Consider the following 45,501-nt stretch of genomic DNA (forward strand, 5'->3'; position numbering starts at 1 on the left):
GCTACTCCCACAGGGCTAGCGAATCCCCACGCGGAGTAGCGGATTTCGTGGTTGCGGATCGGACAGCTGCAGGTCCGAGGAGCGGCCCCACTCAGCCGGATCGGGGCACTACCGTGTGCAGCGATCATCGGTTAGCGAGGAGGGCCCGCACGTGCCTGACCACATCCCGCCCGGCGCGCCTGCGGCAGGTTCGACTGACATTGTTCCCGACCTGCTCGTGACCTTCGCGAATACCGTCGAGTTCAAATCCCGGGCCATCGGCGCGTTGTCGGATCTCGACGGAGTGGCCACCGTCGATGCGTTGGTGCCCGGCGCCCAGCTGATCAACGGGTGCATCGGATTCCGTCAGACCGTGGAGCCGCTCATCCACCAGATCTCGGACGAGCTGAGCCAGCTCTATCTGGACATCCACGGCGCACTCGCCGCCTCGTGGGTGAGGGGAGCCTTCGACCGTGCGAACTGACCTCGCCGCGAGGCCGTTCCCGTACACCTGCCACGCGGTATGCAGGCCGGTGAAGCCCGTCCGTGCGTTCTTGCTGTTCTGGGTTGTTCTCGCGTTTGTGCTCCTCTACTTCGGCCCGGTGGCCACCCAACCTGCAGACGAGCGGACGGCCTACCCCGTGGCGCTCGGTGCCTTCTGGTTGTTCGGGATGGCGGTGATCCCGATCCGCGTGGGGTTCCGTGATGTGCTCCCGAACCGGGTCGTGAACTTCCGGGGTGCGACCTGGGTGCTGCCCAGAGTCGGTTCGGCGGAGCTCGTGCTCCTGATCTGCGCAGGCGCGTCGATGGCGGCGAGCGGCGTCTTCTACGGTGAGCTCATCGGGTGGCCGTCGACGGAGCTGGACGGAATCAACGACCCGACCGTGACGGGCCCGTTGCTGATCGTCGCGGGGGCGTCTTTCATCCTCCTCTGCCTGTGGCAGATGCTCCGCGGGATCAGGATGACGCCCGAGTCGATCACCTACTGGCGGGGGATCGGTCGGATCACGCTGGCGTGGGACGAACTCGGAGACGCGGAGTCAACCAACGACGTCCGCGATCACGAGGGGTACCGCAAATACCTGCGCCGGTATCAGCCCGGGGCGAAGATCGTGGTCCCGCCCGAGCGCGTGTCAGGCGTGAAGGTGCGAGTGCGATGGGAGGACTTCGACACCCCGCTGCTGTTGCTGGAGACCGACTACTTCACGGTCGAGCCCAGCGCGCTGCTCACCGCGATCCTCGCCCTCCGCGACCGACCTGAGCTGCGGCCACTGCTCGGCCCCCGCGCGTCAAAGCTCCTGTTCGTGGGTCCGCCCTGCCGCGTGCGCCGCCACATGTACCGGACGCAGCAGTGGTGGCCGGAGGGCGCGGAGCCGGACGGCATCGCGGTCGACCGCGACGGTGTGGTCAAGGAGTTCCAGTGACACCGCTCCACGACTACGTGACCGGCCTCGGCGCCACGATCCGGCCCCACCCCGCCACCGAACCGGCTCCCGGGTCGGCCGGCTTCGTCCCCAACGTGGTCGCCACGGCGAGCGTCATCGCGCCTGCCGTGCCCGCCGCCGCGCTACTCGACGCGGTGGTGGCGTGCATGGAGGGCGCCGAGGACTGGCGCGTGCGCGCCAGGTCGGTGACCGGCGCCGGAGGCCGGGACCCGAGCGGTGTGGGTGACCGGGTGAGACGCGCCGATGGCCGGGCGGGCGACGGGGACGACGACGAGGACCTCACCCTCGACCTGCTCGGCGAGTACCGGCTGGGCGGGACCGGTCTCGCACTGTCGACGCTGGCGCGGGCCCGCACGGCAGGGGGCGTGACAGTACTGCATCAGACGCACGTCACCACGCTCGCCGACCAGATCCACCACCATCGCTCCGGACTGGACGCAGCGGCTTTCGCCTGATCAGCGTGGGGGCCGACGCCGACCGGCTGTCGCTCGGCCCGGCAGGCGCTGCGGCGTGAGCGCGGGAGGTCGCCGCTGACAGCGGGGCGCGCCAGCCCGTCTATCCCGCGAGGGCCGTCGAGCGCGCTACCCAGTAGGCGGCGCCGAGCACCGCGCCGAGAATCATAGCGGGGCCGAACGCGATACCGCTCTTGGCGGTGACCCGCCGGGACGCGAGAAGCACGAGAGCGACGACGGCGTTGAGGGCGAACGCCGCGAGGGTGCCGGCGAGTACGGCGGGCCAGCCGAGCCAGCCGAGGAGCGCCCCGAGCGCGCCCGACAGCTTGACGTCACCCAACCCGAGGCCGGACGGGTTGATCAACGCCAGGACGAAGTAGAAGCCGAGCAGCGCGACAGCCGCGGCGGCGGCCCGTCCGAGGCCCGCCCAGTCGTCGGTGAGCCAGGCGGACACCGCGAGCCCGGCGAACAGGATGGGGTAGAGCGGCCCCACGATCACGTCGGGGAGGCGGAACACCGCCAGGTCGATCGCGATGAGCAGGCCGCATGCCACCGCGAGTGCGGCGAACGCCACCAACTCGGCCCAGTTCGTCGCCAGTGCCGTCGCGCCGACGCCTCCGGCCGCGGAGAGGAGAACGTGCAGTCCGCTGCGCAGCCACCGCGAGTGGGACTCGACGAGGCGGCGCATCCACCGTGTGAGCGCAGCGGCGGTACCGCCGCAGAGGAGGGCGCAGATCAGGGCGGTGACAGGGGTGGTCACGTCAGGAGAACGCCTCCATCATGTTGATCGCGGTCGGTCCGAGCAGCACGATGAACAGTACGGGCAGGATGCACACCAGGAGGGGGAAGATCACCTTCACCGGCACCTGCTGCGCCTTCTCCTCGGCCCGTTGCCGCCGCTTGAGCCGCATCTCGGACGCCTGGGTGCGGAGCACGTCGGCGACGGAGATGCCGTAGGCGTCGGCCTGGATGATCGCGCGGATGAACCGGCGCAGGTCGGGGACGTCGGCGCGCAGGGCGAGCTGCTCGTAGGCGGTGCGGCGTAACTGACCCACCTGGATCTCCTGCAGCGTGCGGATGAGTTCCTGCGCGAGCGGGCCGGTGCCGTTGCGGCCGGCGCGGGCCATGGCGGCGTCGAAGCCGAGGCCGGCCTCCACGGCGATCGTCATCTGGTCGAGGGTGTCGGCCAACTCGAGCGCGATCTCGTCATTGCGCTCCTGGCCACGACTCTGCAGGAGGAGTTCGGGCAGGAAGTAGCAGACGACCGCGGTCCCCAACGTGAGAAGGAGCAGCAGCGGCTCCGGGTTGGTCCGCAGCAGCGCCAGGCCCAGTAGCACCACGATGAGCGGGACGACGATCTTGGCCACGACCAACCGCTGGATGGACCAGCCGCGGGGCCGCCCCGCGCGGATGGACAGCTTCTCGAGCCGGCGGATGGTGCCGACCGGAGTCAGGCGGCGGGCGACCTCGTACAGGCGGCTGCGGGAGTCGTCGACGTCGACGCCGGTCAGGTCGACCTGGGAGGCGAACCCGTCGTCGATGCCGCGGCGGAGGTTGGCGACAGTGCGCGCGCGGACGGTGTCGCGGCCCGAGAACACGGCGAAGGCCAGAAGAAACATGGACGCGGTCAGGACGAACACGGCCAGTGCGGCGGACAACGGCATCGCAGGGGCCTCCTTTCGCGGAGACGGGGCAAGAGGGGGGAGGGGAGGGGAGGGGCGGGGCTGCGGTGAGAGCCGCTGCCCGGGTCGGGTCGGGGCGGGGCGGGGCGGTGCCCCCGGGCCGGGGCGGCGCCCGAGGTCAGAACCTGATGCGCACGACCTTGCTCAGCCAGATCCCGCCGATGGTGAGCATGACGACGCCGGCAGCGATCATCCCCCAGCCGAGCGGGCTCTGGGTGAGGACACCGATGTAAGAGGGGTTGGAGACGAACAGGAAGCCGCCGATGCCGAACGGCAGCGCCATGAGGACATACGCGGAGAGCTTTCCCTCGGCGGCCAGCGCCTTGACCTGCCGCCGGATCTGGTTGCGTTCGCGGATGGTGTGACCGACGCCGTCGAGGACCTCGGCGAGATTGCCGCCGACCTCGCGGTTTATCGCGATGGCCTGGGTGACCCACACGAAGTCCTGGCTGCCCATCCGGTTGGCGGTCTCCTCCAGAGCGGGGGCGAGCTCGCGGCCGACGCGGGTCTCGTTGATGATCCGCGCGAACTCCTCGGAGGTGGGCTGTTCGGCTTCGCGGGCGACGGAGGCCAGTGCCTGTAGGAGGCTGTGGCCGGCGCGCAGGCTCGAGGCCATGAGCTGCAGCGAGTCGTCGAGCTGGTCGGCGAACGCCGCGCGTCGGCGGGCGGCGAGGACCTGGAGCAGTACGTACCCGCCCGCAGGGGCGAGGAGGGCGAGGAACACGCCCATCACCGGGCCGGAGAGGATGAGTCCCAGCGCGAAGGCGACGATCGTGGCGACGACGACGAGGAAGACGTAGTCCTGGAGACCCATGCGAACACCGGCGCGTTCGAGCTGGCCGGCCCCTGTGGTCCCGCGGCGGCGCAGGAGGGCGTCGATCGCCTCTGTGAGCGCGGTGGCCGTGCGGTTCAGCAGGCCAGGGCCGGCGGCCTGTTCGGGCCGCCGGCGCTCGCGGGGAATGTGGTTGCGGGTGGGGGCGAGCGCCAGGAACGTGAGCACGGCGATCGCCACCGTGACGGCCGCGAGCCCGAACGCGGCAGGGGAGAACAGCGACGCGATCATCGGATGGCTCCCGCTCCGTCGGTGGTGGCCCCGAACACCCGGGGAGACAAGGTGATGCCCAGTTCGGCGAACCGGTCAGTGAACCGCGGGCGGACCCCGGTGGCGACGGGCTTACCGAGGAACTTCCCGTCGGGTCCCACGCCGGCGGAGTAGTCGAAGAGGAACGCGTCCTGCAGGGTGACCGTCTGGCCCTCCATGCCCTGGACCTCGGTGACCGCGGTGATGCGGCGGGTGCCGTCGCGCAGGCGGGTGAGCTGGATGATGACGTCGACGGCGGAGGCGATCTGCTCGCGGATCGCGCGGAGCGGGAGGTCCATGCCCGCCATGAGCACGAGCGTCTCGAGGCGGGCGATGGCGTCACGTGGAGAATTGGAGTGGACGGTGGAGAGCGAGCCGTCGTGGCCGGTGTTCATCGCCTGGAGCATGTCGAGGGTCTCCCCGCCGCGGACCTCGCCCACCACGATGCGGTCGGGCCGCATACGCAGCGAGTTACGGACGAGCTCGCGGATGGTGATCTCCCCGCGGCCCTCGATGTTCGCGGGCCGGGACTCGAGCCGGACCACGTGATCCTGCTGTAGCTGCAGCTCGACGGCGTCCTCGATGGTGACGATCCGCTCGCCCTCGGGGATGAACGAGGACAGCACGTTGAGCAGGGTCGTCTTTCCGGAGCCGGTGCCGCCGGAGACGATGATGTTGAGTCGCGCCTGCACACACGCCTGCAGGACCTCGGCCATCTCCGGGGTGAGCGTTCCGAAGCGGATGAGGTCGTGGACCTGAAAGGGGTCCTTCGAGAACTTACGGATGGTCAGCGACGACCCGTTGACCGCGAGCGGCGGGATCACCGCGTTGACGCGGGAGCCGTCCGCGAGCCGGGCATCGACCAGCGGGGACGACTCGTCGACGCGGCGGCCGATGCGGGAGACGATCCGCTCGATGACCTGCCGCAGGTGGTCCTCGGAGGTGAACCGCGAGGGGTGACGGGTGAGCTGGCCGGCGCGCTCGACGAAGATCATGTCCGGCCCGTTGACCATGATCTCGGTGATGTCCGGGTCTTCGAGCAGCTTCTCGAGCGGACCGTGGCCGAGCACGTCGGCCTGGACGTCGGAGATGAGGCGCTGAGGCTGGTCGCCGGTCAGGGGGACGGTCTCGTCCTCCACGACCTTGTTGAGCTCGGCCCGCACCATGGTGTGGAGCTGGTCCTCGGTGAGCGAGGGGTTGTTCAGGCGCGCACCGATGCGCTCGAACAACGCGGTGGCCGCGCGCTCTTTGAGAGCGATCAGCGGATCGACCGTGGGATCGTCGGTCGGAGGCCCGCCCGCCGTCGCGGGAGTCTGCGGGCTGCCCGCTGTGGATGGCTTCGTCGTCGTCACCGTCGGGCTGACCACGGACGACGCCGAGCCCGGCGCGGCGGGGGATGGCGCGGCGGTGTCGGCCGGAGGCGCCGCGGTGATGGTGCTGCCGGGGGTGGCGCGCGCGGCGCGGAGGCGATCGGACAGGCTCATGCCTTCACCCGCTTCCTACGGAGTCGGTGCCGCCCGCCGACGGTGATGGGCGCGGCGGTCGGGGCCGGGCGCATGGGCGCCGGCGTGAATCGGTCGACGAGTCTGCGCAGCTGCTTGGTCATGGGGTCGCGGGTGTCGCTCTGCAGGAGGGGCAGGCCCTGGTTGATGGAGACGGGGACGGCCTTGCTGCGGGGCAGGACCAGGTCGAGATTCGCACCGATGGTCGCTTCCGCGTCGGCCTTGGTCAGGCCGCTGCGGAGGTCGGCGAAGTTGACCAGGATGTGGCGCTTGTCGACGTCGATGGCCAGGTCGCGCAGGACGGTCATCTCCTTGCGCAGGCCGCGCACGCCCGGCACGTCGCCTCGGGATGCACGACGTCGCACGCGCCGGCGCGTAGCGCGGACAGCGCGAGCGTGTCGGGCTGGTCGGTGACCAGGACGACGGCCATGCCGGGGCATTCGGCCGCCAGCCTGGACGAGAGCGCGAGAGCGTCGTCGGGCCCCGCGGCGGTGTCGATCACCACGACCTGCGGGATGGGCGCGCCTGCGCCCAGCCGCTGGAAAAGTTGCGGCGGGCCTGCGGGTAGTGCGGTGCCGGCGATGGCCGAGATGGGTGCGCCGACCGCGGTGGCGACCTTTCCGCGCAGGTCGGCGGAGTCGGAGGCGATCAGGATGCGGCTCATGAGGAGAAGTCCCTGAACTCGATCGTGGGGGTGCCGTCGTTCGGGACGGAGTCGTCTTCGAGGGAGAGCCAGATTCTCGAATGTTCGGCGGCGTGGACGACGGTGAGGGACTGCTGGGTGGTGAGAGCCATGGTGATCAATGCGCCGCCGTCGGGTTCAGGTGCCGCGTCGGGGTTTTCCACCCCTTCGTCGGGCTGGGTCGCACCGAGCCCGCCCTGTACGCGAGTCACGAGGATCTTCCGGAGAATGAGACGGGTGGACCCGTCGCCGTATGTGACGAAGACGCCGACCGTGTCCCCAGGGGTGACTGTTCCGCCGACCACCCGGGAGGCGTCGAGTGGGATAGTCACTTGGTGGTATCCGTCGGGGACCGGGATGCCGCCGAAGCGCTCGAGCGACTGCCGGGTGACGAACCGGGCGTTCAAGACCTGCTCGCCCGGCTGTAGGTCGGTCGAGGCTACCCGTCCCGCAACCTCCGCGATCGAGCGGACGGGGTTCGGGCCGACGGCGGCTCGGGGCACCCGCTGAGTGGTGACCGACGCAGCGATCTCCTCTGCCGGGGTTCCCTGGGGGATTGGGGCCGACACCACTAGAACCTCGATGGGGTCCATGTCGGCCATCGCGCGGCTGTCGGCGTTGTTCACGTAGCTGACGAGCAACACGGCGCCGAGGATCGCGAGCACGCCCGCCGCGATGGCCGAGACGAGACGTCGGGTCATGGCTTACTCACTAATCGGGTAGTAGGTAGACGGCGGATGTGCCGAGGTTTGGGGCGTCCGGGCCGTAGGTGAAGTCGGGGTCCGTGTTCACCATCGAGGTGAAGTAGCCGCGGATGCAGCGTTGGTTCTTGTCGCACGGCGGGTTCCAGCTCTGGCCGGAGAAGTGGTACCCGGTGACGTGGAAAGCCGCGTACCCGTAGACCTCGTACCAGGCGCCCCTGCCGTTGCCGTCGGAGCTGGCGGAGTCAGCCTCGTCGAAGAGCGGGATAAGGATGGTCTTCCCGCGGATCGTCGAGAGGTCGCATTGCTTCGGGGTGTTTCCGGGTTCGCTGTACGCCTTCGTGTTGATGTTGGTGGTGGTGGAGCAGCTCTTTTTCGCGTCGGTCTCCAGCCAGCCGAAACCGCCGGGAACGATCGTCGGTGAGTTCCCACCCTCGCCCGAGCACGTGCCGGCGGGCGTGGTGACGATCGTTTGTTCCACTCCTGTCGGGATCCCGCCGACCGAGGACTGGTTGAAGTCGCAGAGTGAGATGATGAGGGGGAGCGCTGCTGTTCCACCGGTCGGGCCGCCCCACCCGGCGCTGGATGTAGTGGTGAGCGCGGTGCTGTCGATATCTAGCACCGGAGCGAACCAGTGCTGTCGAACTGCCGAGTTGTGAACGGTCACTCTGCCTGTGGAGGCGGAGGGGACCGCGGGTACAGTGGCGACAGCCTCGCCCGAGTTGCTGTTCAACGTGGCGAAGTCCTGCGCGGTGGTCCGTGGAGAGCCACATGCCTTTCGTGCGCAGTCTCGGGCGATGGCCAGGGCTGCCGCGTCGGCCCCGATCTGAAGCTGTTGCCTCTCGGCGTGTGTCGCAGCGATATCGAGGGAGATCGCCGCGAAACCCATGAGGGGCACCATGAGGATCGCGACGATGTCGGCGACCGCGCCCCGGTCATCCTTCAGCCGAAGCATCGCATGGTCCCCCTGCCGGTGAGGGTGAAGTCATCGAGGGGGAGAAAGCCGGAGACCAGCGTGAACGGATAGGAGATGGTGACCGACACCTGGCCGGGGGCGGTGGTGTCTGATGCACATCGAGTAGGGGTGACGTCGATCATCGAGTCGGTGAGGGGGAGACCTGGCGCGGAGTCTTTGGCCGTTGTACGTGCAGCTGTGGCACTGTCCTGCAATGCCATCACCCGGACGCCATCGCGCGCGGCATTCGAGAGGGTGGTTTGCACGTGGTATGCCCGGCCGAATTCGAGAATGCCGATTACCAGGAGAAGAAGAATCGGCAGGACAAGCGCGAATTCGACCGCTGTAGCTCCGCGCTCACGTGAGGGCGTGAACATGGCGGCGCCTGTCGAGCGAGGGACGAGACGGTTGGGAAGTGAAGGGACTGTCCGGACTCCGGCGCAGCACCAGTGACGAGTGCTGCGCCGGAGTCAGATCGGGTTTAGCCGCCCGCGGGGGGGCGCCCGCGCCGGCACCGGCCGGGTTAGCGACATCATCAGCGACGCCCTGGAACAGGCCTTGGAGGTTATTGCCTAGCGCAAGAATCGCGACAATGATGATCACGGCAATGAGTCCGACCATCAAGCCGTACTCCACAGCGGTCGCGCCGCGGTCCTTGCGATTGTCCAGGCGATCGGAGAAGAAGGCCTGGAGGGTGGCGAGAGCGTAGAACGCCTGGTTCATGATGAACCCTTTCTAGAGGGGGATTGAGCCCGTGGGCCCGAGGGGGAGGGACGCCCCGCGGAGGGCCAGAGGGAATCTGTGCGGGGACTGAGAAGGGCATGCATCCCCCTCTCAGGTTCTGCAAGTTTTTCGACAAGTTTGCGTAACGAACATCACGCAGGGTCGCAGCTGGCGGATGGGCGCTTCGCGCTGATCGTCAAAGTTGTTGCAGGCCAGCGGCTCTAACTCGACGAGACGAGCTGGCTGCGAGAGCGGCAGAGCGAATGTCCGATTCGTCCGCTGGCAGATCAACAAAACGCCAGGTCGGCTAGGCGAGAACGCGCTTACTTTGTGCTAACGCGCCCCGGTTGCGCGGCCGGGCCGAGAATCGCTGTCGCGCAAGGCGGTTGCAGCGACGGTGCCTCTCGGTACCGTGACGCACACACGACGCCGTCCGAGGAGGTTCCATGACCGAACGCACCGTGTCCATTGCCCGACTTTCGCGCAAGAAAATGCCACTCGCCGCCCTCGGTGCATCCGTGCTCCTGCTCGCGTCATGCGGCACCGGGGAGGATTCGCCGGCGGCTCAGCGCGATGTCGAGCCCCGGGAGACCGCGACGACAACCGTGACCGAAGGCGTCGCGGATCGAGGCACCGACGGTGGCGAGGTCTTCGCTGTTGCCGAGCTGATCAACCCCGAGGGCGAGGCCCGCGGTACGGCGGAGTTCGCCGAGGCCGGCGGCGGGACGCTCGTCACCGTCGACGCCACCGACCTGACGCCCGGGTTCCACGGCCTCCACATCCATGGCATCGGGCTCTGCGAGCCCGACAGTGAGAACCCCAACGAGCCGGGCGAGCAAGGAGCGTTCCTGTCCGCGGGCGGTCACCTCGCCGGCCCCGACGGCGAAGCGGGCCATCCCGAACACGCCGGCGACCTCCCACCGCTCTTCGTGACCGAGGACGGGACGGCCCGCATCATGACGCTGACCGACCGACTCGACAGAGACCTGCTCCTGGACGACGACGGCTCGGCCGTGATGATCCACGAGAACTCCGACAATCTCGCCAACATCCCCGAGCGCTACGCGCCCGACGGGCCCGACGAGGAGACCCGCAACGCCGGCGACGGTGGCAGCCGCGTGGCCTGCGGCGTGGTGAGCGAGCAGAACTGATCGGCCGGAGCTCAGCTGCCCGTGCGCCGGCGACCGTCCCGCGGTCACCGGCGCACGGTCCCCGGCGAGCGACTACTTCTGCCGCGGCACCCGGCCCATGAGGTAGAACTCCGGGTTCGGACGCATGTCCGTGGCGTTGGCGAGGCGATTGCTCAGCCCGAACAGCCCGGTGATCGCGGCGATGTCCCACGCGTCCTCGTCGTCCAGGCCGTGCTCGTGCAGGGCGGCGAAGTCGGCGTCGCACAGCTCGTCCGAGCGCAGGTTGACCTTGGTGGCGAAATCGCAGATCGCCCGCTCCCGAGGGGTCAGATCAGCCTTGCGGTAGTTCACCGCCAGCTGGTCGGCGATCTGCGGAGCCTTCTTGACGATCCGGAGGATCGCCCCGTGGGCTACCACGCAGAACAGGCAGTTGTTCTGCCCGGAGATGGTCACCACGATCATCTCCTTGTCCGCCTTGGACAGGTTGCCCTCGCGCTCCATGAGAGCGTCGTGATAGGCGAAGAACGCCCGCGACTCGGCGGGCCGCCGCCCGAACATCAGGAACACCTCGGGGACGAACCCCGCCTTCTCCTGCTCGGCGAGAATGCGCTCGCGAAGGTCCCCGGGCAGATCAGCGAGTTCGGCGAGGGGATAGCGGTCTGACATGAGGGCCTCCGGGCGTCGAGGGGTGAGGGGTGACCTCAGCGTAGGACGGCCACGCCCTCGTCGCGGGCGATGCCGCAGTCCTGCCCCCGCGGGCCCCCGCCACGTCAGTTGTCGAGGAGCCTGCCCCAGACGTGGACGTGCTCGATCTCCACCCACGCGTTCACGCGCGGCCGGTCGCGGGTGGGGTAGGACTCGCCGGTGTAGTGGCGGGCGAGGGCGTCGATGCCGGACAGGTCCGGGTCGTCGGCGATCTCGGTGACCCGCCCCTGGATGCTCGCATGGGTGTACCAATCCTCGGAGGCGATGACGGACAGCGCCACCCGCGGATCGCGGCGGATGTGCTGCAACCGCACCCGGCCGGCGTCCAGGTTGAGGTGGATCCGGTCGCCGTCGACCAGCCGGTACCACGTGGGCACAGTCACCGGCGAGCCGTCCTTGCGCAGAGTCGCCATCACGCACGGGTTGGGCTCGAGGAGCAGGTCGCGGACATCGTCATCCAGGGGCGTGGCGCTCATACCAGAGAAGTGTGCTGCGTTTCCTCCCGGCTCTCCACCGGTCCGGGCCGCCCGGCCGCCTAAGAGCGTTGCCGCGACCGCCGCTGGGATCCGGGGATTGTTCAGTCCGGGAGGCTCTCTGACACGCGGGGCGTGCCAAGTAGCGTGGCCGACATGACGACCCGCACGGAGCGCCTCGACGGCCTGCCGTTCACCCGCAAGCACCGCAGACTGCTGTTCGGTTCGGGCATCGGCTGGGCGCTCGACGCGATGGACGTGGGGTTGATCTCCTTCGTCATGGCCGCACTCGCCGTCCACTGGTCGCTCACGCCCACCGAGCTGTCGTGGATCGGGTCCATCGGCTTCGTCGGCATGGCCCTGGGCGCCGCGTTCGGCGGACTGCTCGCGGACAGGATCGGCCGCCGGCAGGTCTTCGCAGGGACGCTCCTGGTCTACGGGCTGGCGACCGGAGCGGCGGCCCTGTCGACCGGCGTGGCGATGCTCATCGTCCTGCGCTTCATCGTGGGGCTGGGCCTGGGCGCCGAGCTGCCCGTGGCCTCGACGCTGGTCAGTGAGTTCGCGCCGCGCCGGATCCGTGGACGCGTGGTGGTGATCCTCGAGGGGTTCTGGGCGGTCGGCTGGATCATGGCGGCGCTCATCGGCTACTTCGTGGTGCCCGTCGGCGACGACGGATGGCGCTGGGCGCTCGCCGTGGGCCTGGTCCCGGCCGCGTACGCACTGGTCGTGCGCTTCGGCCTGCCCGAGTCGGTGCGCTACCTCGAGTCGCGGGGCCGCGGCGACGAGGCCGAGCGGATCGTCCGCGAGTACGAGGCCTCCGCGGGTGTCACGCCCCCGCCCGTCGCCGCGGCTGGCGTCCCCACGACCGGTCGGTCTGACGCCGAGGCCGCCGCGACCGCGCCGGAGGCCGCACCCGCCGCGCCTGCCGAGTCGGGGGAGTCCATCTGGTCCCCGCGCCTGCGTCGCCGCACCGCCGCGCTGTGGATCGTGTGGTTCGGCATCAACTTCAGTTACTACGGCGCCTTCATCTGGCTGCCCAGCCTGCTCGTCTCGCAGGGCTTCGACCTGGTCAAGTCGTTCGGCTACACGCTCATCATCACGCTCGCCCAGCTGCCGGGCTACGCCGTGGCCGCCTGGCTCATCGAGGTGTGGGGGCGGCGGGTCACGCTCGCGGTGTTCCTCGTCGGCTCGGCGGTGTCGGCGGGTCTGTTCGGTCTGGCGGACTACCCGGCCACGATCATCGCCGCCGGCATGGCGCTGTCGTTCTTCAACCTCGGCGCGTGGGGCGCCCTCTATGCGATCGGCCCCGAGCTCTACCCGACCGCCACCCGCGGGTCCGGCACCGGCGCAGCGGCGGCGTTCGGGCGGATCGCCTCCATCATCGCGCCACTGCTCGTCCCGTTCCTGCTCGATCTGGGCGACACGGTGATGGTCTTCGGTGTGTTCGCGGCGGCCTTCGTCGTCGCCGCCCTGGCGGCCTTCACTCTCCCGGAGCGCAGGGGCGTCGCACTCGAGGACACCTGACCCCGTGCCGGGTCACGGCGCGCCGCGCGGTCACCCGCTGTCGTCGAGAAGACAGTTTCGCCCGTATCGGCCGAGTGGCCTTGTGCCGAACTGTCTTCTCGATGGTCGTCGCGCGCTCCGCTAAGCCAGCCGCCGCCCGAGCTCATCGGGTCGGCGCGGCGTTCAGTCGCGCTTCTCGCGCCTGTCGCCCAGCTCGCGAATCCGCTCCGACGCCGCCCGCAGCCTCTCCTCGCGCGCCTTCTCGTCGGCCTTCTTGAGCTTCTCGTACGTCTTCTCGTCGGAATCGGTGAACCGCAGCGCCAGCCGCGGGATCCCCAGCGTGAGCACCAGCGACGGCCACACGATCCACGCGTACTGCCAGTCCACGACGATCTGCAGGACGAGGAACGTGATGAGCGTCAGCCCGATCACCACGCCGTCCAGCGACTCGACCAGCTTGCCGCGGCGGCGCAGGTCCTCGAGGTCGGCGTCGGCGTCGCGGGCGGCCGGCGTCCGCGCGCCGGTGGGAGCCGGCACGAGAGACGACGGGGACGACGACGAGAGCGCGACCTCCCCGCCGCACGCCGTGGCCGACTGCACGATCATGCCGTCCACCGACGTCAGCGGCGTCCCGCCCGGCAGGTCGGCGAACGAGTCGCGCAGCTGGGCGAGGGTGCGGGCCGCGGCCACGTCGCCGGACCGGGCGTGGAACTGTGAGTCGTCCAGGCGCCCGGACGCGTAGTGGTCGCCGAGCACGGTGAGGGCGTGCAGCCGTTCGGCGTCGGAGAGCAGCAGGTCGTCGGGCTCGGCCATGCCGTCAAGGCTATGACCGGCGGCGCGCCCGCACCATAGGGAATCGCCCCGATTCGCGGACGCGGGGTCGTGGATTCCGACGCGTTCGACGCTGGGCTGTCACGTTTCCGGATGCTCGTGCGTCGACAAGACATGAGCACACCACAGAGCAGGAACGACCAGCGCAAGCAGGTCAGCGCAGGCGCCATGACGTCGATGCTGGCGCTCGAGGCCTATACCCGGGCCCGGGTCTCACGGGACGACAGTCACCTCGTCCGCCTGCGCGTCTCGGCGGTCAACGGCTGCCGCTACTGCGCGGCCATGCACCGCCGCGACGCCCGCAAGGACGGGTGGAGCGCCGACCGGATCGCGGCCGCCGAGGACTGGACCGCCCACGCCGACGAGTTCGCGGCGGACGAGCAGGCGGTGCTGCGGTTCGCCGACGCCGTCACCCGCATCGACGGCGAGGAGTCCGTCCCCGACGAGATCTGGGATGAGGTGGCGCGCTACCGCGGTGAGAGCGGGGCTGGACAGGTGCTGATGGACGTCGTCACCATCAACGCGTGGAACCGCATAGCGATCGCGACCCGGAAGGACCCGGGCTCGCTACGCGGGCTGATCCCGAGCGACCTCGAGCCGACGAGCCCGCGATGACCGCGGGCGTCCTCGCCGGAACGGGCGCGTCGACAGGCGAGCAGGCCGCCCCGCCCGGCGCGGCCCCGCCCGGCGCGGTCCTGCCCGACCGGGCGGCGCTCGAGCGGATCCGCGGGCAACTGCTCGGGATCGGCTACCGCATCACCGGCACCTGGGCGGACGCCGAGGACGCCGCCGACGAGGCACTGGCCCGACTCGTGGCGCTCGATCCGTCGGACGCTCCCCGCAACGCCGAGGCGTGGCTGACCACCGTCGCGACCCGCCTGTGCCTGGACCGCCTCCGTCGACGGAAGCGCGAGGACTACATCGGGGCGTGGCTGCCCGAACCCGTCGACACCGCGCTGCTGCCGGCCGAGCTGGCCGAGCAGCGGGATCAGCTGCGGATCGCGGTCCTGCTGGCGTACGAGCAGCTCGGGCCCGACGAGCGGGCCGCCTTCGTCCTGCGCGAGGCTTACGACCTGCCCTACGCCCAGATCGCCGAGGCGTTGCACGCCACCGCGCCCACGGTGCGCCAGTGGGTCAGCCGCGCGCGACACAGGCTCCAGACCGACCTGCGCCCGCCGGAGCCCGCGCCGGACGAGCTGATCGCCCGGCTCGTGGAGGCCGTGATCTCCGGCGACCTCGAGCAGACGATCGCCGTGCTCACGTCGGACGCCCGGGTCCTGTCGGATAGCAACGGCAAGGTCAACGCCGCCCGACGCGACATCGTCGGCGCCCGCAAGTGTGCGTACTTCCTGGTCAAGGCCATGGAGCTCGCCGAGGGTGCGGTCGCGCCGGTCGAGGTCAACGGAGAGCTCGCGCTGGCCGTGGTCTCGCGCGAGGTCCTGCGGGTGGTACAGGTCGGGGTGGTGGGCGGCCGAGTGGACCGCCTGTACTTCCACTGCAACCCGGACAAGCTCACGCGCCTGGCCGTTCCCGAGGGATTCGCGGCGGGCGGCTGACTCCGCCCGCCGCGCATCGCCGGTCGTCCGCCGCCTGTCCCCGGGCGCCTCCGGCGAGCGGAGAGTGCCGGGTCTACTCTCTCGACATGGTCTCGACGATCCCGGGCGTCTTGTCCTCGGGCGCACGGGCGGTCCGCGCGTTCACGTACAGCTCACCGGCCCGCTCGGCGCTGCTGGCGTTCGCCGCGGCGATCGTGGTCTTCACGGTGCTGCTGATGATGCCGTGGGCCACCGCCTCCGATGACCCGGCGTACCTGCACGACGCGGTCTTCACCGCCACCTCCGCAGTGTCCGTGACCGGCCTGACGACGGTGGACACCGCGACGCACTGGTCTCCGGCGGGTCAGGTGGTGATCCTCGCGGGCATCCAGGTCGGTGGCCTGGGGATCGTGACGATTTCGTCTCTGCTGGCCCTGTCGGTCACCAGACAGTTCGGCGTCCGCACGCGGCTCCTCGCACAGACGGGGATGTCGGCGGGCGGACTGGGGGAGGTCCGATCGCTGATCACGACGATCGTCGTGTCCTCCGCCCTGGTGGAACTGGTCATCGCGCTGGTCCTCGCACCCCGTCTCATCGCCCACCACGGATCGTTCGGGGACGGGCTCTGGCACGCCGTGTTCTATGCCGTGTCCGCGTTCAACAACGCCGGGTTCGTCCTCGACCCCGGGGGCCTGGCGCCGGTGGCGGACGATCCGGTCGTGTTCTGGGCGCTCATCTGTGCTGTGTTCCTGGGCAGCCTCGGCTTTCCCGTTCTCCTGGTGCTGTGGAAGCACCAGTGGCACCTCGGACGCTGGAATCTCCACACGCGACTCACGGTCGAGGTCAGTGTGCTCCTGATGCTCGTCGGTGCCCTGGGGTTCGCCGCGTTGGAGTGGAGCAACGGTGCGACCCTCGGCGGAGACGGCGTGGCCGACAAGCTGCAGCAGTCGGTGTTCGCCTCGGTGATGATGCGTTCCGGGGGCTTCGCCGTCATCGATCCCGTCGACACCAGGGCGTCGACCATGCTCATCGCCGACGCGTTGATGTTCGTCGGTGGCGGTTCGGTGTCGACCGCCGGCGGGGTCAAGGTCACCACCCTGGCCGTGATCTTCCTCGCGTTCCTCGCTGAAGCCCGCGGTCGGGAGGACACCACCGCCCACGGGCGGGCCCTGCCCACCTCCTCGATCCGGGTCGCCGTCTCCGTGGCCGGGATGGGGCTCACCCTGGTATCCGTGTCCGCCCTGACCTTGATGATCCTCACCGGCGAGGATCTTGGGCGGCCTCTGTTCGAGTCCATCTCCGCCTTCGCCACCTGTGGGTTGAGTTCAGGTCTCAGCGCCGAACTCGAGCCGGCGGGGGTGTACGTTCTGTCCGGGCTGATGTTCGCCGGCCGAGTCGGCATCATCACCTTCGCAACCGCACTGACCATGCGGGCCCAGCGGACCAGGTACCGCCTACCCGTAGAGAGGCCGATCATTGGCTGATCGCACCCGCCGCCAGTCCCCGGTTCTCATCGTCGGGCTGGGCAGATTCGGAATCTCCCTGGCCACACAACTCGTCGGCCAGGGACGCGAGGTCCTCGCCGTCGAACGCGACCACGGACTCGTACAGAGATACGCGGACTCCCTGACCCATGTCGTCGAGGCGGACGCCACGGACATCGAGGCGCTACAACAGCTCGGCGCCCGCGACTTCTCCACCGCCGTCGTGGGAGTGGGCACGTCGATCGAATCGTCCGTGCTGGTCGCGGTGAACCTCGTCGACCTCGGTATCAACCAGGTCTGGGCCAAGGCGATCAACCAGGCCCACGGGAAGATCCTCACCCGTATCGGCTGCCACCACGTGGTGTTCCCCGAACACGACGCCGGGGTCCGGGTCGCCCACCTCGTGGCCAATCAGATGATGGACTTCATCGAGTTCGACGAGAGCTTCGCCATCGTCAAGATGCGCCCACCGAGGGACGTCATCGGCCACTCGATCGACTACTGCCATCCCCGCAGACGGCACAAGGTCAACATCGTCGGCATCAAGACCCCGGGCGGTCCGTTCCAGTACGCGCAGCCGGAGACCATCATCGGCGCAGACGACGTCATCGTCGTCTCCGGACACGTTCGCGACCTCGAACGCTTCGCCGACTACTCCGAGCAGAAGCGGTGAGGGCTCGGCTGACGCCCCGGTCGAGCTAGCGGGCCACCCACATGGCCAGCTCGTTGCCGCCCGGCTCGCGGAAGTGGAAGCGGCAGCCACCGGGGAAGTCGATCGGCCCGAAGGTCACCGTGCCGCCGGCCCCCTCGACCCGCTGACGTGCCTCGTCGAGGTCGGCCACGCGGATCACGAGCAGCGGGGCGGGGGACTGCTCGTCGGCATCACCCTGGATGCCCACGTCCACGCCGCCTCCCATCAGGCTGGTGAACGAGGTCCCGTCGACCGTGGGCGACCAGCCGCACACGGTCTCCAGGAACTCGGCGGTCGCGGGCATGGAGGTGCTGGGGAACTCGATTGAGGTGATCTCGAGCGGCGTCCTCTTGTTCACGGTGCAGACGCTACGCGGGCTCACCTTCGGGTGGGAGTGATTTCCCGGCCTCCCATCGCGCGAGCAGCTCCGCCGCCGCAGCCCGCGGATCCGGGGCGGCCATGATCGCCGAGACCACGCAGATCCCGTCCAGCCCGGTGGCCGCCAGCTGCGCGACGGTCGCGGGCGTGACCCCGCCGATCCCGACCGCGCGAACACCGGCCGCGCCCCTGACACCGCCGCCCGAGCGGTGAGCGTGCGCGGCGCGGGCGAGACGGTCCGCCCCCTCCGGCCCGAGCGCGGCGGCGGTGTCGGTCTTGGTCGCCGTGGCCCACACCGGGCTCACCCCGATCACGTCCGGCACCGGACCCGCCAGCGCGGCGGCGAGCTGGGAATCCGACTCGATCGACAGCCCCACCATGAGGTGGTCCGGCATCGCCGCGCGAGCCCGGGCGAACGGAATGTCCCGCTGCCCGACGTGCAGGTGCAGCCCCAGCTCGCGCGCGACGTCCGCGCGATCGTTGACGAACACCGGGACGACCCGGCCCGTCTCGGTGCAGGCCCTCGCGACGGCCTCGGCGACGGCGACGGCGTGGGTGGCGAACTCGTCGTCGTCGCCCTCCTTGTCCCGGACCTGGACCACGCCCACCCCGCCGAGCACCGCCTCGTACGCGATCCCCGGCACGGCGTCGCGCCCGCCGCCGAGGTGCGGATCGGTGACCAGGTAGAGCCGCCAGTCGACGCCGGCGCCGCGGTCGCGCTGAGCCTCGCCCACGGCACGGTCGGGCCGCGCGTCGCTCACTCCGCCGTCACCGTGACCAGGCCCGCGATGTCCTCGGGGGTGAGCGTGTGGAGCGCGTCGAGCCACGCCACCGCGAAGCTGCCGGGCCCCGCGGACGTGCGGCCGGCGACCGTCCCCGCGGCCCCGGCGTGGGCGTGGGCGGCGACCACCGCGTCGTGGTCGTTGGCACCGGCCGCGCGCGCCGCCCCGAGGTAGGCCGCGGTGAGCGCGCCCAGAGCGCACCCCGTGCCGATGACTTTCTGCAGCAACGGGTGACCCGACTCGACCCACGTCGCGCGCTCGAGGCCGTCGTGATGTGTGACGACGAGGTCCCGCGGCCCCGTCACCGCCACCACCGCACCGGACCGCGCGGAGAGATCCCGGGCGGCGGGCTCCGCGGCGGCCACCTCCTCGGTCGAGTCGACGCCCCGGCCGCCCGCCCCCGTGCCGGCGAGCGCGATGGTCTCGGAGGCGTTGGCCCGGATCGCGGCCGGACCCGACTCCAGCCCCGCCGTGGACAGGCGGGTCCGCAGCACGAGCCCGCCCACCGCGACCGGGTCCAGCACCCACGGGGTCCCGGCCTCGCGGGCGGAGGAGATCGCGGCGTGCATGCCCTCGACCTGCTCGGCGGTCGGATTGCCGACGTTGACGAGCACACCCGAGGCGATCGCGGCGAAGTCGCCGGCCTCGTCGGGGTGATCGACCATCGCGGGCGCCGCGCCCGCGGCGAGCAGCACATCGGCGGTGATCTGACGGACCACCGAGTTGGTCAGGCAGTGCACGAGCGGGCCCGTCTCGCGCATGAGGGACACCAGGCGGGCGACGTCGGCGGGGCTGTCGGCGGCGCCGGCGTCGGGGCGGTCGGCGTCGGGGCGGTCAGCGGCGGTGGGCATGCCCCCAGTGTGCCCCCGCCGGACCTCGACAGGAATAGCGCGCCGGCGGCCCGGGTTGCACGGGGCATGACGTCCCCTGACACCGGTTCCCCCGGCGCCCGCGCCCTGCCCCTGTCCGTGATCGACTTCGCCACCGTCCGTCCCGGGCAGACCGTGGGGGAGGCGCTCCAGGACTCGGTGGAGCTGGCGCGCAAGGCGGAGGAGCTGGGGTACGAGCGGGTCTGGTACTCCGAGCACCACAACATGCCGTCGATCGCCTCGTCGGCGCCGGCGGTGCTCATGGCGCACATCGCCGCGCACACCTCGTCGATCCGGCTCGGCTCGGGCGGTGTGATGCTGCCCAACCACGCGCCGATCGTGATCGCCGAGCAGTTCGGCACGCTCGCCGAGCTGCACCCCGGCCGGATCGACCTCGGTCTGGGCCGCGCCCCGGGCACCGATCCGCAGACGCTGCGCGCGCTGCGCCGCGAGCCGTCCGCGGCCGAGAACTTCCCCGACGACGTGCGCGAACTGCAGGCCTTCCTCGGCGACTCCCCCTCCGACCTCGCCCGCACCCGCGGCATCGCCGCGATCCCCGGGCGCGGGACCAGGATCCCGCTGTACATTCTCGGCTCGTCGCTGTTCGGCGCACAGCTCGCCGCGGCCTACGGACTGCCGTACGCGTTCGCCTCGCACTTCGCCCCGGACGCGCTGGAGCAAGCCTCCCAGGTGTACCGCGAGCGGTTCCAGCCCAGCGAGCAGCTGTCCGAGCCCTACATGATCGCCGCCGTCAACGTGGTGGCCGACGACGACGTCGAGCGGGCCCAGCGCGAACTGCACTGGTACCGCCGCCAGCGCGTCAAGCTCATGGCCGGACGCGGGCGGGACTTCTCCGACGAGGAACTGGACATGATCATGGAGTCCGCCGGCGGGCGGCAGATCCTGCACATGATCCACTACACGGCCGTCGGAGACGGGCCCGCGGTCCGCGACTACCTCACCGACTTCGCGACGCGCGCGGGCGCCGACGAACTGATGATCGCGCCGGTGGGGTCGACGGTCGAGCGCATCCACGGATCCCTGGAAGTGTTGCGCCGCGCCTGGAGTGACTGAGGCGCACGGCCGGGGCCACTGGACGACGCGCCCGGAGTGGCTGGTGTGGTCGCGCCGCGTGCGCTTGATCACGATACGGCGCCGACCCGGCTCCGAGCCGTAGCCGCGGGTGCCGTGGCACGCCTACTGTGGGTACATGGCGATCTCCGACGTCGGCGAATACGCCCACCTGAGCCCTGACCAGATCGAGGAGCTCGGGCGGGAACTCGACGCCATCCGCGCCCGGGTCATCGAGTCGCGCGGGGAGCGTGACTACCGGTACATCCACTCCGTCATCATATTGCAGCGTGGGCTGGAGTTGGGTGCGCGCGCCCTCTTGTACCTCGGCGCGCGCAACCGCACCGTGTGGGTGCTCGGGACCGGCACGCTGGCGGTGGCCAAGATCCTCGAGAACATGGAGATCGGCCACAACGTCATGCACGGCCAGTGGGACTGGATGAACGATCCGGAGATCCACTCGACCAACTGGGAATGGGACCTCGTCGGCAGCTCCGCCGACTGGAAGCACACCCACAACCACCTGCACCACAAGTTCACCAACATCGTCGGGATGGACGACGACGTGGGGTTCGGCGTCTTGCGCGTGACCCGCGACGTGCCGTGGGAGCCGAGGTTCCTCGCCAACATGGCGGTCAACGCCGCCCTGATGGCGGGCTTCGAGTGGGGGATCGGTTTGCAGGCCGTCACCCTCAGCGACGCGTTCGACCGGGACGCCGCCCCCGAGGACCGCCGCAAGGCGCGCGCGTTCCTGCGCAAGGCCGGCCAGCAGATCCTCAAGGACTACGTCCTGTTCCCCGTGCTCGCCGGGCCGAGCGGACCCCAGGCGCTCACCGCCACCGTCACGGCCAACATCATCCGCAATGTGTGGACCAACGCCGTGATCTTCTGCGGCCACTTCCCGGACGGCGCGGAGAAGTTCACCATGACGGATGTTGAGACCGAATCGCAGGCGGAGTGGTACCTGCGGCAGATGCTCGGCAGTGCCAACCTCGACGGCGGACCGGCCATGAACCTGATGTCGGGCAACCTGTCGTTCCAGATCGAGCACCACATGTTCCCCGACCTGCCGTCCAACCGGTACTCGGAGATCTCGCTCGAGGTGCGCGACCTGTGCGCCCGCTACGACCTGCCGTACGTCTCCGGCCCGCTGTGGAAGCAGTACCTCCAGTCGTGGCGGACCATCGCGCGGCTGTCGCTGCCGGACCGCTACCTGCGCCGCACCGCCGACGACGCCCCCGAGACCCGCAGCGAGAAGATGTTCGGCCACGGCCCGCGTATGTCCGGGCTGGCCACCGCGCTGGCCGGGGTCCGGAAGGCCCGGGGCCGGGCTCGCCGCAGCCGGAGGGAGCACTCCCCGAAGGCCCGCTGAGCGGCGGTGGCAGACTATGCCGCATGTCGCTGACGAGCATGTTGGAGTCCGCCGCGCACGGTGGGACTGTCGAGGTCGAAGAGGGCTGGACGCAGGGAAGGGCCATCTATGGTGGGCTCACCGGGGCCCTGCTGCTGACCGCCATGAAGGGGAAGCTCCGCGATCTCGCGGGCAGCACCGGTAGCCCGGTGGGGGTCCCGCCGTTGCGGTCGCTCACCGTGTCGTTCGTCGGCCCCGCGGCCACCGGCCCCGTCGAGGTCGAGGCCGAGATCCTGCGTGTCGGTTCCAACGTCACCCAGTGCCAGGCGACGGTCCGGCAGTCCGACGCGATCGTCGCCACGGCGCTGGCAGCGTTCGGCAGGCATCGCGAGTCGTCGATCTCCGTGCCCCCCGCGCACCCGACGCCCGAGCTCACCGACCCGTCGACCATCGAGCCGTTCCCCTACATGAAGGATCTCACGCCGGAGTTCTACCGGCACGTCGAGCTGCGGCAGGTGAGCGGGAAGTTGCCGTTCAGCGGTGCCGAGGCGGCGGACCTGTCCGGGTGGACCTCACTGCGTGAGGCGCCGGAGCGGCTCGAGGAGGAGCACCTGGTGCTGCTGACGGACGCATGGCCGCCGGCGCCGCTCCAGATGCTCGACGGGTTCGCGCCAGGCAGCAGCCTCACGTGGACCATCGAGCTCGTCGCCGAGGTGGGGCCGGACGTCGTCCCGGCCGATGCGAACCTGGCGTATGCCGCGACGACCGATGCCGCCCGGGACGGCTACGCGCACACCCACGCGATGGTGTGGCGGCCCGACGGCGAGCTGCTCGCGATCAGCCGCCAGACGATCACCATCTTCGGCTGAGCCGTCTGCCCGGCGTACGGCAGCGCCACCTATTCGAGTGCGCGCAACCTAGCGGATCCCGCAGGTGGCGCGCACTCGAATAGGCGGTGCGTACGCCCGGCCGGGTGGATACAGCCGGACCGCCGGTCAGCGGCAGGTGAGCCGCCGCCCGACCGGCTGGGCAGACTCAGCCGTTCAGCCTGCGGAGCGGGTGGCGCGGCGGCGCTGGTCGTTGCGGGGGTTGCCGGCGGCCTGCCCGATCGACTGGCGGGCACCCGTGCTGCGCGCGCCGGAGCCCTGCGCACCTGACCGCTGCGCGCCGGAGCCATGGCCGCCGGAACGCTGAGCGCCCGAACCCTGTCGCGCAGAGCCCTGACGAGCGGAGCCCTGGGGCGCGGCCGACGGGGCGCCGCCGCTCTCGGGGCGACGACGACGAGCGCCGCCACCGCCGGAGCCCTGCTGGTCGCGGGCACCGCGCTCCGAGCCGTCGCGATCGCGACCCGCCCGGACCTGACGGTCCTGGTCGGCGCTGCGCCGGCCGTCGCCGCGGGACTGCCCGCCGCGACCCCGGCCCTGCTCGCCCTCAGCCTGCTGGCCCGCGCGCTGCCGGTTCTGACTCTGGCGATCCCGCCCACGACCGCGACGGGACTGACCGCGGACCGACTGACCCTCGACGCCATCGTCGGACGGCACGTGGGCCGGAGGCTCGGGGGCGTCGGCCAACGCGGCGGCCGCGTCCGCGCCCACGGGCAGGTCGATCTCGCCCGCGGTCACGCCGGCCGCGCGCAGCAGCGAGCGGACCTCACGGACCTGGTCCTGGGTGGCCACGGTGACGACCGTGCCGATGGCGCCGGCGCGGGCGGTGCGGCCCGAGCGGTGGACGTAGGCCTTGTGCTCGGCCGGCGGATCGGCGTGGACGACCAGCCCGACGTCGTCGACGTGGATGCCGCGGGCGGCGATGTCGGTCGCCACGAGCACGGTCGCCTCGCCGGAGGAGAACGCGTCGAGGTTCCGCACACGGGCGTTCTGCGACAGGTTGCCGTGCAGGTCCACGCTCGCCACGCCGCGGCCGGTGAGCTGCTTGGCCAGGCGCTTGGCGCCGTGCTTGGTGCGGGTGAACATGACGGTCCGCGGGTGCGCGCCGGCGAGGTCGGCGAGGGCGCGGACGCGGTCGTCGGCGTCGACGTGGAACACGTGGTGCGCGGTCGGGCCGGGCGTCGCCGAGCCGTCGTCCACCGAGTGGTCCACCGGGTCGGTGAGGAACCTGGTCACCAGCTTCTGCACGCCCGAGTCGAGGGTCGCCGAGAACAGCAGCCGCTGCGCGTCCGCCGGGGTCGCCGACAGGATGCGGGTGACGCCGGGCAGGAAACCCAGGTCGGCCATGTGGTCGGCCTCGTCGAGGACGCTGATCTCGATGGCGTCCATGCGGCAGTGCTTCTGACCCATGAGGTCCTCGAGGCGACCGGGGCAGGCCACGACGATGTCGACGCCGCGGTTCAGCGCGTCCACCTGGCGGCCCTGGGACACGCCTCCGAAGATCACGGTGGTCTTCATGCCGAGGGCGTTGGCGAGCGGCGCGAGGGTCTCGTCGATCTGACGGGCGAGCTCGCGGGTCGGGGCGAGGATGAGGCCGCGCGGCGCGTTGCGGGTGCGGCGACCGCCGGAGGCGGCCAGGCGCGCGACGAGCGGGAGGCAGAACGCGTAGGTCTTGCCGGAGCCGGTGCGGCCGCGGCCGAGCACGTCACGGCCGGACAGGGCGTCGGGCAGCGTCGCCGACTGGATGGGTGTCGGCGTGGTGATGCCCGCGTCGTTCAGGACGGCGAGCAGGGGGGAGGGAACGCCGAGATCGGCGAAAGAACGTGACAAGAGGAAGTGCTCCGAACATAGAGGATGGCGTCTTGCCCGGCGCGCTCACGGAGATCCGCATCGCCGCTGAGGCGGTGCGTCCGGTGCGCGACCACGGGATGGTCGACAGGCCGCGGCCCGAGGCAAGAGTGGTGCGGGCCGTCCTCGGACCATCCTACTCGCCGACGGACCGCGCACCCCATTCGCCGAGACAGGTGTGACGAGGACATCACGAGTGTCGGTGCGGGGTGGCACCATAGATGATCGTGCGACTCGACCTGTCCCTACTGCGCCGCCCGGAGCTCGGGTCGGTGCTGCTCGGACGGGAGCGGGAATCCGCCCGGATCCGCGCCTGGCGCGTTCGGATCCTGTTGATCCTGTCGCTACTGGGCTCCAACCTCGTGGGCGTCGCCGTCGCCGTGACGCTGATCTTCTTCGTGCTGCCCGGCCCGGCGCTGCTCTCGCGGGAGTTCCTCGTCCCCACCGTGATCGTCGTGCCCGTCTACGTGACGTTGGCGGTCATCACGGGCACGGTGTGGGTGACCCGCGCCGTCTACCGCAGGGTCCGCTGGTTCCTGGAGGGACACGAACCCACTGATCGGCAGCGCATCCGTACCCTCCGGCTGCCGGGGCGCATCACCCTCATCCAGGCGTTCCTGTGGCTGCTCGGGGCGGCCGTGGTGACCCCCGCGTACGGCGTGGTGGACCCGTCGTCGATCCCGGTCGTGGGATTCACGATCGTGTTCGCCGGCCTGGTCGTGTGCGGTGTCGCGTTCCTGCTGGCCGACTTCGGACTGCGTCCCGTCGCGGCGGTCGCGCTGTCCACCGGCCGGGCGCCGCGGGCCCGGTTCCTCGGCGCCATGACGCGGCTCCGGGTGGCATGGGCCCTGGGCAGCGGGGTCCCCGTGACAGGCCTGATCATCGTGGCGATCTACACCCTCGCGGGCCGTGCCCTGTCACTGGAACGCCTCGCCGTCGTCGTCATCGTCCTCGGTGCCACCTCACTGCTGGCCGGGTTCCTCCTCATCTCGCTGGCGACGGCCTCGATGATCGGCCCGCTGCGCAGCGTGCGGTGGGCGATGGAGGACATCACGGCCGGCACCCTGTCCCGGCGGGTGGTGGTCTACGACGGCACCGAGCTCGGCGAGCTGCAACGCGGCTTCAACCAGATGGCCGCCGGGCTCCAGGAGCGCGAGCGCCTGCGGGACCTGTTCGGGCGGCACGTGGGGCGCGACGTCGCCGAGGCCGCGGAGCTCCACGAGCCCGAACTGGGCGGGCAGAACTCGCGCGTCGGCATCGTGTTCGTGGACCTCATCGGCTCCACCGAGATGGCGGTGCGGTCCGAGGCCTCCGAAGTGGTGGACGTGCTCAACCAGTTCTTCTCCGTGGTGGTGGAGACCGTGGAGGAGTACGACGGCATCGTGGCCAGCTTCCTGGGGGACGCCGCGCTCGTGGTGTTCGGGGCACCGCGGTCGATGGCGGACCCGGCCACCGCGACCCTGGCGTGTGCGCGCGTGCTGGGGCGGCGGCTGCAGGAGCGGGTGCCCGACTGCCGCGCCGGCATCGGGGCGTCGTTCGGTGACGTGGTGGCCGGGTACGTCGGCTCGGACGACCGCTTCGAGTACACGGTGATCGGCGACGCGGTGAACGAGGCCGCGCGCCTGTGCGAACTGGCCAAGGACCGGCCGGGGCGCGTCCTGGCCTCGGGCGTGGCGACCGATGCCGCCGCGGAGGTCGAGCGCGGCCGCTGGGACGAGGTGGGATCACAGGTCGTGCGGGGGCGGAACGAACCGACCCGGCTGTGCGCGCCGGCCGACACGACGGACACGGCGGACCCGACGGACACCGCGGATGGCGCGCACAGTCGCTAGCACGGCGCCCCTGCTGCTACTGCAGGACGACGTCCCGCCCACCGAGCGCGACCTCGAGGCCCTCCGGCACCACGCGGGCGCCCTCGATCACCACGCCGTCGGGCAGCGAGGCGACGGTCGAGTCGACGGTGCCCGTGATGCCCGAGAACAGGCCGGACGGCAGTTCGAACCCGAGGAGCGAGGTCTGCTGAGGCGTGAGGGTCAGCTGACCGTCGGTCACGCCGGGGACGACGCCGACCTCCGCGATCCCGCCGATGTCCGCGCGCAGCAATCCGGCGGCGGCATCCGGCCGCACCGAGCGGACCTCGGTCAGGCCCGCCACGGGTGAGCCCTCCGCCGGGTTGCCCTGCGCGGCGGCGGCCGCGAGCTGCTCGCCGCTGAGAACCGCGATGCCGTCGGCGGTGTCCGCGCGGATCCCGCCGTCGACCAGCCGGACGGAGTGGCCGGTCACGTCGATGCGCGGGACGGTCGCGTTGCCGGGAGAGGTCAGCCGGACCGTCCCCACGGATTGCGTCGTGGCCAGGTCCCACAGCACGGGAGTGCTGCCGAACCCCACCGACACCGGCGCGTCGATCCGGGCGGACGCGTCGCTCTCGGCCCGGTCGGACAGGTACCAGCGGGCCCCGAACTCCGCGGCCACCACCAGCCCCACGAGGAGCAGGAGCAGTAAGAACAGCGAGCACCCGCACCCGCGTCCGCGTCGCCCGCCACCGCGACGTCGGTTGGCGGCCGTCCGATCTCGTCGTCCCATGGGGGTATGGTGCCGGACCCGCGTCACGCGGTCCACCGTCTCCGGGACCGGTTGCGAGGAGAGGCGTCCGCCCTCACGATCGGGGGCATGACCGAGACACACGATGCACGAACCGACATCCGCACCGTCGCTTTTCTCGTGGCCTCCGAGGGCATCGAGCGCGTCGAACTCACCGAGCCGTGGGGTGCCGTCTCCGGGGCGGGGCACACGCCGGTGCTCGTGAGCACCGAGGGCGGCGAGGTCGGGCTGGTCGACCACCTCGACCCGGCCGGTACGCACGCCGTCGACCGGATCAGCGCCGACACCTCGGCCGCCGACATCGACGTGCTCGTCCTGCCCGGCGGCGTCGCCAACCCGGACGCGCTGCGGCAGGACTCCCACGCCGTGAACCTGGTGCGCGAGATGGTCGAGGCGGGCAAGCCCGTGTTCGCCATCTGCCACGCCCCGTGGGTGCTCGTCGAGGCCGACGTGGTCCGCGGCCGCCGGATCACCTCCTACCCGAGCCTGCGGACAGACCTGGTCAACGCGGGCGCGGAGTGGGTCGACGAGGAACTCGTCAGTGATGGCGGGATCACGACCAGCCGTCGGCCCGACGACCTGCCCGCCTTCTGCGACGCGCTCCTCGAGGCACTTCGCGGAGACGTCTGAGGAGGACGTTGTAGCGATGATCGGCGTCTACGTTCACAACCGTGGGCGCGGGCATCTGCACCGGGTGCTGCCGGTCGTCGCGGCTCTGAGGGAACGGGGCGAGGAGGTCACGCTGCTCGTGACCGGGCCGTTCGACCACAACCTCCGCCCGCCCGGGGCCGGGGTGGTGCACCTGCCGGTCGACGGGGTCGCGGCCGAGGGCGTCGCGGTCGCCGCCCGCCGGAGTGCGGTGGCGTGGATCGACCGCGCCAGACCGCGGGCGTTCTGGGTCGACTCGTCACCGGGGATGTCGCTGGCCGCGGGCATGGCCGGCGCCCCGATGGTGAGCACACTGCCGCCCGGGTTGCGGGACGACGAACCGCACCGGCTCCGCTGCCGTGCCGCCGAGAAACTCATCGCGGCCTGGCCGCCCGGTGCGCACCGCGAGGCCGTCGCGAAGGCGGGACGTGCGGTGTACGAGATCGGCGGGATCTCCCGCTTCGAGCATCGCGAGCCCGAGCCGCGCGAGCTGCGCCGTCGCCCCCGCGTGGTCCACCTCAACGGATCCACCGAATTCTGGGACCACCGGTTCTGGCGCGCGGTCCGCACGACCGCCGGCGAGCTGGGCGTCACGGAATGGACGGAGCTGGGTGGGCCGGACGGGGCGTGGCACGACGACCCGTGGTCCGAGTTGTGCTCTGCGGACGTCGTGGTCACCGGGGCGGGCCAGACGTCCGTCGCCGACGCGGCCTGTGCGGACGTCCCGCTCGTGGTGGTCCCGGGAAAGCACGATCACGGCGAGCACGAGGCCACCGCCGAGGCGCTGGCCGCGCTGCCCGGCACGTCGGTGATGAGGTACGGAGACGGACCCACGGCGGTCGCGTACGCGGTGCGCGAGCAGGTGGACCGCGCTCTGAACGGCGAAGTCGGGGGCATCCGGAAGTGGTGGGGGGTGGACGGTGCGGCGTCGCGCGCCGCGGAGGTCATCCGGTCGACGACGAGGGCGACGGTTCGCCATTGACCGCCCCGGCCCGGACGGCCGAAATGTGAGTAGTAGACAACTTCTCACCTGTAGTGGATTCTGCTGCAAAAGCGCTGCGCAACCCGTTGACACGAACATATACCTCTCGGTATGTGAGTTCACTCCGCGCACGGCGAGGCGGATCACTGACAGGATGGGTGCAGAGCGCTGCCGACCGAGCTTTCAGGGCCTAACACGGGCACGTCGGAACGGCGGGAACGGAGGCCACATGCCCAGATACAAGAACCTCGAACCCATGGCGGCTTTCTGGTCGTGGCGCGACGGTGCGGCGTGCATCGGCCACGAGGACCTGTTCTACAGCCTCGAGGAGGAGTCGAAGGGCGCGCGGCGGAAGAAGGAGGACCAGGCAAAAGCGGTGTGTGCCACCTGCCCGGTCTTCGACACCTGCCGGACGTTCGCCCTTGAGACCAAGGAGTTGTACGGCGTATGGGGCGGCCTCACCGAGGCCGAAAGGCATCGGATCGCCGGCCGCCACCGCACCGGCTGACCCCGTGATCCGCGCGAGCGATCGTGCGGATCCTAATTTGGATCCCCAGGGGTCGCCTCGTGTCCGGGGCGGCCCTTCGTCCTGTTGGCCTCTTTCATCTCCGCCTCGTGGACGTGTCGGCGGCCGCCGGTGAGCTCCTCGCGCACCGCGCGGTCGACCTCGCGCGCGGTGGACCAGAAGCCGTCGTCGAACTCCTCCACCATCTGGAACGTCCACCGGCCGTGGAGGACGTTGACCCCCACGACCTCGGATCGGATCCGTTCGGCGAGTTCCGTGCGACCGATCTCGTCGAGCTTGTCGGCGGCCTCCTGGAGGAGGATGTCCGCTCGCCCGATGAGCTGGTGCAGGTCGTACAGCCGACCGCGGGCCCGCTCGATGTACTCCAGTGCCTCGCTCACGCTGCCGGCCGCCTCGACCTCGGCGTCGGTCGCGCCCTCGGGTCGACGGTGCGTCTCGTCGACGCTCGGGGTGCGGTTGTCGTCTCCGGATGCCACGTCGTCTCCCGCCACGTCAGACCGTCCGGGTGATGCGCTGCAGCTGCCGCGGGTTCGTGTGGTGTTTGAGTGCGGTGACCAGGCCCGCACGCCGACCGTCGCGGGTCTCGTACGTCCTCGGCTCGCCGGCGAACATCTTCTCCGACCGCGTCTCCGGCGCGTCGTCGGCCGTGGCCTTGAGGAACCGGTTCGGCAGCGACAGCTTGGCGATGGTGCGCCACGACTGCCAGTACTGCTTGTACAGCGGGCCGGTGGTGTACGGCAGATCCCAGCGGCGGCAGACGTCCTGCACCTTCTCGGCGACCTCGGCGTACCGGTTGGACGGGATCGTGGGGAACAGGTGGTGCTCGATCTGGAACGACAGGTTGCCGGACATGAAGTGCATGAGCTTGCTGCCGGTGAAGTTGGCCGAGCCCAGCATCTGGCGCAGGTACCACTGCGCCTGGGTCTCGTTCTCCAGGTCCTCCAGGGTGAACTTGTCGGCCCCGTCCGGGAAGTGACCGCAGAAGATCACGGCGTTCGACCACAGGTTGCGGATGACGTTGGCGGTCATGTTCGCGGTCATGGTGGTCTTCCAGTTGGGGCCCGACAGCAGCGGGAACCACACGTAGTCCTTGCCCACCTGGCGGCGGGCCTTCCGCAGGAACTGCCCGATCCGCTTCTTCTGCTCGTCCCACCCCGAGGAGTTGATGGTCCCCGGTGCAATCTCGAGGTGCTGGACGCCCACGCCCCACTGGAACGCGAACGCGAGCATCGTGTTCCAGACCAGGTTGAGCGAGTTGGGCGGGTGCCACGGCTGGTCGCGCGTCACCCGCACCACGCCGTACCCGACGTCGTCGTCCATGCCGACGATGTTGGTGTACTTGTGGTGGTGGTAGTTGTGCGTGGCCTTCCAGTGCTCGGACGTGCCGACGATGTCCCACTCCCAGGAGCTGGAGTGGATGACCGGGTCGTTCATCCAGTCCCACTGCCCGTGCATCACGTTGTGCCCGAGCTCCATGTTCTCGATGATCTTCCCGGCGGCGAGCAACCCGGTGCCGAGCGCCCACGCGGGCCGGTACCCGGAGAAGAGCAGGACGACTCGGCCGCCGGCCACGAGGCCGCGCTGCAGTCTGATCGTGTTCTGCACGTATCGGCGGTCGCGGTCGCCGAGGGAGTCCACGACGTCCTGGCGGATCGCCTCGAGTTCCTCGCCGATGGCTTCTACGTCGTCGGCGGTGAGATGGGCGTATTCCCTGACAGCTGATATCGCCATGTAACGACGGTACGCACCGCTGCACGCCATGTCGACCGGTTCGCGGTGCGCGTAGCGGACACGTCCGCGGTCTTGGGGCGGTGAGGCCTTTCGGAGCCCTATAGTTCCTCACATGGCTCTCGTCGAGATCTCAGGCGTCAATAAGCACTTCGGTGACTTCCACGCGCTCAAGGACATCAACCTGTCCATCGAGCAGGGGGAGGTCGTCGTGGTGATCGGGCCGTCCGGCTCCGGTAAGTCGACGCTGTGCCGCACCATCAACCGGCTCGAGACCTTCGAGTCCGGCTCCATCACGATCGACGGCAAGCCGCTGCCCGAGGAGGGTAAGGCGCTCGCCAAGCTGCGCGCCGACGTGGGGATGGTCTTCCAGTCCTTCAATCTTTTCGCCCACAAGACGATCTTGGAGAACGTCACCCTGGGGCCGATCAAGGTCCGTAAGCAGAGCAAGGCGGAGGCGGAGAAACGGGCCATGGAGCTGCTCACCCGCGTCGGGGTCGAGCACCAGGCGGCCAAGTACCCGGCGCAGCTGTCGGGTGGCCAGCAGCAGCGCGTGGCGATCGCCCGGTCGCTGGCCATGGACCCCAAGGTCATGCTCTTCGACGAGCCGACCTCCGCCCTCGACCCCGAGATGATCAACGAGGTCCTCGACGTGATGACCGGCCTGGCCAAGACCGGCATGACGATGGTCGTGGTGACCCACGAGATGGGCTTCGCGCGCAAGGCCGCCGACCGCGTGATCTTCATGGCGGACGGCGAGCTGGTCGAGCAGGCCACACCCGAGGAGTTCTTCACCAATCCGCAGAGCGCCCGGGCCAAGGACTTCCTGTCCAAGATCCTCTCCAACTAGAAGGGCCCGTCCGCGGACCCGTTCAGGACCCATCCACCCCACCCCACAAGGAGTACTCATGAACATCCGACGGATCGGAGCGGCCGCGGCGGCCGTCTCCCTGGCGCTCGGGCTGAGCGCGTGCGGCAGCGATGACGGCGGCGACGGCGGGAACCAGCTCAAGGTCGGCATCAAGTTCGACCAGCCGGGCCTCGGCCTCAAGGAGGGCAACGAGTACACCGGCTTCGACGTCGACGTCGCCCGCTACATCGCCGAGAAGCTCGGCACCGCCGAGGACGACATCGAGTGGATCCAGGCGCCGAGCGCCCAGCGCGAGACGCTGCTGGAGACCGGCCAGGTCGACATGATCGTGGCCACGTACTCCATCACCGACTCCCGCAAGGAGAAGGTCGGATTCGCCGGACCGTACTTCATCGCCGGCCAGGACCTGCTGGTCCGCGCCGACGACGACTCGATCACCGGGCCGGACTCCCTCGACGGCAAGCGCCTGTGCTCGGTCACCGGCTCGACCTCGGCGCAGACCGTCAAGGAGCAAGTGCCGGGCGTCAACCTTCAGGAGTTCGGCACCTACTCCGAGTGCGTCTCCGCGCTGGTGTCCAACGCGGTCGACGCCCTGACCACGGACGACACGATCCTCGCGGGCTACGCTTCCCAGGACCAGTACCAGGGCCAGCTCAAGGTGGTCGGCGCGCCGTTCACCGAGGAGCGCTACGGCGTGGGCATCGCCAAGGGCGACACGGAGAAGTGCGAGCAGATCAACGAGGCCATCCGCGAGATGATCTCGGACGGTAGCTGGGACACCGCGGTCGAGGAGAACCTCGGCGCCGCCGGCTTCACCCCGGGCGAGGGCAACCCGCCCGAGCCGGACGCCTGCGCTTGATCTGAATCGATCCCTGCCGGCCGGGTCGACACCCGACCCGGCCGGCCCCGCCACCTCCGCGCCGCCGCCCACCGGGGCGCGGAGGTCCGGCACCCCATCACGGAAGGTGGACCATGGGCGACATCTTCGCCGACTATGACGTCCTCGGAGCGGTCTGGGTGACCATCCAGCTTTCGATCCTGGGCAGCATCGGCGCCCTGATCCTGGGAACGCTCGTGGCCGTCCTGCGCGTGTCCCCGGTGGCGGTGCTGCGCGGCCTGGGGACCTCGTACGTCAACACGTTCCGGAACCTGCCGCTGACGCTGCTGATGGTCTTCAGCATCCTGGGCCTGTCCTTCATCCTGCAACTGTCGGTCTCCGACGACTTCGCGCGCAACGCGTTCTGGTGGGCGGCGATCATGCTGGCCGTCTACCACGCGGCCTACATCTGTGAGGCCCTGCGCTCGGGCGTCAACACGGTGCCGGTGGGGCAGGCGGAGGCGGCCCGCTCGATCGGCCTGGGGTTCGGACAGTCCCTGCGCGAGGTGATCCTCCCGCAGGCGTTCCGCGGCGCGATCGCCCCGCTCGGCTCGGTCATCATCGCGCTCATCAAGAACTCCACCGTCGCGGCCGTGATCGGCGTCGGTGACTCGGCGGGGCTGCTGCAGGTGATCACGGAGAACGAGGGCGCGAGCCTGCCGACGTTCTTCTTCTTCGCTATGGTCTTCGTGATCCTCACCCTCCCGATCGGGCTGTGGACCACCTCCCTCTCCCGGAAGCTGGCGGTGAAGCGATGAGCACCCAGGCCGTCCTGTTCGACGCGCCCGGTCCCAAGGCCAGGCTGCGTCACCGTGTCCTCACGGTGGTGGGCGCGATCCTCGCGCTGGGCATCGCGTACATCGTCTTCCTGCAATTCCAGAAGGCCGGTCAGCTCAAGGCCTTCATGTGGGAGCCCTTCGTCACCGACCCCGAGGTGTGGACGTCGTACCTCATCCCCGGGCTCAAGGGGACGTTCACCGCGGCCGGGATCTCGATCGTGCTCGCGGTGGTGTTCGGGCTGCTGTTCGGCATGGGCCGACTCTCGCCGTTCGCCCCTCTGCGGTGGTTCTGCAGTGTGATCGTCGAGTTCTTCCGCGCCGTGCCGGTGCTTCTGATGATGGTGTTCGCCTACTTCGGGTACTTCGCCACGTCCGACCTCGTGCCCAACCAGCACGCGCCGCTCGCCGCCGTCGTCACCGCTCTCACGCTCTACAACGGGGCTGTCATCGCCGAGCTCGTCCGTTCGGGCGTCCACGGTCTGCCCAAGGGGCAGTCCGAGGCGGGACTGTCGGTGGGCCTCACCTCCGGGCAGGTGCTGCGGTCGATCCAGCTCCCCCAGGCCCTCACAGCGATGCTCCCGGCCCTTGTCGGCCAACTCGTCGTCGTCCTCAAGGACTCCGCGCTGGGTTACGGCATCACCTACCTCGAGCTGCTCAACTGGTCCAAGACGCTCGGCTCGGCGTACGCCAACACGGTCCCCGCGTACATCGTGGCGGGCATCCTGTTCATCGTCATCAACTACTCGCTGACCAAGCTCGCCGTGTACCTCGAGGGTCGGATGAAGAAGCGCCGCGCCAGGGCCTGACCGCCGCGACACTTCCCGTTCCGCCTACGGGCCCGGGACTGCGAAGAGGGGCCCCGCCGGATCCGATCCGGCGGGGCCCCTCTCGTCGTGTGCTGACCGGGTCAGATCACTTCGGTGGCATCCGGATGCCACCGTCGACGCGGATGGTCTCCGCGTTCATGTACGGGTTGGTGAGCAGCTCCATGACCATGGACGCCAGCTCGTCCCCGGAGCCGAGACGCTTGGGGTGAAGGACGCTCTCGCCGAGCTTGGCCTTGAACGCCTCCGACTCCGGACCCTCGCCGTAGATCGGGGTGTCGATGAGGCCCGGCGCCACGGTGTTGAGGCGGATGCCGGCGGCCGACAGGTCGCGGGCGACCGGGAGGGTCATGCCGACGATGCCGCCCTTGGACGCGGAGTACGCGGCCTGGCCTATCTGGCCGTCGAACGCCGCGACGGACGCCATGTTGACGATCGCGCCCCGCTGCCCGTCCTCGTCGGCCTCCTGGGTGCTCATCTTGGTGGCGGCCAGGCGCAGCATGTCGAACGAGCCGATGAGGTTGATGTCGATGACCTTGCGAAACGCGTTGAGATCGAAGGCCGACGAGTACTCGCCGTCGCGACCGATCGTGCGCTGTGCCCACCCGATGCCGGCGGAGTTGACGAGGTAGCGCAGCGGGCCCAGCTCGAGCGCGGCGGCGACGGCCTTCTCGTTGTCCTCGGTCTTGGTCACGTCCACGGCGACGAACGTGCCGCCGACCTCGTTCGCCAGGGCCTCACCCTTCTCCGCGTTGAGGTCGGCGACGACCACCTTGGCGCCCTTGGTGGCGAGTTGACGGACGACGGCGGCGCCGATTCCCGACGCACCGCCCGTGACGATGGCACTTGCTCCAGAGATCTCCATACGAGCACCGTAACAAGCACGGGCGATGGATACGGGTGTCTTCCTCCGGGTTACTCGCCGGTGCCGGGGACCACGACGTCCCAGCGGATGCCGAACCGGTCGTGGACCTGCCCGTACCGGTCACCCCACGGCGCGATCTCGAAGGGCATCGCCATCTGACCCCCGCTGCCGGTGACCTTGTCGAGGAAGGCACGGGCCTCGTCCTCGGTGTCGAAGCCGAGGAGGAAGGAGTAGACGTCATTTCTCAGCTGCGGCAGGGACTCGCCCATGGCGTCGCCGCCGGTGAGGGTGATCCCCGGCGCCTCGAGGGTGGCGTGGGCGACCGAGCCGTGCGGCGGGTCGAACGGGAAGTCGTCCGTGGACGGGAACTGGTCGTAGGTCATCAGGCTGAGCTCCCCGCCGAAGAGCTCGTGGTAGTACGGGAACGCCTCGGAGGCGTTGCCGGGGAAGGAGATGTACGGGGCGCAGGACATGGACATCTACCGCGGTCTCTCGTCGTGGGCGCCCGCCTGCCGGTGCCGCCCGGTAGCGATAACGCTAGACCTCCGGCGTGGTCGACGGCACGTTAAATCGAGTCGCCGTTGGTCCGGCGGCCGGACAGCGCGAGGAGCCGGGTGCGCGCATCGGCCCCGATCGGGACCGGAAACGCGTCGGCGAGCACGTCGAAGGACCGCATCAGCTCGACCACGTCCCGTGCGTGGGCGAGGGTCCACGCGGCGAGCTCCCCGGTGTCCTCCGACCCCCAGGAGGCGGGGTCGAGGTCGTGGGCGTGGACGAGCAGTTCGAACACGCGAAGCGCGAGGAGATCGCGGACGGGGATCTCGGCCAACCGGTGCGGGACGGGGGCGTCAGCGTCGCGAGACCGGGCGAGTTCCTTACGCAGGCCGGCCGAGGTCCGGTACAGCGCGGGGACCGGCTTGTCGCCGGCGTGGTCGGCGGTCCGGGTCCAGCCGATCTCCGACTCCGGTAGCCGCGGGAAGTAGGCGGCGTACCGCAGCCCGCCGCCCAGGACGTGGTTGGCGAGGTCGCGCCGGGACCAGCCGGGGCAGGCCGCGCAGTCGCCGTCGAGCGGTGAGGCGAGCGCGCGCGCGAACACCTTCGTCGACCGGTCGAGGACGTCCAGGTCCTCCGGGGGCAGTGGCGACGGGGTCACGGGCGGCACCTCACCTCAGGGAATGTCAGAGCTCCACACTAGGTTGGTCCTGACGGCGAGAACAGAGTGTATGTGGTGAGCGCGCCCGCCTCTCGCCCCCGTGCGACGTGACGAGAAAGGACCGATACCCGACATGAGCCCGCAGACCTCCGGTGCCGCCGAGACCCGGGAGTTCCAGGCCGAGACCCGGCAGCTGCTGGATCTGATGATCCACTCGATCTACTCGAATCCGGACACCTTCCTTCGCGAGGTCATCTCCAACTCCTCCGACGCGCTGGACAAACTCCGCCTGGCCGCGCTGCAGGACTCCTCGCTCGGGGTCGACACCTCGGACCTGCACATCGAGTTGGTCCCGGACGCGGCGGCCCGCACGCTGACCATCCGGGACAACGGCATCGGCATGTCCCGCGACGAGGTGGTGGACCTGATCGGCACGCTCGCCAAGTCGGGCACCGGGCAGATGCGGGAGGCGCTCGCCGCCGCCCGCGCCGCGCAGGAGTCGGGCGAGGTATCGGAGCAGGCCACCGCGGACCTCATCGGCCAGTTCGGCATCGGCTTCTACTCCACGTTCATGGTGGCCGACACGGTCACGCTCATCACCCGTAAGGCCGGGGAGAGCGTTGGTACGCGCTGGACGTCGAGCGGTGAGGACACCTACACGATCGAGGAGGCCCCGGACGCCCCGCAGGGCACGTCGGTCATCCTGCAGCTCAAGCCCGCCGGCGGGGACGCGGCCCTGCCGGACTACACCGAGGAACACACGCTGCGCCGCGTGGTGCGCACCTACTCGGACTTCATCGCCTGGCCCATCCGGATGGACGTCGAGCGCCCGGCGCCGGAGCCGGAGGAGGGCGCGGCCGACGGGGAGTCCGGCGACGCCCCGGCCGGCGGCACGATCACCGAGACCGTCACCCTGAACTCGCAGAAGGCGCTGTGGACCCGGCCGAAGTCGGAGGTCACCGACGAGGAGTACGCCGAGTTCTACCGCCACATCTCGCACGCGTGGGACGAGCCGCTGGAGACCATCACCCTCAAGGCCGAGGGCACGTTCGAGTACCAGGCGCTGCTGTTCCTGCCCACGCAGGTGCCGTTCGACCTGTTCTCCCCGGACACCAAGCGGGGCGTGCAGCTCTACGTCCGCCGGGTCTTCATCATGGACGACTGCGAGGAGCTGGTCCCGCCGTTCCTCCGCTTCGTCAAGGGCATCGTCGACGCCCAGGACCTGTCGCTCAACGTCTCGCGCGAGATCCTGCAGCAGGACCGTCAGATCCGGGCGATCCGCAAGCGTCTGGTCAAGCGGGTGCTGCAGACCATCGAGCAGCTCCGCAACGACCGGCCGGAGGAGTTCCGCAGCTTCTGGGCCAACTTCGGCGCGGTCCTCAAGGAGGGCCTGATCTCCGATGTCGACGCCCGCGAGCAGCTGCTCGCCGTGAGCACCTTCGCGTCCACCCGGCCCGCCACCGCGTCGGAGAAGGCGCCGGAGGGCGAGGGCGAGAAGACCGGGGACGACGACGAGGTTGGCACCACCATCGCCGAGTACATCTCCCGTATGGCGGACGGGCAGGAGGAGATCTACTACCTCACCGGCACGTCCCGCGCGGCGGTGGAGAACTCCCCGCACCTGGAGGCGTTCCGTGCCCGTGGCGTCGAGGTCCTCATCCTCACCGACCCGGTGGACGAGGTGTGGGTGGACGCGGTCGGCGAGGTCGACGGCAAGCGGCTGCGGTCTGTGGCCAAGGGCGACGTGGACCTGTCCGGCATCGGCGCGGAGGCCGAGGAGGGCAAGGACGAGCCCGACGCCGCCGAGTACGCCGACCTGCTCACCTGGCTGGGCGAGGAGCTGTCCGACGAGGTCAAGCAGGTGCGCCTGTCGCATCGCCTCACCGAGTCGGCGGCGTGCATGGTCGGTGACGAGTTCGACATGACCCCGCAGCTGGAGGCCATGTACCGCGCCTCGGGTATGGAACTGCCCGTCAGCAAGCGGATCCTCGAGCTCAACCCCACGCACCCGCTGGTCGAGCGCCTGCGCGCCCGGCACGCCGAGGATCCCTCGGCGCCCGAGCTCAAGGACACCGCGCGGCTCATCGCCGGTGCCGCCGTCCTCGCCGAGGGCGGCACGCTGTCCGACCCGGCCGCGTTCGCCAAGCTGCTGGTCGACCGCATCTGACGGGCCGGTCCCGACCATCGACTACGCCGCCCCGCGGGACCCCGACCGGGTCACCGCGGGGCGGCGGCGTATCTCAGGGCTGGTGCGCGGCCGCGGCGGACGCGGGTGACCCGGCCCGGCCGCCGGCGAGGTGGCCGCAGGCCAGGCCGATCGCCGCGCCCGCGGCCGTCTCGATCGGCGTGTGGTGACTGATCCGCACGCGCGCCCACGCCACCGGCGGCACCAGCACCAGCAGTCGCCAGTAGCGGGGCGAGAGCTCGCGGGCGAGCACCGCGATCACCCCGCTCAGCACCGCCGTGTGGAACGACACCTTCACCTTGAGGGTCGCGGACCCGGCGACGCCCAACGCCACGAGCGCGGCCCGCGTCATGCGGCGCAGCTCGTCCGGCGCTCCGCGGCGCTGCTGGGCCGCCAACAGGGTCGCGACCGATACCGCGATCCCGGCGATCACCAGCGGCCGGTCCTCCCGACGGGTGACGTGGTGATCCGACAGCGCCTTGCGCCGGACCCGCCACGTGATCGCCGCCTGCGGCACCACACCCAACCCGGCCGCCGCCGCCACGCCCCACCGGGTCGACCCCACCTGCCGGCCCAGGTGGACAGAGCCGATCGTGAGTACGACCCACGGTGCGAAGACCTCTGTCAGCAGAGCTGCCGGGGCCGGGCCCGGACCGAAAGCCACCGCCGCCCCCGCCGCATCCGGTGCGCCCTCCGCGATCCGCGTGTCGCCCGCATCAGCCACCATCCACCCCCCCGAATCCGCTACTCCGTCTCGGCATCCGCTACTGCTACAGGGGTAGCGAACCCGGAGGGAGAGTAGCGGATTCCGGCTGGCGGTGACTGGAGCTGGCTGGAGGTGGCCGGATCGGGCGGGCGCGGCGGGGAGAGTTCAGTCGCCGAGGATGTCGGCGCGGCATTCCTCGGCCAGGCGCAGGGTCGCCGCGTCGAACAGCACCAGGGTCGCGGTCCCGACCCCGGTGTCGGTGGCGGCCAGCGTGGCCAGCGCGGTGCGGATCGCGTCCTCGCGCGGCCAGCCGTAGGCCCCCGCGGAGATCAGTGGGAACGCCACCGTTCGTGCGCCGAGCTCGTCGGCCACCGCCAGCGAGTTCCGGTAGCAGTCGGCGAGCAGCCGGGCACCGTCCGGATCGCGGCCGTGGATCGGGCCGACCGTGTGGATCACCCAGCGCGCGGGCAGATCACCGGCGCCGGTCGCGACGGCCCGGCCGGTCGGCAATCCGTCGGGCAACCGGCCGGACCTCAGCTCGCGACACTCCGCCAGGATGGTCGGCCCGCCCGCGCGGTGGATGGCCCCGTCCACCCCGCCGCCCCCGAGAAGTGAACTGTTGGCCGCGTTGACCACCGCGTCCACGTCCATGCGTGTGATGTCGCCGTGGCTCAGCTCTATCCGAGCGCGCCTCGTCGTCGTCATACCGTCTCCCTCCGGCGGATCATCGGCGTCGGCGCGTGATCGAGGCGGTCCATCAGCCACATGATGGTCGCCACCTCACCCACCCACGCCAGACTCACACACCAGCCCGCCAGGATGTCGCTGGGGAAGTGCACCCCCAGATACATCCGGGTGCCGCCGATGGTCGGCACGTACACCGCCGACCCGGCGATCACCGCGACCCGCCACCGCGTCGGCCACGCCAGGACGCACGTGCACGCCGCCAGCGCGGCGCTGGCCATGGCGTGACCGCTGGGGAACGAGAAGCTCTTCTCCTGCACGATGTGCGTGAAGAACGTCGGCCGGTCGCGGCGGTACAGCGCCTTGAGCACCGAGTTGATGATCGTCGACCCCACCAGCGACACCGTGAGCAACGCGGCCGGGCGGCGGCTGCCCCGCACCGACACCAGGTAGGCCGACGTCGCCAATGCGAACAACGGCACCGCCGTGACACCGCCGAGCTCGGTCACCGCCCGGGCGATCCGCGTGTTGCGGGGCGAGTGCCTGCGCTGCAGCCACATCATCACCGGCTGGTCGAAGGGCAGCTTGGCACCGCTGCGGATGCGCTCGGCGAGCTCGACGAAGCCGATCACCGGCGTCGCGAACCCCACGAACGCCACCCCGAAGATCGCCCACGTCCCGCGGGGCAGCGGCACCTCCTGCCGGTCGACGATGCTGCCGAGCAGTCCGTCCGACGGATGCAGGCGGCGAAACACGTCCCGCGCCGAGGACAGGGCCCGGGCGCCACGGGTGGTCGTCGTGCGCGACATACCCCCCAGACTAGGCAATCCCGCGGTGTCCCCGCCCGCGGATCGCGACGAGGCCCGGTGCCCCACGATTAAGGTGGGCCGGAGTCGACCCGAGAGGCGGAGGACGAATGACCCGAACCCGTGTGGAAGAAGACCTGCTCGGCACCAAGGAGGTCCCGGCGGACGCGTACTACGGCATCCACACGGTCCGGGCTGTCGAGAACTTTCCCATTGCACCCACCACCATCAGCGACGTCCCCGACTTCGTGCGTGGCATGGTCATGGTGAAGAAGGCCGCCGCCCTGGCCAACCTGGAGATGGGCGTCCTTGACCAGACGGTGGCGGACGCGATCGTCGGGGCGTGCGACGAGATCCTGGTGGACGGACGCTGCATGGACCAGTTCCCCTCCTGCGTCTACCAGGGCGGCGCCGGCACCTCGGTCAACATGAACACCAACGAGGTGGTGGCCAACCTCGCGCTCGAACGGCTCGGGCATCCCAAGGGCTCCTACGACATCATCAGCCCCAACGACGACGTCAACAGGTCCCAGTCCACCAACGATGCCTATCCCACCGGGTTCCGCATCGCCCTGTGGCACGCGCTCGAGCGGCTCGAACCGGCGCTCGTCGCGCTGCGGGAGGCCTGCTACGACAAGTCCGAGGAATTCCGCGAGGTCCTCAAGATGGGCCGCACCCAGCTCCAGGACGCCGTGCCCATGTCCCTGGGCCAGGAGTTCGGCGGCTTCGCCGTGAACCTCGACGAGGAACTCCACGTGCTCGGCTCCGCCGCCCGCATGCTGCTCGACGTCAACCTCGGCGCCACCGCGATCGGCACCGGCGTCAACACCCCGCCCGACTACCGCCGCGCGGTCATCAACCACCTGCGCGCCGTCACCGGCCTCCCGGTCACCGGCGCGATGAACCTCATCGAGGCGACGAGCGATACCGGCGACTACGTCAACGTCCACGCCGCCCTCAAGCGGACCGCGGTCAAGCTGTCGAAGATCTGCAACGACCTGCGGCTGCTGTCCTCCGGGCCGCGCGCCGGCCTCAACGAGATCAACCTGCCCGAACTGCAGGCGGGGTCGTCGATCATGCCAGCCAAGGTCAACCCCGTGATCCCCGAGGTCGTCAACCAGGTGTGCTTCAAGGTGATCGGCAACGACATGACCGTCACCATGGCAGCCGAGGCCGGGCAGCTCCAGCTCAACGTCATGGAGCCGGTGATCGCCCAGGCGATGTTCGAGTCCATCTCCCTGCTCACCAAGGCCATGGAGACGCTCACCGAGAAGTGCGTCCGCGGGATCACCGCCAACGCCGAGATCTGCCGAGCCAACGTGATGAACTCGATCGGGATCGTCACCTACCTCAACCCCATCATCGGCCACCACAACGGCGACATCGTGGGGCGCGAGTGCGCTCGCTCCGGCCGCGGGGTGCGCGAGGTCGTACTGGAGATGGGCCTGCTGTCCGCGGAGGAACTCGACGACATCCTGTCCCCGGCCAACCTCCTGCGCCCGCAGTACAAGGGACGCTCGGTCAAGAACGTCGTGGCACAGCCGGGGCAGGACACGACCGGGCCGACGGGCTGAGGTCGCAAGGGGGCTGATTCCGGGCGCGGGGACCGCTACCGTCGGCCCATGACCTCTCCCACATCGCGCGTCGTCGCCGGACGCGAGATCACCTTCCCGGTTCCCGTCGTGTCCGCCTCGGTCTCGGGCGCGGCCTTCCTCGCGCGGTCCGCCGTCGTGCGCAGGCTCATCGCCGGCGGGCGGCAGTCCGCCGTGATCGAGGCCGCGGGCGCCGAGCCCGTCTCGCTGCCCGGCGGGCGCACCCCGGCGATCATGATCCATGTCCGCTACCACGACGTGCCGGGCAACGTCCTGGGCGCTTATCACGAGATCGGCCTGGCGTTCCAGCTCACCGTGCCCGGCGCGGGGACGCTGGTGCACATCCACGAGCTGCCGGTCGACCAGGACTTCACCCTGGCGGCGGGCAACGAGCTGTGGGGCTTCCCCAAGTGGAAGGGCGACATGGTCGGCACGGCCGGAGGCGCCCTCGACGACGCGCGTCTGGGCGCCGTGGGCTCGGCCGGAGCGGGAGGCGTCGACCTCCGGCTCGACACGCGCGTGGGCCTGCCGATCCCCGGCCGTCAGTCGCTCGCCATGAACTGCGTGCAGGTCCTCGACGGTGCGCCCGTCCTCGTCCGGGCCCAGGCCACGGCGACCGGCGGGCGGATGCGGCCGCTCAGCGGGGCCCGCGTGACGATCGCGCCCGGAGCCGACGACGCCGGCGGCGACGTGGCCCGGTTCGTCGAGGCCGTCCGCGAGCTGGGACTGGACCGGGCCCGCGCGCTCGGCACGTTCTCCTACGAGAAGTTCGAGGCCGAGTTCCAGGCGCCGGCGCCGATCGGCTGAGGGGCCCGGCGCCCGGCGCTGTCCCTCAGTGCCCTTCGCCGAGATTGCCGGACAGCCTCTCCAGTCGCTGCCGACTGGAGCCGTCCAGCCCGATGATCTCCACGGTCTTGCCCTTGGCCGCGTACTTGTGGGTGATCGCGTCCAGGGTCGCGACGGTGGAGGCGTCCCAGATGTCGGCCTCGGTCAGGTCGATCACGACGTGCCGGGGGTCGCCCGAGTAGTCGAACTGGTACACGAGGTCGTTGCTGGACGCCCAGAACAGCTCGCCGCGCACCCGGTATGTGCGGACGTCGATGGTGCCGTCGTCGTCGACGTCGCGCTCGGAGATCTTTTCGAGGGTCGTCATGTGGGCCACGCGCCGGGCGAACATCACCATCGCGGTGAGGACACCGAGAACCACGCCGATGGCGAGGTTCTCGGTGATTACCGTGGCGACCACGGTGACGACCATGACGACCGTCTCGCTCAGCGGCATCAGGCGCAGGGTGCGCGGGTGGATCGAATGCCAGTCCAGGGTGGCCACCGACACCATGATCATCACGGCGACGAGGGCGGCCATGGGGATGAGCCCGACGATGTCGCCCAGCGCCACCACGAGGATGAGCAGGAAGACGCCTGCCAGGAGTGTCGACAGCCGGGTGCGGGCGCCGGACTGCTTGACGTTGATCATCGTCTGGCCGATCATCGCGCAGCCGCCCATGCCGCCGAAGAACCCGGTGACGAGATTCGCGACGCCCTGGCCCCAGCCCTCTCGGGTCTTGTCGGTGCGCACCTCGGTGATGTCGTCGACCAGCTTGGCCGTCATGAGGGATTCCATGAGGCCGACGAGGGCGGTGGCCAGGGCGTAGGGGGCGATGATCTGTAGCGTCTCGAGTGTCCACGGGATGTCGGGGAAGAACAGCGCGGGCAGGGATGAGGGAAGCTCGCCCTGGTCCCCGACGTTCGGCATCGACCATCCGAAGAGCAGGACGACGGCGGTGATCGCGATGATGGCGATCAGCGGGGCCGGCACCGCGGTGGTCAACCGCGGGAAGAACACCATGATCGCGATACCGGCCGCGACCATCGGGTAGACAAGCCACGGAACGCCCAGCAGATGGGGGATCTGGGCGGCGAAGATCAGGATCGCGAGCGCGTTGACGAAACCGATCATCACGCTGCGAGGGATGAAGCGCATGAGCTTGCCCACCCCGATCAGGCTGAGTACCACCTGGATGAACCCGGCGAGGAGCACGGTGGCCACGAGGTAGTCCATCCCGTGGTCGCGGGCGACCGGGGCCACGACGAGGGCGATCGCGCCGGTCGCCGCCGAGATCATCGCGGGGCGCCCGCCGGTGAAGGCGATCGTCACGGCCATGGTGAACGAGGCGAACAGCCCGACGCGAGGATCGACGCCGGCGAGGATCGAGAAGGAGATCGCCTCGGGGATCAGTGCGAGGGCGACGACCAGGCCGGCCAGGACCTCGGTCCGCAACCGCCGCACGGACGAGAAGGCGTACCGGAACGAGGCCAGGACGCCGACCGGCGCCAGACCGTCATCGTCGCCGGCAGGCGCCGGGGAGGGCGCCCCAGGAGTGGTGGCGGGAGCCGACATGGGGATTGTCCTCACCGAGCAGGGGCATGACACACTCTCCCGTAGCGGGAGATTCTGAAGCTACCGTAACGGTAGGTTTGATGATGCGGCGAATCTCCGGCGACCGCTGTGAGCAAGCCCACAAGGAGGATCATGTCGGAGGACGCGGTGCGGAAGATCGGCGAGGTCGCCGAGGCCACCGGTCTGTCGATCCGGACTCTGCGTCACTACGACGAGCTCGGCCTGGTCGTCCCCTCCGGTCACACCGCGGGCGGGTTCCGGCTCTACACCGATGACGACGTCGAACGGCTCCTGCTGGTGCGTCGGATGAAGCCCCTCGGCTTCTCCCTGGAGCGCATGAAGCAGTTCCTGCAGGCCACGGACGTGCTCGCCGCGGGCCGGCGCCCGCAGGCGGGGGGGTCGGGGTCGGAGGAGAGGCGCGCGGCGCGGGCGACCGTCGAGGAGATTCACGGCGAGGCGGAGGCGCGCTACCGCGATCTGCAGAAGCATCTCGACTACGGGGCCGAGTTCCTCCAGCTGGTCCGCGAGAGGCTCGA

At 70.2% G+C, this 45,501-nt stretch carries 51 protein-coding genes; 24 read left to right on the plus strand and 27 right to left on the minus strand.

All coding sequences use genetic code 11. The annotated features are described in order from the left end of the window. Positions 1 to 151 precede the first annotated feature (151 nt). The 3 genes from DPA01S_RS11190 (at position 152) to DPA01S_RS11200 (ending at position 1,879) form a co-directional block, all read left to right on the plus strand. Positions 152 to 463 (plus strand): hypothetical protein, encoded by a 312-nt coding sequence (locus DPA01S_RS11190; RefSeq protein WP_146193789.1) that lies wholly within the window; start codon positions 152 to 154, stop codon positions 461 to 463. Positions 464 to 560: 97 nt separating this feature from the next. Beyond that, positions 561 to 1,403, plus strand: coding sequence for a hypothetical protein (locus DPA01S_RS11195; protein ID WP_157076974.1), 843 nt, complete (start codon positions 561 to 563; stop codon positions 1,401 to 1,403). Next, on the plus strand, positions 1,400 to 1,879 hold the full coding sequence (locus DPA01S_RS11200) for a hypothetical protein (protein WP_061229858.1): 480 nt from the start codon (positions 1,400 to 1,402) through the stop codon (positions 1,877 to 1,879). Before DPA01S_RS11195 ends, DPA01S_RS11200 begins: the two co-directional genes overlap by 4 nt. A gap of 100 nt (positions 1,880 to 1,979) precedes the next feature. On the opposite strand, the gene DPA01S_RS11205 is transcribed toward DPA01S_RS11200, so the two are convergent. From DPA01S_RS11205 to DPA01S_RS16385, 10 genes are all read right to left on the minus strand, one after another. Beyond that, a complete protein-coding gene (locus DPA01S_RS11205; protein WP_061916287.1) occupies positions 1,980 to 2,636 on the minus strand; it encodes a prepilin peptidase in 657 nt (218 codons plus the stop codon). 1 nt (position 2,637) lies between these two features. Continuing rightward, positions 2,638 to 3,540 carry a type II secretion system F family protein gene (locus tag DPA01S_RS11210; protein WP_061229856.1) on the minus strand — a complete coding sequence of 301 codons (903 nt, stop codon included), beginning with the start codon at positions 3,538 to 3,540 and terminating at the stop codon, positions 2,638 to 2,640. A gap of 136 nt (positions 3,541 to 3,676) precedes the next feature. After that, the gene (locus tag DPA01S_RS11215) at positions 3,677 to 4,621 is read right to left on the minus strand and encodes a type II secretion system F family protein (protein WP_061916290.1); all 945 of its coding nucleotides are present in this window, start codon (positions 4,619 to 4,621) and stop codon (positions 3,677 to 3,679) included. Continuing rightward, a complete protein-coding gene (locus tag DPA01S_RS11220; RefSeq protein ID WP_061230158.1) occupies positions 4,618 to 6,123 on the minus strand; it encodes a TadA family conjugal transfer-associated ATPase in 1,506 nt (501 codons plus the stop codon). Before DPA01S_RS11220 ends, DPA01S_RS11215 begins: the two co-directional genes overlap by 4 nt. Then, on the minus strand, positions 6,120 to 6,449 hold the full coding sequence (locus tag DPA01S_RS11225; protein ID WP_141764018.1) for a CpaE/TadZ family protein: 330 nt from the start codon (positions 6,447 to 6,449) through the stop codon (positions 6,120 to 6,122). Before DPA01S_RS11225 ends, DPA01S_RS11220 begins: the two co-directional genes overlap by 4 nt. Continuing rightward, a complete protein-coding gene (locus DPA01S_RS11230) occupies positions 6,446 to 6,805 on the minus strand; it encodes a DNA-binding transcriptional response regulator (protein ID WP_061230160.1) in 360 nt (119 codons plus the stop codon). Before DPA01S_RS11230 ends, DPA01S_RS11225 begins: the two co-directional genes overlap by 4 nt. Next, positions 6,802 to 7,524, minus strand: a complete 723-nt coding sequence (gene cpaB, locus DPA01S_RS11235; protein ID WP_061916296.1) for a Flp pilus assembly protein CpaB — start codon at positions 7,522 to 7,524, stop codon at positions 6,802 to 6,804. The genes DPA01S_RS11230 and cpaB overlap by 4 nt, the downstream gene beginning before the upstream one ends. A gap of 10 nt (positions 7,525 to 7,534) precedes the next feature. Next, positions 7,535 to 8,479, minus strand: a complete 945-nt coding sequence (locus tag DPA01S_RS11240; RefSeq protein WP_061916299.1) for a pilus assembly protein TadG-related protein — start codon at positions 8,477 to 8,479, stop codon at positions 7,535 to 7,537. Beyond that, positions 8,467 to 8,856: a TadE/TadG family type IV pilus assembly protein gene (locus DPA01S_RS11245; RefSeq protein WP_061916302.1), complete on the minus strand. Its 390-nt coding sequence runs from the start codon at positions 8,854 to 8,856 to the stop codon at positions 8,467 to 8,469. The genes DPA01S_RS11240 and DPA01S_RS11245 overlap by 13 nt, the downstream gene beginning before the upstream one ends. Continuing rightward, positions 8,837 to 9,202 (minus strand): Flp family type IVb pilin, encoded by a 366-nt coding sequence (locus DPA01S_RS16385; RefSeq protein ID WP_063935316.1) that lies wholly within the window; start codon positions 9,200 to 9,202, stop codon positions 8,837 to 8,839. Before DPA01S_RS16385 ends, DPA01S_RS11245 begins: the two co-directional genes overlap by 20 nt. Before the next feature lie 446 nt (positions 9,203 to 9,648). Between DPA01S_RS16385 and DPA01S_RS11255 the strand changes: the two genes are divergently transcribed. Then, the gene (locus DPA01S_RS11255; protein WP_061916305.1) at positions 9,649 to 10,353 is read left to right on the plus strand and encodes a superoxide dismutase family protein; all 705 of its coding nucleotides are present in this window, start codon (positions 9,649 to 9,651) and stop codon (positions 10,351 to 10,353) included. Between the two features lie 72 nt (positions 10,354 to 10,425). Here the strand turns inward: DPA01S_RS11255 and DPA01S_RS11260 are convergent, their stop codons facing one another. Together DPA01S_RS11260 and DPA01S_RS11265 are read right to left on the minus strand one after the other, a co-directional pair. Beyond that, positions 10,426 to 10,998, minus strand: coding sequence for a peroxidase-related enzyme (locus DPA01S_RS11260; RefSeq protein WP_007625856.1), 573 nt, complete (start codon positions 10,996 to 10,998; stop codon positions 10,426 to 10,428). A 104-nt stretch (positions 10,999 to 11,102) separates the two neighbouring features. After that, positions 11,103 to 11,513 carry a PPOX class F420-dependent oxidoreductase gene (locus DPA01S_RS11265; RefSeq protein WP_061229961.1) on the minus strand — a complete coding sequence of 137 codons (411 nt, stop codon included), beginning with the start codon at positions 11,511 to 11,513 and terminating at the stop codon, positions 11,103 to 11,105. Positions 11,514 to 11,666: 153 nt separating this feature from the next. On the opposite strand from DPA01S_RS11265, the gene DPA01S_RS11270 reads away from it, so the two are divergent. After that, entirely contained in the window at positions 11,667 to 13,034 is a 1,368-nt protein-coding gene (locus DPA01S_RS11270) for an MFS transporter (protein ID WP_061916356.1), read from the plus strand. Between the two features lie 162 nt (positions 13,035 to 13,196). Here the strand turns inward: DPA01S_RS11270 and DPA01S_RS11275 are convergent, their stop codons facing one another. Further along, positions 13,197 to 13,826 (minus strand): DUF1707 SHOCT-like domain-containing protein, encoded by a 630-nt coding sequence (locus DPA01S_RS11275; RefSeq protein ID WP_061916308.1) that lies wholly within the window; start codon positions 13,824 to 13,826, stop codon positions 13,197 to 13,199. A 132-nt stretch (positions 13,827 to 13,958) separates the two neighbouring features. Between DPA01S_RS11275 and DPA01S_RS11280 the strand changes: the two genes are divergently transcribed. The 4 genes from DPA01S_RS11280 to DPA01S_RS11295 all read left to right on the plus strand — a co-directional run bounded on the left by DPA01S_RS11280 (position 13,959) and on the right by DPA01S_RS11295 (position 17,536). Further along, the gene (locus tag DPA01S_RS11280) at positions 13,959 to 14,459 is read left to right on the plus strand and encodes a carboxymuconolactone decarboxylase family protein (RefSeq protein ID WP_232303111.1); all 501 of its coding nucleotides are present in this window, start codon (positions 13,959 to 13,961) and stop codon (positions 14,457 to 14,459) included. After that, positions 14,456 to 15,400, plus strand: coding sequence for a sigma-70 family RNA polymerase sigma factor (locus DPA01S_RS11285; RefSeq protein ID WP_061916313.1), 945 nt, complete (start codon positions 14,456 to 14,458; stop codon positions 15,398 to 15,400). Before DPA01S_RS11280 ends, DPA01S_RS11285 begins: the two co-directional genes overlap by 4 nt. A gap of 86 nt (positions 15,401 to 15,486) precedes the next feature. After that, complete coding sequence (locus tag DPA01S_RS11290) at positions 15,487 to 16,863, plus strand: TrkH family potassium uptake protein (protein WP_061916317.1); 1,377 nt, start codon at positions 15,487 to 15,489, stop codon at positions 16,861 to 16,863. Then, positions 16,856 to 17,536, plus strand: a complete 681-nt coding sequence (locus DPA01S_RS11295; RefSeq protein ID WP_061916319.1) for a potassium channel family protein — start codon at positions 16,856 to 16,858, stop codon at positions 17,534 to 17,536. Before DPA01S_RS11290 ends, DPA01S_RS11295 begins: the two co-directional genes overlap by 8 nt. Before the next feature lie 25 nt (positions 17,537 to 17,561). On the opposite strand, the gene DPA01S_RS11300 is transcribed toward DPA01S_RS11295, so the two are convergent. The 3 genes from DPA01S_RS11300 to thiM are packed head-to-tail and all read right to left on the minus strand — an operon-like array spanning position 17,562 to position 19,565. After that, a complete protein-coding gene (locus tag DPA01S_RS11300) occupies positions 17,562 to 17,912 on the minus strand; it encodes a VOC family protein (protein WP_007625876.1) in 351 nt (116 codons plus the stop codon). A gap of 10 nt (positions 17,913 to 17,922) precedes the next feature. Continuing rightward, entirely contained in the window at positions 17,923 to 18,693 is a 771-nt protein-coding gene (gene thiE / locus DPA01S_RS11305; RefSeq protein WP_061916322.1) for a thiamine phosphate synthase, read from the minus strand. Further along, positions 18,690 to 19,565 carry a hydroxyethylthiazole kinase gene (gene thiM, locus DPA01S_RS11310; protein WP_083961691.1) on the minus strand — a complete coding sequence of 292 codons (876 nt, stop codon included), beginning with the start codon at positions 19,563 to 19,565 and terminating at the stop codon, positions 18,690 to 18,692. The genes thiE and thiM overlap by 4 nt, the downstream gene beginning before the upstream one ends. A gap of 66 nt (positions 19,566 to 19,631) precedes the next feature. On the opposite strand from thiM, the gene DPA01S_RS11315 reads away from it, so the two are divergent. From DPA01S_RS11315 to DPA01S_RS11325, 3 genes are all read left to right on the plus strand, one after another. Beyond that, positions 19,632 to 20,657 carry an LLM class flavin-dependent oxidoreductase gene (locus tag DPA01S_RS11315; protein ID WP_061916325.1) on the plus strand — a complete coding sequence of 342 codons (1,026 nt, stop codon included), beginning with the start codon at positions 19,632 to 19,634 and terminating at the stop codon, positions 20,655 to 20,657. A 136-nt stretch (positions 20,658 to 20,793) separates the two neighbouring features. Further along, a complete protein-coding gene (locus tag DPA01S_RS11320) occupies positions 20,794 to 22,026 on the plus strand; it encodes a fatty acid desaturase family protein (protein WP_061916362.1) in 1,233 nt (410 codons plus the stop codon). Positions 22,027 to 22,049: 23 nt separating this feature from the next. Next, positions 22,050 to 22,874, plus strand: a complete 825-nt coding sequence (locus DPA01S_RS11325; protein ID WP_061916328.1) for a thioesterase family protein — start codon at positions 22,050 to 22,052, stop codon at positions 22,872 to 22,874. A 174-nt stretch (positions 22,875 to 23,048) separates the two neighbouring features. Here the strand turns inward: DPA01S_RS11325 and DPA01S_RS11330 are convergent, their stop codons facing one another. Next, on the minus strand, positions 23,049 to 24,719 hold the full coding sequence (locus tag DPA01S_RS11330; RefSeq protein WP_061916331.1) for a DEAD/DEAH box helicase: 1,671 nt from the start codon (positions 24,717 to 24,719) through the stop codon (positions 23,049 to 23,051). Positions 24,720 to 24,958: 239 nt separating this feature from the next. Here DPA01S_RS11330 and DPA01S_RS11335 point away from each other — a divergent pair, with 239 nt between their 5' ends. Further along, positions 24,959 to 26,569 carry an adenylate/guanylate cyclase domain-containing protein gene (locus DPA01S_RS11335; protein WP_061916334.1) on the plus strand — a complete coding sequence of 537 codons (1,611 nt, stop codon included), beginning with the start codon at positions 24,959 to 24,961 and terminating at the stop codon, positions 26,567 to 26,569. Between the two features lie 16 nt (positions 26,570 to 26,585). Here the strand turns inward: DPA01S_RS11335 and DPA01S_RS11340 are convergent, their stop codons facing one another. After that, a complete protein-coding gene (locus DPA01S_RS11340) occupies positions 26,586 to 27,320 on the minus strand; it encodes an LmeA family phospholipid-binding protein (protein WP_061916335.1) in 735 nt (244 codons plus the stop codon). 87 nt (positions 27,321 to 27,407) lie between these two features. Between DPA01S_RS11340 and DPA01S_RS11345 the strand changes: the two genes are divergently transcribed. The 3 genes from DPA01S_RS11345 to DPA01S_RS11355 all read left to right on the plus strand — a co-directional run bounded on the left by DPA01S_RS11345 (position 27,408) and on the right by DPA01S_RS11355 (position 29,476). Then, entirely contained in the window at positions 27,408 to 27,968 is a 561-nt protein-coding gene (locus tag DPA01S_RS11345) for a type 1 glutamine amidotransferase domain-containing protein (RefSeq protein ID WP_061916338.1), read from the plus strand. 16 nt (positions 27,969 to 27,984) lie between these two features. Further along, the gene (locus DPA01S_RS11350) at positions 27,985 to 28,968 is read left to right on the plus strand and encodes a glycosyltransferase (RefSeq protein WP_061916341.1); all 984 of its coding nucleotides are present in this window, start codon (positions 27,985 to 27,987) and stop codon (positions 28,966 to 28,968) included. 229 nt (positions 28,969 to 29,197) lie between these two features. Continuing rightward, positions 29,198 to 29,476, plus strand: coding sequence for a WhiB family transcriptional regulator (locus DPA01S_RS11355; RefSeq protein WP_061229281.1), 279 nt, complete (start codon positions 29,198 to 29,200; stop codon positions 29,474 to 29,476). A 32-nt stretch (positions 29,477 to 29,508) separates the two neighbouring features. On the opposite strand, the gene DPA01S_RS11360 is transcribed toward DPA01S_RS11355, so the two are convergent. Both DPA01S_RS11360 and DPA01S_RS11365 read right to left on the minus strand, forming a co-directional pair. Then, on the minus strand, positions 29,509 to 29,970 hold the full coding sequence (locus DPA01S_RS11360) for a hypothetical protein (protein ID WP_061229285.1): 462 nt from the start codon (positions 29,968 to 29,970) through the stop codon (positions 29,509 to 29,511). 16 nt (positions 29,971 to 29,986) lie between these two features. After that, a complete protein-coding gene (locus tag DPA01S_RS11365) occupies positions 29,987 to 31,225 on the minus strand; it encodes a fatty acid desaturase family protein (protein ID WP_061229280.1) in 1,239 nt (412 codons plus the stop codon). Between the two features lie 112 nt (positions 31,226 to 31,337). Between DPA01S_RS11365 and DPA01S_RS11370 the strand changes: the two genes are divergently transcribed. From DPA01S_RS11370 to DPA01S_RS11385, 4 genes are all read left to right on the plus strand, one after another. Next, entirely contained in the window at positions 31,338 to 32,072 is a 735-nt protein-coding gene (locus tag DPA01S_RS11370; protein ID WP_061229279.1) for an amino acid ABC transporter ATP-binding protein, read from the plus strand. 58 nt (positions 32,073 to 32,130) lie between these two features. After that, positions 32,131 to 32,952 carry a glutamate ABC transporter substrate-binding protein gene (locus tag DPA01S_RS11375; RefSeq protein WP_061229278.1) on the plus strand — a complete coding sequence of 274 codons (822 nt, stop codon included), beginning with the start codon at positions 32,131 to 32,133 and terminating at the stop codon, positions 32,950 to 32,952. Positions 32,953 to 33,065: 113 nt separating this feature from the next. Beyond that, the gene (locus tag DPA01S_RS11380; protein WP_007631535.1) at positions 33,066 to 33,728 is read left to right on the plus strand and encodes an amino acid ABC transporter permease; all 663 of its coding nucleotides are present in this window, start codon (positions 33,066 to 33,068) and stop codon (positions 33,726 to 33,728) included. Further along, the gene (locus DPA01S_RS11385) at positions 33,725 to 34,555 is read left to right on the plus strand and encodes an amino acid ABC transporter permease (RefSeq protein ID WP_061916344.1); all 831 of its coding nucleotides are present in this window, start codon (positions 33,725 to 33,727) and stop codon (positions 34,553 to 34,555) included. The genes DPA01S_RS11380 and DPA01S_RS11385 overlap by 4 nt, the downstream gene beginning before the upstream one ends. A 106-nt stretch (positions 34,556 to 34,661) precedes the next feature. Here DPA01S_RS11385 and DPA01S_RS11390 read toward each other — a convergent pair whose 3' ends face one another. The 3 genes from DPA01S_RS11390 to DPA01S_RS11400 form a co-directional block, all read right to left on the minus strand. Further along, entirely contained in the window at positions 34,662 to 35,438 is a 777-nt protein-coding gene (locus tag DPA01S_RS11390; protein WP_007631533.1) for an SDR family NAD(P)-dependent oxidoreductase, read from the minus strand. 50 nt (positions 35,439 to 35,488) lie between these two features. After that, positions 35,489 to 35,917, minus strand: a complete 429-nt coding sequence (locus tag DPA01S_RS11395; RefSeq protein WP_061229276.1) for a VOC family protein — start codon at positions 35,915 to 35,917, stop codon at positions 35,489 to 35,491. 86 nt (positions 35,918 to 36,003) lie between these two features. Further along, positions 36,004 to 36,591 carry a maleylpyruvate isomerase N-terminal domain-containing protein gene (locus tag DPA01S_RS11400; RefSeq protein ID WP_061916347.1) on the minus strand — a complete coding sequence of 196 codons (588 nt, stop codon included), beginning with the start codon at positions 36,589 to 36,591 and terminating at the stop codon, positions 36,004 to 36,006. A gap of 133 nt (positions 36,592 to 36,724) precedes the next feature. Between DPA01S_RS11400 and htpG the strand changes: the two genes are divergently transcribed. Further along, positions 36,725 to 38,758 (plus strand): molecular chaperone HtpG, encoded by a 2,034-nt coding sequence (gene htpG / locus DPA01S_RS11405; protein ID WP_007631530.1) that lies wholly within the window; start codon positions 36,725 to 36,727, stop codon positions 38,756 to 38,758. Between the two features lie 73 nt (positions 38,759 to 38,831). Here the strand turns inward: htpG and DPA01S_RS11410 are convergent, their stop codons facing one another. The 3 genes from DPA01S_RS11410 to DPA01S_RS11420 form a co-directional block, all read right to left on the minus strand. After that, positions 38,832 to 39,503, minus strand: a complete 672-nt coding sequence (locus DPA01S_RS11410) for a hypothetical protein (protein WP_061916350.1) — start codon at positions 39,501 to 39,503, stop codon at positions 38,832 to 38,834. A 144-nt stretch (positions 39,504 to 39,647) separates the two neighbouring features. Continuing rightward, entirely contained in the window at positions 39,648 to 40,187 is a 540-nt protein-coding gene (locus DPA01S_RS11415) for an O-acetyl-ADP-ribose deacetylase (RefSeq protein ID WP_061229272.1), read from the minus strand. Next, positions 40,184 to 40,975, minus strand: coding sequence for a phosphatase PAP2 family protein (locus tag DPA01S_RS11420; RefSeq protein WP_061229271.1), 792 nt, complete (start codon positions 40,973 to 40,975; stop codon positions 40,184 to 40,186). The genes DPA01S_RS11415 and DPA01S_RS11420 overlap by 4 nt, the downstream gene beginning before the upstream one ends. Before the next feature lie 107 nt (positions 40,976 to 41,082). Between DPA01S_RS11420 and aspA the strand changes: the two genes are divergently transcribed. Both aspA and DPA01S_RS11430 read left to right on the plus strand, forming a co-directional pair. After that, on the plus strand, positions 41,083 to 42,546 hold the full coding sequence (gene aspA / locus DPA01S_RS11425) for an aspartate ammonia-lyase (protein WP_061229270.1): 1,464 nt from the start codon (positions 41,083 to 41,085) through the stop codon (positions 42,544 to 42,546). Between the two features lie 48 nt (positions 42,547 to 42,594). Next, positions 42,595 to 43,371: an acetoacetate decarboxylase family protein gene (locus DPA01S_RS11430; RefSeq protein ID WP_061229269.1), complete on the plus strand. Its 777-nt coding sequence runs from the start codon at positions 42,595 to 42,597 to the stop codon at positions 43,369 to 43,371. A gap of 25 nt (positions 43,372 to 43,396) precedes the next feature. Here DPA01S_RS11430 and DPA01S_RS11435 read toward each other — a convergent pair whose 3' ends face one another. Further along, positions 43,397 to 44,965: a SulP family inorganic anion transporter gene (locus DPA01S_RS11435; protein ID WP_061229268.1), complete on the minus strand. Its 1,569-nt coding sequence runs from the start codon at positions 44,963 to 44,965 to the stop codon at positions 43,397 to 43,399. 132 nt (positions 44,966 to 45,097) lie between these two features. Between DPA01S_RS11435 and DPA01S_RS11440 the strand changes: the two genes are divergently transcribed. Next, a partial coding sequence (locus DPA01S_RS11440; RefSeq protein WP_061916353.1) for a MerR family transcriptional regulator occupies positions 45,098 to 45,501 on the plus strand: 404 nt, incomplete at its 3' end.

The sequence above is a fragment of the Dietzia papillomatosis NBRC 105045 genome (assembly GCF_001570845.1).
Taxonomy (GTDB): Bacteria; Actinomycetota; Actinomycetes; order Mycobacteriales; family Mycobacteriaceae; genus Dietzia; species Dietzia cinnamea.

Excerpts from the sequence above, each read along its gene's own strand:
- DPA01S_RS11210 (WP_061229856.1), bottom strand. The coding sequence starts at position 3,540 with ATGCCGTTGTCCGCCGCACTGGCCGTGTTCGTCCTGACCGCGTCCATG.
- DPA01S_RS11215 (WP_061916290.1), bottom strand. The coding sequence starts at position 4,621 with ATGATCGCGTCGCTGTTCTCCCCTGCCGCGTTCGGGCTCGCGGCCGTC.
- DPA01S_RS11220 (WP_061230158.1), bottom strand. The coding sequence starts at position 6,123 with ATGAGCCTGTCCGATCGCCTCCGCGCCGCGCGCGCCACCCCCGGCAGC.
- DPA01S_RS11225 (WP_141764018.1), bottom strand. The coding sequence starts at position 6,449 with ATGACCGTCCTGCGCGACCTGGCCATCGACGTCGACAAGCGCCACATC.
- DPA01S_RS11230 (WP_061230160.1), bottom strand. The coding sequence starts at position 6,805 with ATGAGCCGCATCCTGATCGCCTCCGACTCCGCCGACCTGCGCGGAAAG.
- cpaB (WP_061916296.1), bottom strand. The coding sequence starts at position 7,524 with ATGACCCGACGTCTCGTCTCGGCCATCGCGGCGGGCGTGCTCGCGATC.
- DPA01S_RS11240 (WP_061916299.1), bottom strand. The coding sequence starts at position 8,479 with ATGCTTCGGCTGAAGGATGACCGGGGCGCGGTCGCCGACATCGTCGCG.
- DPA01S_RS11245 (WP_061916302.1), bottom strand. The coding sequence starts at position 8,856 with ATGTTCACGCCCTCACGTGAGCGCGGAGCTACAGCGGTCGAATTCGCG.
- DPA01S_RS16385 (WP_063935316.1), bottom strand. The coding sequence starts at position 9,202 with ATGAACCAGGCGTTCTACGCTCTCGCCACCCTCCAGGCCTTCTTCTCC.
- DPA01S_RS11255 (WP_061916305.1), top strand. The coding sequence starts at position 9,649 with ATGACCGAACGCACCGTGTCCATTGCCCGACTTTCGCGCAAGAAAATG.
- DPA01S_RS11260 (WP_007625856.1), bottom strand. The coding sequence starts at position 10,998 with ATGTCAGACCGCTATCCCCTCGCCGAACTCGCTGATCTGCCCGGGGAC.
- DPA01S_RS11265 (WP_061229961.1), bottom strand. The coding sequence starts at position 11,513 with ATGAGCGCCACGCCCCTGGATGACGATGTCCGCGACCTGCTCCTCGAG.
- DPA01S_RS11270 (WP_061916356.1), top strand. The coding sequence starts at position 11,667 with ATGACGACCCGCACGGAGCGCCTCGACGGCCTGCCGTTCACCCGCAAG.
- DPA01S_RS11275 (WP_061916308.1), bottom strand. The coding sequence starts at position 13,826 with ATGGCCGAGCCCGACGACCTGCTGCTCTCCGACGCCGAACGGCTGCAC.
- DPA01S_RS11280 (WP_232303111.1), top strand. The coding sequence starts at position 13,959 with ATGAGCACACCACAGAGCAGGAACGACCAGCGCAAGCAGGTCAGCGCA.
- DPA01S_RS11285 (WP_061916313.1), top strand. The coding sequence starts at position 14,456 with ATGACCGCGGGCGTCCTCGCCGGAACGGGCGCGTCGACAGGCGAGCAG.
- DPA01S_RS11290 (WP_061916317.1), top strand. The coding sequence starts at position 15,487 with ATGGTCTCGACGATCCCGGGCGTCTTGTCCTCGGGCGCACGGGCGGTC.
- thiM (WP_083961691.1), bottom strand. The coding sequence starts at position 19,565 with ATGCCCACCGCCGCTGACCGCCCCGACGCCGACCGCCCCGACGCCGGC.
- DPA01S_RS11315 (WP_061916325.1), top strand. The coding sequence starts at position 19,632 with ATGACGTCCCCTGACACCGGTTCCCCCGGCGCCCGCGCCCTGCCCCTG.
- DPA01S_RS11320 (WP_061916362.1), top strand. The coding sequence starts at position 20,794 with ATGGCGATCTCCGACGTCGGCGAATACGCCCACCTGAGCCCTGACCAG.
- DPA01S_RS11325 (WP_061916328.1), top strand. The coding sequence starts at position 22,050 with ATGTCGCTGACGAGCATGTTGGAGTCCGCCGCGCACGGTGGGACTGTC.
- DPA01S_RS11335 (WP_061916334.1), top strand. The coding sequence starts at position 24,959 with ATGATCGTGCGACTCGACCTGTCCCTACTGCGCCGCCCGGAGCTCGGG.
- DPA01S_RS11340 (WP_061916335.1), bottom strand. The coding sequence starts at position 27,320 with ATGGGACGACGAGATCGGACGGCCGCCAACCGACGTCGCGGTGGCGGG.
- DPA01S_RS11345 (WP_061916338.1), top strand. The coding sequence starts at position 27,408 with ATGACCGAGACACACGATGCACGAACCGACATCCGCACCGTCGCTTTT.
- DPA01S_RS11350 (WP_061916341.1), top strand. The coding sequence starts at position 27,985 with ATGATCGGCGTCTACGTTCACAACCGTGGGCGCGGGCATCTGCACCGG.
- DPA01S_RS11355 (WP_061229281.1), top strand. The coding sequence starts at position 29,198 with ATGCCCAGATACAAGAACCTCGAACCCATGGCGGCTTTCTGGTCGTGG.
- DPA01S_RS11365 (WP_061229280.1), bottom strand. The coding sequence starts at position 31,225 with ATGGCGATATCAGCTGTCAGGGAATACGCCCATCTCACCGCCGACGAC.
- DPA01S_RS11370 (WP_061229279.1), top strand. The coding sequence starts at position 31,338 with ATGGCTCTCGTCGAGATCTCAGGCGTCAATAAGCACTTCGGTGACTTC.
- DPA01S_RS11375 (WP_061229278.1), top strand. The coding sequence starts at position 32,131 with ATGAACATCCGACGGATCGGAGCGGCCGCGGCGGCCGTCTCCCTGGCG.
- DPA01S_RS11380 (WP_007631535.1), top strand. The coding sequence starts at position 33,066 with ATGGGCGACATCTTCGCCGACTATGACGTCCTCGGAGCGGTCTGGGTG.
- DPA01S_RS11385 (WP_061916344.1), top strand. The coding sequence starts at position 33,725 with ATGAGCACCCAGGCCGTCCTGTTCGACGCGCCCGGTCCCAAGGCCAGG.
- DPA01S_RS11390 (WP_007631533.1), bottom strand. The coding sequence starts at position 35,438 with ATGGAGATCTCTGGAGCAAGTGCCATCGTCACGGGCGGTGCGTCGGGA.
- DPA01S_RS11395 (WP_061229276.1), bottom strand. The coding sequence starts at position 35,917 with ATGTCCATGTCCTGCGCCCCGTACATCTCCTTCCCCGGCAACGCCTCC.
- htpG (WP_007631530.1), top strand. The coding sequence starts at position 36,725 with ATGAGCCCGCAGACCTCCGGTGCCGCCGAGACCCGGGAGTTCCAGGCC.
- DPA01S_RS11410 (WP_061916350.1), bottom strand. The coding sequence starts at position 39,503 with ATGGTGGCTGATGCGGGCGACACGCGGATCGCGGAGGGCGCACCGGAT.
- DPA01S_RS11415 (WP_061229272.1), bottom strand. The coding sequence starts at position 40,187 with ATGACGACGACGAGGCGCGCTCGGATAGAGCTGAGCCACGGCGACATC.
- DPA01S_RS11420 (WP_061229271.1), bottom strand. The coding sequence starts at position 40,975 with ATGTCGCGCACGACGACCACCCGTGGCGCCCGGGCCCTGTCCTCGGCG.
- aspA (WP_061229270.1), top strand. The coding sequence starts at position 41,083 with ATGACCCGAACCCGTGTGGAAGAAGACCTGCTCGGCACCAAGGAGGTC.
- DPA01S_RS11430 (WP_061229269.1), top strand. The coding sequence starts at position 42,595 with ATGACCTCTCCCACATCGCGCGTCGTCGCCGGACGCGAGATCACCTTC.
- DPA01S_RS11435 (WP_061229268.1), bottom strand. The coding sequence starts at position 44,965 with ATGTCGGCTCCCGCCACCACTCCTGGGGCGCCCTCCCCGGCGCCTGCC.